General features: G+C 69.3%; 57 protein-coding genes and 1 pseudogene (1 of these 58 only partly in view). 33 read left to right on the top strand and 25 right to left on the bottom strand.

Features of this window, described 5'->3' with window-relative positions:
* The 4 genes in view from ISP_RS37630 to gshB are tightly spaced (at most 52 nt apart) and all read left to right on the top strand, a layout consistent with a single transcriptional unit that may run on beyond the window.
* Nucleotides 1-870, top strand: partial view of a CaiB/BaiF CoA transferase family protein gene (locus tag ISP_RS37630; protein WP_013229035.1) — the 3' portion only. 312 nt of this gene lie to the left of the window's left edge; 870 of the gene's 1,182 nt are visible here — the last part of the coding sequence; the start codon falls outside the window, past its left edge; it ends in the stop codon at nt 868-870.
* Between the two features lie 52 nt (nt 871-922).
* The gene (locus ISP_RS37625) at nt 923-1,558 is read left to right on the top strand and encodes a carboxymuconolactone decarboxylase family protein (protein ID WP_013229034.1); all 636 of its coding nucleotides are present in this window, start codon (nt 923-925) and stop codon (nt 1,556-1,558) included.
* Nucleotides 1,559-1,561: 3 nt separating this feature from the next.
* Nucleotides 1,562-2,464 carry an amidohydrolase family protein gene (locus ISP_RS37620; RefSeq protein ID WP_013229033.1) on the top strand — a complete coding sequence of 301 codons (903 nt, stop codon included), beginning with the start codon at nt 1,562-1,564 and terminating at the stop codon, nt 2,462-2,464.
* Nucleotides 2,461-3,396 carry a glutathione synthase gene (gene gshB / locus ISP_RS37615; RefSeq protein WP_013229032.1) on the top strand — a complete coding sequence of 312 codons (936 nt, stop codon included), beginning with the start codon at nt 2,461-2,463 and terminating at the stop codon, nt 3,394-3,396. The genes ISP_RS37620 and gshB overlap by 4 nt, the downstream gene beginning before the upstream one ends.
* A gap of 38 nt (nt 3,397-3,434) precedes the next feature.
* Here the strand turns inward: gshB and ISP_RS37610 are convergent, their stop codons facing one another.
* Nucleotides 3,435-4,259: an enoyl-CoA hydratase-related protein gene (locus ISP_RS37610; RefSeq protein WP_013229031.1), complete on the bottom strand. Its 825-nt coding sequence runs from the start codon at nt 4,257-4,259 to the stop codon at nt 3,435-3,437.
* Between the two features lie 299 nt (nt 4,260-4,558).
* Here ISP_RS37610 and ISP_RS37605 point away from each other — a divergent pair, with 299 nt between their 5' ends.
* Nucleotides 4,559-5,542 (top strand): ketopantoate reductase family protein, encoded by a 984-nt coding sequence (locus ISP_RS37605; protein ID WP_013229030.1) that lies wholly within the window; start codon nt 4,559-4,561, stop codon nt 5,540-5,542.
* 133 nt (nt 5,543-5,675) lie between these two features.
* On the opposite strand, the gene ISP_RS37600 is transcribed toward ISP_RS37605, so the two are convergent.
* From ISP_RS37600 to ISP_RS37585, 4 genes are read right to left on the bottom strand one after another with little or no spacing between them, the layout of a single operon-like run.
* Nucleotides 5,676-6,629, bottom strand: a complete 954-nt coding sequence (locus tag ISP_RS37600) for a D-2-hydroxyacid dehydrogenase (RefSeq protein ID WP_013229029.1) — start codon at nt 6,627-6,629, stop codon at nt 5,676-5,678.
* Nucleotides 6,626-9,073 (bottom strand): beta-glucosidase family protein, encoded by a 2,448-nt coding sequence (locus ISP_RS37595; protein ID WP_013229028.1) that lies wholly within the window; start codon nt 9,071-9,073, stop codon nt 6,626-6,628. The genes ISP_RS37600 and ISP_RS37595 overlap by 4 nt, the downstream gene beginning before the upstream one ends.
* Entirely contained in the window at nt 9,070-10,071 is a 1,002-nt protein-coding gene (locus ISP_RS37590) for a 2-hydroxy-3-oxopropionate reductase (protein ID WP_326938645.1), read from the bottom strand. The genes ISP_RS37595 and ISP_RS37590 overlap by 4 nt, the downstream gene beginning before the upstream one ends.
* Complete coding sequence (locus ISP_RS37585) at nt 9,978-12,431, bottom strand: hypothetical protein (RefSeq protein WP_265049880.1); 2,454 nt, start codon at nt 12,429-12,431, stop codon at nt 9,978-9,980. The genes ISP_RS37590 and ISP_RS37585 overlap by 94 nt, the downstream gene beginning before the upstream one ends.
* A gap of 365 nt (nt 12,432-12,796) precedes the next feature.
* On the opposite strand from ISP_RS37585, the gene ISP_RS37580 reads away from it, so the two are divergent.
* From ISP_RS37580 to ISP_RS37570, 3 genes are read left to right on the top strand one after another with little or no spacing between them, the layout of a single operon-like run.
* On the top strand, nt 12,797-14,974 hold the full coding sequence (locus tag ISP_RS37580; RefSeq protein ID WP_013229025.1) for a beta-galactosidase trimerization domain-containing protein: 2,178 nt from the start codon (nt 12,797-12,799) through the stop codon (nt 14,972-14,974).
* Complete coding sequence (locus tag ISP_RS37575; protein ID WP_013229024.1) at nt 14,974-15,783, top strand: alpha/beta fold hydrolase; 810 nt, start codon at nt 14,974-14,976, stop codon at nt 15,781-15,783. The genes ISP_RS37580 and ISP_RS37575 overlap by 1 nt, the downstream gene beginning before the upstream one ends.
* A 23-nt stretch (nt 15,784-15,806) precedes the next feature.
* Nucleotides 15,807-16,463, top strand: a complete 657-nt coding sequence (locus tag ISP_RS37570) for a GntR family transcriptional regulator (RefSeq protein WP_013229023.1) — start codon at nt 15,807-15,809, stop codon at nt 16,461-16,463.
* A 26-nt stretch (nt 16,464-16,489) separates the two neighbouring features.
* On the opposite strand, the gene ISP_RS37565 is transcribed toward ISP_RS37570, so the two are convergent.
* The 5 genes from ISP_RS37565 to ISP_RS37545 are packed head-to-tail and all read right to left on the bottom strand — an operon-like array spanning nt 16,490 to nt 22,520.
* Entirely contained in the window at nt 16,490-17,281 is a 792-nt protein-coding gene (locus ISP_RS37565; RefSeq protein WP_013229022.1) for an alpha/beta fold hydrolase, read from the bottom strand.
* The gene (locus ISP_RS37560) at nt 17,274-19,322 is read right to left on the bottom strand and encodes an alpha-amylase family protein (RefSeq protein ID WP_013229021.1); all 2,049 of its coding nucleotides are present in this window, start codon (nt 19,320-19,322) and stop codon (nt 17,274-17,276) included. The genes ISP_RS37565 and ISP_RS37560 overlap by 8 nt, the downstream gene beginning before the upstream one ends.
* Entirely contained in the window at nt 19,319-20,215 is an 897-nt protein-coding gene (locus tag ISP_RS37555) for a carbohydrate ABC transporter permease (RefSeq protein WP_013229020.1), read from the bottom strand. The genes ISP_RS37560 and ISP_RS37555 overlap by 4 nt, the downstream gene beginning before the upstream one ends.
* The gene (locus ISP_RS37550) at nt 20,212-21,141 is read right to left on the bottom strand and encodes a carbohydrate ABC transporter permease (protein WP_013229019.1); all 930 of its coding nucleotides are present in this window, start codon (nt 21,139-21,141) and stop codon (nt 20,212-20,214) included. The genes ISP_RS37555 and ISP_RS37550 overlap by 4 nt, the downstream gene beginning before the upstream one ends.
* Nucleotides 21,138-22,520 carry an extracellular solute-binding protein gene (locus ISP_RS37545; RefSeq protein ID WP_230468525.1) on the bottom strand — a complete coding sequence of 461 codons (1,383 nt, stop codon included), beginning with the start codon at nt 22,518-22,520 and terminating at the stop codon, nt 21,138-21,140. Before ISP_RS37545 ends, ISP_RS37550 begins: the two co-directional genes overlap by 4 nt.
* Nucleotides 22,521-22,891: 371 nt before the next feature.
* Here ISP_RS37545 and ISP_RS37540 point away from each other — a divergent pair, with 371 nt between their 5' ends.
* Nucleotides 22,892-23,935, top strand: a complete 1,044-nt coding sequence (locus ISP_RS37540) for a LacI family DNA-binding transcriptional regulator (RefSeq protein WP_013229017.1) — start codon at nt 22,892-22,894, stop codon at nt 23,933-23,935.
* A 42-nt stretch (nt 23,936-23,977) separates the two neighbouring features.
* Here ISP_RS37540 and ISP_RS37535 read toward each other — a convergent pair whose 3' ends face one another.
* On the bottom strand, nt 23,978-25,240 hold the full coding sequence (locus ISP_RS37535; RefSeq protein WP_013229016.1) for an MFS transporter: 1,263 nt from the start codon (nt 25,238-25,240) through the stop codon (nt 23,978-23,980).
* Between the two features lie 143 nt (nt 25,241-25,383).
* Here ISP_RS37535 and ISP_RS37530 point away from each other — a divergent pair, with 143 nt between their 5' ends.
* Genes ISP_RS37530 through ISP_RS37505 form a run of 6 tightly spaced genes read left to right on the top strand, consistent with a single transcriptional unit; the run spans nt 25,384 to nt 30,658 of the window.
* Nucleotides 25,384-26,439 (top strand): Gfo/Idh/MocA family protein, encoded by a 1,056-nt coding sequence (locus ISP_RS37530; protein ID WP_013229015.1) that lies wholly within the window; start codon nt 25,384-25,386, stop codon nt 26,437-26,439.
* The gene (locus ISP_RS37525) at nt 26,436-26,906 is read left to right on the top strand and encodes a heme-degrading domain-containing protein (RefSeq protein ID WP_013229014.1); all 471 of its coding nucleotides are present in this window, start codon (nt 26,436-26,438) and stop codon (nt 26,904-26,906) included. The genes ISP_RS37530 and ISP_RS37525 overlap by 4 nt, the downstream gene beginning before the upstream one ends.
* Nucleotides 26,903-27,820 (top strand): TolB family protein, encoded by a 918-nt coding sequence (locus ISP_RS37520; protein WP_013229013.1) that lies wholly within the window; start codon nt 26,903-26,905, stop codon nt 27,818-27,820. Before ISP_RS37525 ends, ISP_RS37520 begins: the two co-directional genes overlap by 4 nt.
* 17 nt (nt 27,821-27,837) lie before the next feature.
* Nucleotides 27,838-28,740, top strand: coding sequence for a sugar phosphate isomerase/epimerase family protein (locus ISP_RS37515; protein ID WP_013229012.1), 903 nt, complete (start codon nt 27,838-27,840; stop codon nt 28,738-28,740).
* A complete protein-coding gene (locus ISP_RS37510; RefSeq protein ID WP_014467588.1) occupies nt 28,737-29,753 on the top strand; it encodes a sugar phosphate isomerase/epimerase family protein in 1,017 nt (338 codons plus the stop codon). Before ISP_RS37515 ends, ISP_RS37510 begins: the two co-directional genes overlap by 4 nt.
* A gap of 29 nt (nt 29,754-29,782) precedes the next feature.
* Nucleotides 29,783-30,658: a 3-keto-disaccharide hydrolase gene (locus ISP_RS37505; protein WP_013229010.1), complete on the top strand. Its 876-nt coding sequence runs from the start codon at nt 29,783-29,785 to the stop codon at nt 30,656-30,658.
* A gap of 118 nt (nt 30,659-30,776) precedes the next feature.
* On the opposite strand, the gene ISP_RS37500 is transcribed toward ISP_RS37505, so the two are convergent.
* From ISP_RS37500 to ISP_RS37490, 3 genes are read right to left on the bottom strand one after another with little or no spacing between them, the layout of a single operon-like run.
* The gene (locus ISP_RS37500; protein ID WP_230468524.1) at nt 30,777-31,763 is read right to left on the bottom strand and encodes an MBL fold metallo-hydrolase; all 987 of its coding nucleotides are present in this window, start codon (nt 31,761-31,763) and stop codon (nt 30,777-30,779) included.
* A complete protein-coding gene (locus ISP_RS37495; RefSeq protein ID WP_141748518.1) occupies nt 31,760-33,091 on the bottom strand; it encodes an MFS transporter in 1,332 nt (443 codons plus the stop codon). The genes ISP_RS37500 and ISP_RS37495 overlap by 4 nt, the downstream gene beginning before the upstream one ends.
* A 52-nt stretch (nt 33,092-33,143) precedes the next feature.
* On the bottom strand, nt 33,144-33,914 hold the full coding sequence (locus tag ISP_RS37490; protein WP_013229007.1) for a class II aldolase/adducin family protein: 771 nt from the start codon (nt 33,912-33,914) through the stop codon (nt 33,144-33,146).
* Between the two features lie 140 nt (nt 33,915-34,054).
* Here ISP_RS37490 and ISP_RS37485 point away from each other — a divergent pair, with 140 nt between their 5' ends.
* Nucleotides 34,055-35,596, top strand: a complete 1,542-nt coding sequence (locus ISP_RS37485; RefSeq protein WP_013229006.1) for a helix-turn-helix domain-containing protein — start codon at nt 34,055-34,057, stop codon at nt 35,594-35,596.
* 199 nt (nt 35,597-35,795) lie between these two features.
* Here the strand turns inward: ISP_RS37485 and ISP_RS37480 are convergent, their stop codons facing one another.
* Genes ISP_RS37480 through ISP_RS37470 form a run of 3 tightly spaced genes read right to left on the bottom strand, consistent with a single transcriptional unit; the run spans nt 35,796 to nt 37,373 of the window.
* Nucleotides 35,796-36,434 (bottom strand): NAD(P)-dependent oxidoreductase, encoded by a 639-nt coding sequence (locus tag ISP_RS37480; RefSeq protein ID WP_013229005.1) that lies wholly within the window; start codon nt 36,432-36,434, stop codon nt 35,796-35,798.
* Nucleotides 36,435-36,459: 25 nt separating this feature from the next.
* On the bottom strand, nt 36,460-36,627 hold the full coding sequence (locus ISP_RS37475; protein ID WP_155258939.1) for a hypothetical protein: 168 nt from the start codon (nt 36,625-36,627) through the stop codon (nt 36,460-36,462).
* Nucleotides 36,628-36,647: 20 nt separating this feature from the next.
* The gene (locus ISP_RS37470; RefSeq protein ID WP_013229004.1) at nt 36,648-37,373 is read right to left on the bottom strand and encodes a DsbA family oxidoreductase; all 726 of its coding nucleotides are present in this window, start codon (nt 37,371-37,373) and stop codon (nt 36,648-36,650) included.
* Nucleotides 37,374-37,469: 96 nt separating this feature from the next.
* On the opposite strand from ISP_RS37470, the gene ISP_RS37465 reads away from it, so the two are divergent.
* Complete coding sequence (locus ISP_RS37465) at nt 37,470-37,880, top strand: winged helix-turn-helix transcriptional regulator (RefSeq protein WP_013229003.1); 411 nt, start codon at nt 37,470-37,472, stop codon at nt 37,878-37,880.
* A 410-nt stretch (nt 37,881-38,290) separates the two neighbouring features.
* On the opposite strand, the gene ISP_RS37460 is transcribed toward ISP_RS37465, so the two are convergent.
* The 3 genes from ISP_RS37460 to ISP_RS37450 all read right to left on the bottom strand — a co-directional run bounded on the left by ISP_RS37460 (nt 38,291) and on the right by ISP_RS37450 (nt 41,680).
* The gene (locus ISP_RS37460; protein WP_013229002.1) at nt 38,291-39,202 is read right to left on the bottom strand and encodes a LysR substrate-binding domain-containing protein; all 912 of its coding nucleotides are present in this window, start codon (nt 39,200-39,202) and stop codon (nt 38,291-38,293) included.
* 76 nt (nt 39,203-39,278) lie between these two features.
* Nucleotides 39,279-40,544 carry an MFS transporter gene (locus ISP_RS37455; protein WP_013229001.1) on the bottom strand — a complete coding sequence of 422 codons (1,266 nt, stop codon included), beginning with the start codon at nt 40,542-40,544 and terminating at the stop codon, nt 39,279-39,281.
* Nucleotides 40,541-41,680 carry a mandelate racemase/muconate lactonizing enzyme family protein gene (locus tag ISP_RS37450; RefSeq protein WP_013229000.1) on the bottom strand — a complete coding sequence of 380 codons (1,140 nt, stop codon included), beginning with the start codon at nt 41,678-41,680 and terminating at the stop codon, nt 40,541-40,543. The genes ISP_RS37455 and ISP_RS37450 overlap by 4 nt, the downstream gene beginning before the upstream one ends.
* A gap of 463 nt (nt 41,681-42,143) precedes the next feature.
* On the opposite strand from ISP_RS37450, the gene ISP_RS37445 reads away from it, so the two are divergent.
* The 3 genes from ISP_RS37445 (at nt 42,144) to ISP_RS48235 (ending at nt 45,100) form a co-directional block, all read left to right on the top strand.
* Nucleotides 42,144-43,112, top strand: coding sequence for a PucR family transcriptional regulator (locus ISP_RS37445; RefSeq protein ID WP_013228999.1), 969 nt, complete (start codon nt 42,144-42,146; stop codon nt 43,110-43,112).
* Nucleotides 43,113-43,208: 96 nt separating this feature from the next.
* A complete protein-coding gene (locus ISP_RS37440) occupies nt 43,209-44,489 on the top strand; it encodes an AMP-binding protein (RefSeq protein ID WP_013228998.1) in 1,281 nt (426 codons plus the stop codon).
* On the top strand, nt 44,489-45,100 hold the full coding sequence (locus ISP_RS48235; protein ID WP_014467583.1) for an AMP-binding protein: 612 nt from the start codon (nt 44,489-44,491) through the stop codon (nt 45,098-45,100). The genes ISP_RS37440 and ISP_RS48235 overlap by 1 nt, the downstream gene beginning before the upstream one ends.
* A gap of 58 nt (nt 45,101-45,158) precedes the next feature.
* On the opposite strand, the gene ISP_RS37435 is transcribed toward ISP_RS48235, so the two are convergent.
* Both ISP_RS37435 and ISP_RS37430 read right to left on the bottom strand, forming a co-directional pair.
* Entirely contained in the window at nt 45,159-45,818 is a 660-nt protein-coding gene (locus tag ISP_RS37435) for a response regulator transcription factor (protein ID WP_013228996.1), read from the bottom strand.
* Nucleotides 45,815-46,990: a sensor histidine kinase gene (locus tag ISP_RS37430; protein ID WP_230468523.1), complete on the bottom strand. Its 1,176-nt coding sequence runs from the start codon at nt 46,988-46,990 to the stop codon at nt 45,815-45,817. Before ISP_RS37430 ends, ISP_RS37435 begins: the two co-directional genes overlap by 4 nt.
* 158 nt (nt 46,991-47,148) lie before the next feature.
* Between ISP_RS37430 and ISP_RS37425 the strand changes: the two genes are divergently transcribed.
* The 5 genes from ISP_RS37425 to ISP_RS37405 are packed head-to-tail and all read left to right on the top strand — an operon-like array spanning nt 47,149 to nt 51,373.
* Nucleotides 47,149-47,667: a hypothetical protein gene (locus ISP_RS37425; RefSeq protein ID WP_013228994.1), complete on the top strand. Its 519-nt coding sequence runs from the start codon at nt 47,149-47,151 to the stop codon at nt 47,665-47,667.
* A 44-nt stretch (nt 47,668-47,711) separates the two neighbouring features.
* Complete coding sequence (locus ISP_RS37420; protein WP_013228993.1) at nt 47,712-48,725, top strand: zinc-dependent alcohol dehydrogenase; 1,014 nt, start codon at nt 47,712-47,714, stop codon at nt 48,723-48,725.
* A gap of 19 nt (nt 48,726-48,744) precedes the next feature.
* Nucleotides 48,745-48,945, top strand: coding sequence for a ferredoxin (locus ISP_RS37415; protein WP_013228992.1), 201 nt, complete (start codon nt 48,745-48,747; stop codon nt 48,943-48,945).
* Entirely contained in the window at nt 48,942-50,126 is a 1,185-nt protein-coding gene (locus ISP_RS37410; RefSeq protein ID WP_230468522.1) for an NAD(P)/FAD-dependent oxidoreductase, read from the top strand. The genes ISP_RS37415 and ISP_RS37410 overlap by 4 nt, the downstream gene beginning before the upstream one ends.
* 23 nt (nt 50,127-50,149) lie before the next feature.
* Nucleotides 50,150-51,373 carry a cytochrome P450 gene (locus ISP_RS37405; protein ID WP_013228990.1) on the top strand — a complete coding sequence of 408 codons (1,224 nt, stop codon included), beginning with the start codon at nt 50,150-50,152 and terminating at the stop codon, nt 51,371-51,373.
* 24 nt (nt 51,374-51,397) lie between these two features.
* Here ISP_RS37405 and ISP_RS37400 read toward each other — a convergent pair whose 3' ends face one another.
* Nucleotides 51,398-51,631, bottom strand: coding sequence for an acyl-CoA dehydrogenase family protein (locus ISP_RS37400; protein ID WP_013228989.1), 234 nt, complete (start codon nt 51,629-51,631; stop codon nt 51,398-51,400).
* 8 nt (nt 51,632-51,639) lie between these two features.
* Here ISP_RS37400 and ISP_RS37395 point away from each other — a divergent pair, with 8 nt between their 5' ends.
* From ISP_RS37395 to ISP_RS37375, 5 genes are all read left to right on the top strand, one after another.
* The gene (locus ISP_RS37395; protein ID WP_080582944.1) at nt 51,640-51,906 is read left to right on the top strand and encodes a thiamine pyrophosphate-dependent enzyme; all 267 of its coding nucleotides are present in this window, start codon (nt 51,640-51,642) and stop codon (nt 51,904-51,906) included.
* Nucleotides 51,858-52,013, top strand: a complete 156-nt coding sequence (locus ISP_RS37390) for a thiamine pyrophosphate-dependent enzyme (RefSeq protein WP_013228988.1) — start codon at nt 51,858-51,860, stop codon at nt 52,011-52,013. Before ISP_RS37395 ends, ISP_RS37390 begins: the two co-directional genes overlap by 49 nt.
* A gap of 206 nt (nt 52,014-52,219) precedes the next feature.
* A complete protein-coding gene (locus ISP_RS37385; protein WP_230468521.1) occupies nt 52,220-52,525 on the top strand; it encodes a hypothetical protein in 306 nt (101 codons plus the stop codon).
* A 14-nt stretch (nt 52,526-52,539) separates the two neighbouring features.
* A complete protein-coding gene (locus ISP_RS37380; RefSeq protein ID WP_141748517.1) occupies nt 52,540-52,692 on the top strand; it encodes a hypothetical protein in 153 nt (50 codons plus the stop codon).
* Nucleotides 52,629-52,793: a pyruvate dehydrogenase E1 component subunit beta gene (locus ISP_RS37375; protein ID WP_013228986.1), complete on the top strand. Its 165-nt coding sequence runs from the start codon at nt 52,629-52,631 to the stop codon at nt 52,791-52,793. The genes ISP_RS37380 and ISP_RS37375 overlap by 64 nt, the downstream gene beginning before the upstream one ends.
* A gap of 16 nt (nt 52,794-52,809) precedes the next feature.
* Here the strand turns inward: ISP_RS37375 and ISP_RS37370 are convergent, their stop codons facing one another.
* Together ISP_RS37370 and ISP_RS37365 are read right to left on the bottom strand one after the other, a co-directional pair.
* Nucleotides 52,810-53,505: a TetR/AcrR family transcriptional regulator gene (locus ISP_RS37370; RefSeq protein WP_013228985.1), complete on the bottom strand. Its 696-nt coding sequence runs from the start codon at nt 53,503-53,505 to the stop codon at nt 52,810-52,812.
* 448 nt (nt 53,506-53,953) lie between these two features.
* A complete protein-coding gene (locus ISP_RS37365) occupies nt 53,954-54,142 on the bottom strand; it encodes a hypothetical protein (RefSeq protein WP_013228984.1) in 189 nt (62 codons plus the stop codon).
* A gap of 35 nt (nt 54,143-54,177) precedes the next feature.
* Here ISP_RS37365 and ISP_RS37360 point away from each other — a divergent pair.
* The 3 genes and pseudogenes from ISP_RS37360 to ISP_RS37350 all read left to right on the top strand — a co-directional run.
* Nucleotides 54,178-54,240 (top strand): annotated as a pseudogene (locus tag ISP_RS37360) (hypothetical protein); the annotation flags it as partial.
* A gap of 235 nt (nt 54,241-54,475) precedes the next feature.
* Entirely contained in the window at nt 54,476-54,652 is a 177-nt protein-coding gene (locus tag ISP_RS37355; RefSeq protein ID WP_013228983.1) for an enoyl-CoA hydratase, read from the top strand.
* On the top strand, nt 54,625-55,518 hold the full coding sequence (locus ISP_RS37350; protein ID WP_265049925.1) for an SDR family NAD(P)-dependent oxidoreductase: 894 nt from the start codon (nt 54,625-54,627) through the stop codon (nt 55,516-55,518). Before ISP_RS37355 ends, ISP_RS37350 begins: the two co-directional genes overlap by 28 nt.
* Nucleotides 55,519-55,544 lie beyond the last annotated feature (26 nt).

Raw genomic sequence — 55,544 nt, 5'->3', positions numbered from 1 at the left:
TACGGGCTCGGCTACGAAGATCTGCGCGCGGTCAAACCCGACATCGTCTACTGCTCGATCACCGGCTTCGGCCAGGACGGCCCTCGCCGCGACCAGGCCGCCTACGACTTCATGATCCAGGCCATGGGCGGGCTGATGAGCGTCACGGGCGAGCCCGACGACCGGCCGGGAGGCGGTCCGCAGAAGGTCGGCGTGCCGATCGTGGACCTGTTCACCGGGATGTACGCCGCGACGGGGGTGCTCGCCGCGCTCGCCCACCGCGACCGCACCGGCGAGGGCGACCACATCGACCTCGCGATGCTGGACGTCCAGGTCGGTGTTCTCGCGAACCAGGCGATGAACCACCTGATCTCCGGCGAAGTTCCGGTCCGCCGCGGCAACCGCCACCCGAACATCCAGCCTCAGGACGTCTACCCGTGCCGCGACGGCCATCTCGTCGTCGCGGTCGGCAACGACGCCCAGTTCACCCGGTTCTGCGAGGCACTCGGCTTCCCCGAACTCGCGGCCGATCCGGACTACGCCACCAACGAGGCTCGCGTGCGCAACGTCGAGGCACTCACGTCCCGGATCCGGCGGACGCTGGCCGGCGGCGAGCTCTCGCACTGGCTGCGCGAACTCGGCGTTCGGTCGGTCCCCTGCGGGCCGATCAACACGGTGCCGATGGCACTGGCCGACGAGCAGGTGCGGCACCGGGGGATGGTGCGGCAGCTGCCGCATCCCGCGGAAGGCGCCGTTCCGCAGGTGGTCAGCCCGCTCCGCTTCCGCAACGCGGCACTGGACTTCGCCGCGGCCCCGCCACTGCTGGGCCAGCACGACGACGAGATCGCCCGTGAGCTCGGCGCCGAGGCCGTATCCGGCCACAACCCCTGACCCACCGGACGGGCCGCCCGCGTGGCGGCGAGTGAGAACCAGGAGAGTCTTCGTGCCTCGCATCCCCCTGTTCGACCCCGAGGTGATGACCCCGGAGCAGGAACGGGTCTATCGCCAGATCGTGGACGGACCCCGCGCCCGCCTGGTCGGACCGCTGCGGGCGTCGCTGCACCGTCCCGACCTGGCTGACCGCTGGCAGCGGTTCGGCGAGATCCTCAGGTACGACACCAGCCTGCCCGACCGGCTCAACGAGCTGGCGATCCTCGTCGTGGCCCGCCGGTGGACCGCCCAGCTCGAATGGTCCATCCACGTGCGGGCGGCGCTCGACGCCGGCCTCGCGCCGGACGTCGTCGATGCCCTGCGGGACGGGGTGGCCCCGGTCTTCGCCGACCAGGACGCCTACGACGTCTACGAGTTCGCGCGCACGCTACAGGAGACCGGAGATGTCGCCGACGAGGTCTACCACCGGATCTGGCGGCGCTGGGGCACCGTCGGGATCGTCGAGCTGTCCTCCGTGGTCGGCTACTACACGCTGGTCGCCATGACCCTGAACGTCCACCGCATCCCCTTGCCGGGCGGCGAAGCCCCGCCACTGCCCACAGTGGACGGTCCGCCGGGGCTCCTGACCCTGCCGGAGGCCGAACTCGCCGCCGGGGCTCCCCGGGCGGCAGCGCGGACGGCGGGCTGATCCATGGCCGCTCACCCCGACGGCGCCGAGATGGTCCGGCCACGGATGCCGGTCCGCGCGGCACGCGCTTTCCCCGCCGGTGCGTGGGACTGCCATGCCCACGTCTTCGGGCCGTTCGACCGCTTTCCGGCCGGTCCCTCCACCTACGCCCTGCCGGACGCGCCGCCCGGCACCTACCTCGACATGCTCGATCGCACCGGCGTTACCTGCGGGATGCTCGTGCAGCCCGCGCCCTACGGCACCGATTCAGGCGCGCTGGAGAATGCGGTCGCGGCCTCCGGCGGTCGCGCCGTGGGGGTCGCCACGGCGTCCGCGGACTGCCCGGCAGGCGAGCTCGAGCGACTGCGCCGGGCCGGCGTCCTGGGCCTGCGGTTCAACGAGCGCATCGCCCCGGCCACCGGCGCCCGGTTCCCCGGCGCGATCGGCACCGAGGCGTTCCGGACGCTGGCCCCCGTCATGCGAGAACTCGGTCTGCACGCGCAACTCTGGGCCGGTCTCGACGACTGCGTCCGGCTCGTCGACGAGTTCGCCGGCACCGGGGTCCCCATCGTGCTGGACCACCTGAGCCAGCCGGACGTCGCCGCGGGCCCGGACGCCCCGGGCTTTCGCGCCCTGCTCGACCGCGTTCGCGACGGCGCCGCGTGGGTGAAACTCACCCTGTGCCGGGTGGGTGATCCCCTTCAGGGCTACGCCGACGCCCGCCCGTTCCACGACGCACTCGTCGAGACCGCCGCATCGCGCCTGCTCTGGGGTTCGGACTGGCCCTTCGTGCGGCTGGGGGAGTCCGCACCGGACGTCGCAGACCTCGCCGACACCTTCTGCGATTGGGTCGACGACGCCGCCCTACGCCGGCGAATCCTCGTCGAGAACCCGCCGAGGCTGCTCGGAATCAAGGACGCGTCGTGAAGCTCCTCTTCGTCGTCGACCCGATCGGTGGGCTCGATCCCGGCCACGACTCCTCGGTTGCGCTTATGCGGGCCGCCGTCGCGCGCGAGCACGAGGTCCTGACGACGGAAATGCGGCACCTGTCCGTGCGTGACAGCCACGTTCTGGCCTGGGCGGCCGCGCCGGAACTCCAGCCCACCGCACACGGGCGGATCACCGCCGGACCGGGTGCGATCGTCGACCTCGACGATGTGGACCTCGTCCTCGTCCGCACCGATCCGCCGGTGAACGACGACTACCTGCGCGCCACCTACCTCCTGGACGTGGCGGTGCGCCGAGGTACCGCGGTCACCAATCATCCCGAAGCACTGCGCAACACCAACGAAAAGCTCTTCGCGCTGCGTTTCCCCGAGCTGATCCCGGAGACCGTGGTGAGCGCCTCGGCCGTCGAGCTGACCGGCGCGGTCGAACGGTGGGGGCGTGCCGTCCTCAAGCCCACGGACGCCATGGGCGGGCGAGGCGTCCTGCTGCTGGAGCGTGGCCACCCGAACCTCGCCGCGTTGATCGAGACGGGGACCGCGCGAGGCAGCCGGCATGTCATCGTGCAGCGCTTCGTCGACGACGGCACGGGCAGCGACCGGAGGATCCTGGCCGTCGACGGCGAGCCGGTCGCCGCACTGCGGCGCACCGCGCAAGCGCCGGACTTTCGGTGCAACATGGCGGTCGGTGCCTCGGCCGCCGCGGCCCCGCTCACCGCGCGCGACCGCGAGATCTGCGTTGCCCTGCAAACGGAACTCCTCGCGCGGGGCATCGCGTTCGCCGGCGTCGACGTCATCGGCGATCGGCTCATCGAGGTCAACGTCACCAGCCCGACGGGGTTGCGGGAGGCTGACGACGGCTCGGGCGCCGTGGCCGACGACGTCCTGCGGAGGCTGCTCGCCCGCCTGAAGTGAACCGGTCCGTCCTCGAGGGGCGGACCGGTTCACCGGTGTCAGCGGGCGGCTGGTGCGGCCTCGGTCGTCACCGCGGCCGCGCCGTCGCCCGGCCAGGACCACCGGGGCTCCCGCTTCTCGAGCGTGGCCGCCGCGGCTTCCTTCGCGTCGGGGGACTGGGCGAGCCGGATCGTGTATTTCTGCTCGTGGGCGTACCCCTCGCGCACGCCCATCGCCTCGGACTCGTTGAGGGCCCGCTTCGCCAGCCGCAGTCCCAGCGGGCTCTTTCGGGCGATCTTCGCGGCGAGCGCCCGCGCCTCCGCCAGCTCGTCGCCGTCCTTTCCGACGTACTGCACCAGGTCGACCCGAAGCGCCTCCTCGGCGTCGAGCGGCTCACCGGTGAAGTACATCAATCGCAGCCTGCCTTGCGGAACGAGCCGGGCGAGGTGGCGGGCCCCGCCGCACCGTCCGGCGTTGATCTCCGGCAGCCCGATCGACAGATCGGCGGCCGCGAACCTGATGTCGCAGCATGCCGCGAGCACGGCCCCGGCGCCAAGGGCATGACCGTTGACGACGGCGATCGTCGGCACCGCACAGTCCAGGATCGCGTCGTAACAGGTCCTCGCCCAGCGCTGCCGCAGCTCGAACACGGACTCCGCCGGGCTGATCGCCTCCACCGTCTCGCGGATGTCGGCGCCGGCGCAGAACATCTTCGGATTCGCCGACCGGAGGATCACCGCGTGCACGTCCGTCCGTTCGGAAAGGTCACGGAAGGCCGTGGTGAGTTCCTCGTACATCGTCAGCGACACTGCGTTGACTGGGGACCTGTCGAGTACGACTTCGGCGACGGGACCGTCGACGTGCAGCTGGATGGTCGTGAACACGTGAACTACTCCTCGGTGAGCAGATGAGCTATTAAAACATGTTTATGACTTTTAAGGTAGGTCGTGTCTGGCTCGTGGTCAAGAAGATGGGACTGCGGCCGTCGCCTCAGCCGGCCGCTGCGAGCGCTGTGGGGGTTCGGCACCGAAGGCGACTGCGCCGCGTTAACGATGGAGTTCGCGGCGCTGAGTCCCTGTCGGGCAACAAGGGCTAATAAACTGCATTATTGACTCAAGGAGGCCTCTGGGGATAAATTCCCCGCGGCCGACGTGAGTCATCTGGCTGGGACGAGGAGGTTTTGGTGAAAGTCGTCGTGATCGGTGCCGGGGCGATCGGAGGGCTGATCGCAGCACGTCTGGCACGAAGTGGGCACGAGGTGTCCGTGTTCGCCCGGGGCAGAACGCTGCGGGCCATCCGGGCGCGCGGCCTGCAGCTCATCGAAGGTGCCTCTGCCCCGATCACTGTTCACCCCTCTTCCGTGACTGACCAGGTAGCGGACCTGCCGCCCGCGGAACTGGCGGTCGTCGCGGTGAAGGCGCCATCTCTGCCCGGACTCGTCCCGCGGATTGCCGGGATGCTGACGTCGGTACCGATCGTCGTACCGGTGCTGAACGGCCTTCCGTGGTGGTTCGTCGACGAGTACGTGACACCCGTGACGGGTGCGCGTCCGGACGTGCCCGATCCGAGTCGCGCACTGGCCGTGGTGCACCGGGACCGGCTCCTGGGCTCGGTCGTGTTCCCGGCGAGCTCCTGTCCTGAGCCCGGCGTGATCCGTCATGCCTCGGGTGAGCGGATCGTGTTCGGCGAGATCGAGGGCGGGACCAGTGAGCGTGTCGCGACCGTCGCGGGCATGTTCACCGCCGCCGGATTCGATGCGGTGGCCTCTCCGTGCATCAGGGACGACGTGTGGTTGAAGCTGCTGGGAAACGCGTGCTTCAACCCGGTGAGCTTGCTCGTCGGGGCGTCGACCGACAGGCTGATCGACGACGCGCGCGTCAACGCGCTGTTCGTGCGGATGATGGCCGAGCTGGCCGGGATCGGTGCCCGGCTGGGTGTGACCCGGCAAACCGATCCGCTCGAACGGCTTGTTCTCACTCGTCGGCTCGGCCGAGTCAAAACCTCGATGTTGCAGGACGCCGAGGCGGCCAGGGCGGTCGAGATCGACACCATCGTCGGCGCTGTCGTCGCTATCGCCGAAGCGCTCGGTGTTCCTGCGCCCAGGCTGTCCGCGGTCCACGCTCTGGCGCGGTTACGTGCTGAGACCGCGAATCTGCTGCTCGCCTAGCGCGTCAGCAGCCGGGGAACCCCTCACTGCCGGGCTCAGCCGGCGGCGTGCCACAGGGGCAGGTCGCCGCCGCCTACGTTGCGGAGCCTGTGTCACCGTCGCGGCCGAAGTGGCCGTATGCGCGGCGGCATCCTCAGCCCGGCGCGTACCCGGCCTTCTTGTCGACGACGTTCAGCAGACGCCGGCCGGTGGCGTAGCGTGCGACGTTCTCGGCGAAGATGTCGATTGCGCGGACGACCGTTTCCGGCGTGGTTGCGCCGTTGTGCGGGGTGACCACTACGTTCGGCAACGACCACCACGGCGAGTCCTCGGGGAGGGGCTCTTCCGAATGTGCGTCGAGCCCTGCGCCGGCTATGCGCCCGCCGGTGACAGCGGCGAGCATCGCCGCGTCGTCGACGATCTCTCCCCTGGATATGTTCACGACGAATGCGGTCGGCTTCATCACGGCGAAGACCGATTCGCCGATGATTCCGCGAGTGGTCTCGGTGAGCGGTGCCGCTACGACGAGGAAGTCGCACAGGGCCGCGAACTCGGTCATGTCTGCGGGCCCGAACATTCTGTCGACCCCGTCGGCGCTCCTCTCCTGATGGTTGCGGAGCCCGAGCACGCGCATGTGGAAAGCGCGGCACTTCACGGCGAGGTCCCGTCCCGCCTTCCCCATGCCGACGATGCCGACGGTGCTGCCCGCGAGTTCGCCGTGGCGGAAACGGTCCCACCGTCGCGCCGCCTGCGCCGCCATCCACCGCGGCACATCGCGGTTCAGCATCATCATGAGCAGGAGCGCGTGCTCGGCCAGCGGGACGGCGCCGTTGCCCGCCGAAGTCGTCAGCACGACGTCGGAGTCCACCGCGCGCGGTGGGAGGTCGGCGTCGGCCCCCGCGGTCCAAAGCTGGTTCCAGCGAAGGGCTTTCGCGATGCCGAACCGTTCCGGCGTGAGGTGCCCGGCGACGACCTCCGCGTGAGCGAGGAGGTCGTCCGGCGGGTGCTTCTCGGTGACGATGTCGAAATCCGGCGCGATCGCCCGCAGTTTTTCGACCACGTCACCGGGAACGGGCGCCTCGGTGATCAGCAGGAGCCGCCCGGTCATCGGCCGTCCTCCTGGATCGTCACGCGCGCGACCTCGCCGGGGTCACCGGCCGAACGAGCGATGGCCAGTTCGAATTCGCCCGGTTCCCAGGCCCAGCCGTGGTCCCAGTGCGCGAAGGCCCGCCGTGGCACGGCGACCCGGATTTCGGCGGTGGCCTGGGGTTCGAGGCGCACCGCGCGGAATCCCGCGAGCCAGCGCGCCGGCCGGTCGATCGCCGACTCCGGCCGCGCGGCGTAGACCTGGACGACGTGCTTGCCGGCTCGCTCACCCGTGTTGCGCACCTCGACGACGACCTCGAACCCGTCGGCGGCCGGAACCACCTGCGGCCGGCCGACCGCGAAGGTCGTGTAGCCCTCGCCGTGCCCGAACCAGTACCGCGGCTCACGGCCGGCCCGCAGCCACGCCCGGTACCCGATGTGGACGCCCTCGTCGTAGGCGAGTTTTCCGTCCTGGGGCACCACATTCCGGACGGGGACGTCCTCGAACGCGTGCGGCCACGTCGTCGGGAGGCGGCCGCCGGGCTCCTCGGTGCCGCGTAGGACGTCTCCGAGCGCCGTGCCGTACTCCTGCCCACCGAACCAGGTGAGCAGGACCGCGGCGGCGTCGTCGGCCGCGGGCAGCAGTACCGGGGCTCCGGAGTTGACGACGACGATGGTGCGCGGGTTGGCGGCGATCACGCGGTGGGCGAGTTCGTCCTGCCGTCCGGGAAGCCGGAGCGTGGTGCGGTCGTGTCCTTCGGACTCGACCTGGCTGTTCGTGCCCAGGACCAGCACGACGACGTCGGCCTCCGCCGCCAAGGCCTCGGCGCGCTCCAGCAACAACTCGGGGTCGGTGGTGTCGGGTCCCAGCCCGATGCCGGTGGCGAGGAGGCCTTCGAGACCCCCGGCGACCGGCGCGTAGTCGAACCGATAGGTCAGCGCGTACGTGCGCCCCGCGTCGACGCGTGCCGTGGTGGTCCGCGTGGACGGCGAGAGGATCGCCGCGCCGAGGTCTTCGCCTTCGGCCTCCGCGTCGGTGTCGAGGATCGTCTTCCCGTCCAGGACGATCCGGCCGTGACCGACGCCGCTGAAACCGATTTCGACGTCCGCGCTCTCCGTCGGGGTCCACTCGGTCACGAGTTCGAGCGCACGCCCGCGGCCGATGGGGGCGTCTCCGCCGAACCAGACGAACGAGGTGGCGAAACGGTCCTCTTCGAACAGGACTTCGTCGTCGGCGCCGCGCAGCCGCAGGTGCACCCCTGGCTTTCCGCTCTCGGGATTGCGCAGCTGAGCCAGGGGGAGGTCGGCGAGACCTTCCTGGACCACGGCGCCGAGGGCGTAGTCCACGTGGGAGTGCGGGAACGCCGCGGCGACACCGTCGAGCGGACTGACGACCCGCTCCGGGACGACCGTCGCGCTGCCGCCCCCCTGGGTGCGGGCCAGCCGGGCGTTGTGGCCGATCACGGCGATGCGGGCCGGGGCGGGATCCAGCGGCAGGATGCCGTCGTTCGCGACGAGCACGGCGCCCTCGATTTCGGCACGGCGGGCGAACGCGATCCCGTCGGCCGGTGGGACATCCACCGGTGCAGTGTCCGCCAGGGCACCGACTCTGGCCGCGAGCCGGAGGATGCGGACCACCTTGCGGTCGATGGCCGCTTCGGTCACTTCGCCGGCCTCGACTGCCGTCACGAGCGCGTCTCCCCACGCCCCTTCAGGGCCCGGCATCGCGAGGTCCTGTGACGCGCGCGCGGCGGCGACGGAGCGCACGCCGGTCCAGTCGCTGACGACGACTCCGTCGAACCCCCATTCGCTGTTGAGCGGGGTTTCGAGGAGGTCGTGTTCTGATGCGGTCACACCGTTGATCGCGTTGTACGCGCTCATGAGCGCCCACGCGTGCGCATCGGTGACGGCGTCCTCGAAAGCCCGGAGGTACACCTCACGGAGGGTGCGCTCATCCACCTCGACGCTCGCGGTGAACCGTTCGGTCTCGAAATCGTTGGCGACGTAGTGCTTGGGCGTCGCCGCGACTCCGGCATCCTGCACGCCTGACACGTAGGCGGCCGCGAGGGCCGCGGTCAGGACCGGATCCTCGCTGAAGGCCTCGAAATGACGGCCGCCGAGAGGTGACCGGTGCAGGTTGATGGTCGGTCCGAGGATGACGTCGACGCCTTTGCGCCGCGCCTCCGCCGCCGCGAGGGCGCCGTACTCCGCCGCGACCGCCGAGTCCCAGGACGACGACAGCGCGGTCGCGGACGGGAGGTTGATCGACGGGTGGCGCTCGTCCCAGACCGGCCCGCGCACGCCGGATGGCCCGTCGGAGAGGACGATCGAGCGCAGGCCGATGGACGGCAGCGGTGTGGTGCTCCAGAAGTCGCGGCCGGTCAGCAGACTGACCTTCTCGGCAAGCGACAGCTGTGCGGCGAGTTCGCGGATGCGGTTCTCGTCGATGGTCGGTTCGGTGGTCATCGCGGCGCCCTCTCGGCCGTGCTCAAGCCGGTGTGCTTTCCGGACAGCTGTTCGACTTGAAGGAGCAGGGTGGAGTGGTCCAGTGAACCGGCGCCCTGCGCGCGCAGCGAGGTCAGCAGATCGGCGACGTGCGCTCCCAGCGGAATCGCCACACCCGCGGCTCGGGCGGAGTCCACGACGATGCCGAGGTCCTTGTGGTGCAGGTCGACCCGGAATCCCGGCTCGAAGTGGCGGGCGAGCATGCCAGGGGCCTTTCGCGCCAGGACGTTGCTGCCGGCGAGCCCGCCGCCGAGGACCGTGATCGCCGAGGACAGGTCGACGCCGTGCGCGTCGAGGAACACCAGCGCCTCCGCGAGCAACTCGAGGTGGCCCGCCACGATCAGCTGGTTCGCGGCCTTCACGGTCTGCCCAGCACCCGCCGGACCCACGTGCACGATCGTGCTGCCGACGGCGTCGAACACCTCCGCTGCGGCGGTGAAGTCACCGGCATCGCCGCCCACCATGATCGACAGGGTGCCTTCGATCGCGCCCGCCTCGCCACCGCTGACGGGGGCGTCGAGCGCACGGACGCCGCGTTCGGCCGCAGCTGCGGCGACCGCGCGGCTGATCTGGGGCCGGATGGTGCTGGCATCGATCAGGAGGGTCCCCGGACGGGCATTGTCGAGCACACCGCCGTCGCCGAGGACGACAGCCTCGACGTCGGGGCTGTCGGGCAGCATGGTGATGACGACGTCCGCGCCGGCGACGGCCTCGGCGACCGAGCCGGTTGTGCGCCCGCCTTTCTCGGCGAGCACACGGCTTTTGCCGGGAGAGCGGTTGTACCCGATCACGTCGAAGCCGGCGTCGACCAGGTTTGCCGCCATGGGCGCTCCCATCACGCCGAGACCGATGAATCCGATCGTGGTCACGCGAGGTCCTTCCTGAGTGCGTCCGGCCGTTGTTCGTCGCCGGGCGGGTCTTTTTTGGCTGGTGAAACCACGAAGTAGGGCCGACCGCAAAGATCCGGTCCGAGGTCCGGATGGTTCGCCGCCGCGCCGTCCGGCGCGATCACCTCGACGTAGTACTGCAGGGCACGATCGGCGGGGATGTCGTCGCCCGGGATCTCACCGGCCCAGGCCGTCCCGGCAGGGGAGAGCGGGAGCACGCGATATTCCTCGGCCTGGTTGACCGGCCGATAGTGCAGCCGCACGGACTCGGCACCGTCGGCGTGGACGAGCACCGGCACGCCACTGCCGCCGGTGAACGAGAGCGGTGTGTCGTGCCGGACCGTGAAACCCGTTGCCCGGCGCGGCTCGCGCTCCGGGATGAGCCGTGGCGGAACGGTCACTCCGCGGCCGACCTCCCGCGCCAGCGCGGCGATGTCGGCGTCGATGGCGTCCAACCGGTCGGACCAGTGCCCGCGCTGGAATGCCGCACCGCCGAACGCGAGGTCGTCCCGGTACACCGCGCCGGCCGCCGCGGCCCGCTCCCACGCCGCTCGCGCGTTCCGGTAGTGAGCCACCGCCTGATCGCCCGCATTGCGGTCGCCGGTTCGCTGGAACACGGCGAACGCCCAGGCCGCGCGGAACTTGGCCGCGAAGAACTCCGCGATCCCGGCGAGGATCCGCACGTCCGCGGCGATTCGGCGGTAGTCGGCGCTTGGCGCGGGTCCGGCGAGCGTCTCGGCCTCGTCCAACGACTGAGAGGCGTCGCGGGCAAGCCGGTCGAACAGGTCGGCGACATCCCATGGCGAGTAGCGGCCGTCGGGCGTCCCGCCCAGCCACCGGTCGGCGTACTCGTCGACACCAGCGAACACTTCCGGGTCGAGTGAGCCGACCGATCCGAAGGTGTGCGGTGGCTTGGAGTCGAAGGTGAGGTCGGGCGGCCAGCCACGCTCCGCGTACGGGTTGTCCACCACCGGCGGCACTGGAACGATCGGTACGTTCGTGTACATCTCGGGCCAGTACATCGCGCACGCCGTCGAAGGGCCGTGGGTGGTGAACACCAGTGGCAACACGCGGGATGCCGCCGCGAGAGCACGTTCCACCGCCGGCCACGCGCCGCCGTGCACCGAGCGCAGGTGACGTCGCCACGACTCCGGTTTTTCTTGCGGGTCGTAGGCGAGCCGGCCTCGCAGCCGAGTGGCGTAGCGGTGTTTGGTCCAGTCCCGCGGGCCCAGTGCCAGCTCGGGGTCGCGGTACAACTCTCGCCCGCCGGGCATCCCGGAGTCCTTGCGGCCCTTGAAAGTCATCATGTCGAACCACTCGATGCCCGCGGCTCCCCCGAAGGAGGCTTCGCGGCCGACCGCGGCCGCCGCGGCCGGATCGCCCCACGACAGGAAGCGCTGCGTGCCCGGCCAGACGCGGTAGACGATCTCGTAGGGCCGGTCCTCGGTGAGGAAGTCGGCGTACCCGTACCGCGTGAAACTCCGCCGTGCGGTCTCCTGCCAGCCGGTCACGGATTCGTGGTGCCCGGTGGCATTGGCCAGGCGGGTTCCCCGCTCCGCGATCCGTTCCGACGGGTCGCGTTCGAGCCGGCGGATGGACGCCTGGTGATAGGGCAGCCCCATGTGTTCACCCCAGTACTTCGGCGACAGGGTCGCCCGCTTTCCCGACTCGCGCGTCGCGCGGATGAGCTCCTCGCCCACGCCCTTGGCGTGGAAGTCCACGTCGGTGAGCCCGGGGAACTCGCCGAGACGGGAGAGGACCACCCGCCAGAACTCGTGGGTGGGCTCGCGGATGCCACCTTCGACGTGGACCCGGAAGGTCAGGCCGCGGATTTCGGGCACGGCCGCCAGCAGCGTGGCGAGGGCGTCGCGGCAGTAGGCGGCATGGTTGGTGTCGTCGATGCCGGTGATGCGGAGGGGGTCGGCGTCGTCGTCCGGGTCGTAGCGGTAGGCGTGGTTCCACAGCCCCAGGTGAAAGTCCAGGCCGCGCCGAGTGGTTTCGCGGGCAACGTACCGCAGGGCGGCGAGGTTGCGTGCGCGCTCCGCAGCGTCGACTCCGTCGATCTCGACGTCGTAGCCCGGCACCGTCACCACGTAGGGGTAGAGGAACTGGAGGTACGAGTCGCGCACTTTCTTGTCGATCGTGAAGTCGTTCCCCGGGCCTGTGCCGAAGCTGAAGCGGTTGAACCGGTGCGTCGCGAGGTCGGTGAGGTACTCGTCCCAGAACCGCCGGTCGTGGAACCACCCGGAGTCCTCGGCCCGGCTGGAGAAGATGCGGGTGAGGGACCGTACCCGGTTGGCCGGTCGTCCGTCTTGGTCGCCGATCCGGTCCAGCACCCCGACTTCGTCCGGGCCGGTCGCGTACGTGACGCCGTCGACGATGTCGAGCACGGCGTACATCGCGCCGCGGGTGTCGGGCGCGGCGATCGTCACCGCACTTCCGCTCCGCCGGATACGGAACCCCTCCGCCGGTAGCTCCGGCGCGTCGACCGCCCGCACGAGCTGAACGCCGGACCGCGCGAGCGCGGCAGCCAGCTCGCCGAGTGCCCACGAGACCGGGTCGTCGTCCGATCGCGGGTGCCTTTCGTCCAGGACGACAACCTGTTCGCCCCGGCTCACATCACGCCTCTCACGACGTGGGCCATCGGCCTGCTTCCTGCTGGAACAACCGGCTTCATCCTCAACCAACTCCCGGATCCGTTCACCGTCGAGCGCTCTGGACAATCAGGCAAGTTGTAATACAAGATAGCTTGAATGACAACTTGTGAGCCGTCGTGCTCGCGGAGGAGGAGAAGCCGATGCCGGCCACCGAGCTGCGACTCGCCGGGCTGACCCGCTACGGGCAGGTGAACTTCACCGAGGACGACGTACGCCTGCTCGACGTCGGCTTCTGGCGGGACGTGTGGCGCCGATCGCGAGTGCAGGTCGTGCTGCTCAACTGCGGCGGCATCATGGCGTACCACCCGACACGCCTGTCAGGGCATCCCGTCGCGCGTGGCGTCGACCGTCGTGACCTGTTCGGGGAGATGGTCACCGCGGCGCGCGAGCTGGGCATCGAGGTGGTGGGCCGCCTCGACGTCGGCGTGGTCGACCAGCATTTCCGGGATCTACACCCCACCTGGATGATGACCGATGCCAGCGGCCGCTCACGGACCCTCAACGACGTCACCGGGGGCACTTGGGGCCGGCCGGGTGGGCACCGCATCGAGAACGAGATGTACTACACGTGCATCAACTCCGGGCTCTTCACTGACTACCTCCCGGCGCTGCTGACCGAAGTGGCGCAGGGGTACGACGTCGCCGGCTTCTTCACCAACGGGTTTCCCACCGTCGCACTGGCGTCTCCCTCCACGCGCATGCTGTGCCGGTGCGACCGGTGCACGGAGTTGTGGGCGGATTACGCCGGCGGGGTGCCGTTCCCCGCCGCCGACGACCCCGCCGACCCGGTCTTCCGCCGTTACGTGGAGTTCCTGCGTGAGACGTCGTTGGCACGGTTGCGCGCTCTGCGCAGCCACGTGAAGGAGATCTCGGCCGATCTCTCCTTCAACACTTCGGCGATACCCGGGGTGAGTGGCGGCCTGCCGTGGACGGAGTGGGCCGCCGAGCTCGACGTCCTGTTCTGCGACAACCAAGACCGCTCGCCCGACTACGGTCGCTCGGCGCCTTCGCACGGCCTGTGGGAAGTCGGCCTCAGCTCAGAACTGCTGCGCTCGGTGTCGGCCGGGAAGCCTGCGGTGCGAGTGCAGTCCACGGCACGGATGCGCGGCAGCGGGCGCCACAGCTCGAAGAACCCGGCCGAGTTGCGGCTGCAGCGGGCACTCGCCCTCGCCCACGGCGAGCTGCCGATGTGGCACGCCGTGTCGGGACGGCAGTACAGCCGTCGCTGGCTCGAGGGCGTGGTGGAGTTCGACCAGTGGGTCGCCGAGAACGGCTCTGTCTTCGCCGACCGCCGCTCGCTCGCCGACGTCGGGATCGTCTGGTCGCAGGAAAGTGCTTGGCTCCAGGACTGGGGCGGAGCCCTGCCCGGGCCGCGGTTCAGCGACGCCCTGAATGGATGGCACCTCGCGCTGAGCCGCGCTCGGGTGCCGGCGCAGCTCGTCTTCGCAGACGGCATCGCGTCGTTCACCTGGCTTCGGGTTCTGGTGCTGCCGAGCAGCCTCGTGCTCAGCGCCCGGGCGGTCGAGCGCGTCGTCCGGTTCGCGCGGGAGGGCGGCGCTGTCGTGGTGTGCGGCGCGGCTGGAATGCTCGACGAATGGGGTGTTCCGCACGAGGGCGACCCCATCGGGACCCTGGTCGGCGTGACGCGTGACCCAGCCGCGATGCTCGGCCCCGAAGCGGTGTCCTACCTGCATCTAGACGGCGACCCGGTGGCACGTTCGCTCCTGCCTGGCCTCGGCGACGACGACGTCGTTCCCGGCAGCACCTGGCTGGTCCCCTTCCGCGCGGGGTCCGCGGAGACGGCGCTGATGTGGAACGAGGGGGAGTTCGTGATCCCGACGCATGCGGCGGGGCTGCCCCGCGCCGGCGGGCGGCCGACACTCGCCCGTCAGGCCACTCCCGTCCGCTCCGCCTACCTCGCTGCAGACCTCGACGCCCGGTTCTTCACCTACCGGGCCGTGGAACACCGTGAAATCCTCGCCGGCCTCGCACGCTGGAGCTTGGCTCCCGCAGGACCGACCATCGAGGTCGACGGCCCCGGCGTCGTAGACGTGCGCAGCTGGTGCACCGCCGACGAAGTCGTGATCGTGGTGACGAACCTCGACAACCCCGGTGCCCAGGATGAGCCCGTGGAGGAGTTCCGCCCGGTGGGGCCACTGCGTGTTCGCGTGAACGGAACAGCCGTCGCCGGCGGGGACGCCCACTTCCACCGGGAACGTCGTTCGGCGAAGCTCGCGATCGAGGACGACGGTGCCGTGACCTTCGTTCTCGATCGGGTCGTCGACTTCGAGGTGGCGACCCTGCCCGGCGGTGCCTGATGACCGACTTGCATTGGATCGCCACCGGCCGGGCCGATGGGCCGGTGGTTCTGCTGAGCAACCCGCTCGGTGCGACGTCGGACGTCTGGGCGGACCTCGCGGGTGTGCTTGAGCCGCGGTTTCGCGTCATCCGGTACGACTCGCGGGGCCATGGTCTTTCCCCGCTGGGAAAATCGCCGATCGACATCGGCTCGCTCGTCGACGATGCCGCGGACGTCCTCGATTCGGCGAGTGCCGAACACGCTCACGTCGTCGGGCTCTCGCTCGGTGGCATGGTCGGGATGTCGCTCGCCGCCCGCATGCCCACTCGGGTCCGCTCGCTCACCGCGATGTGCACAGCAGCTTTCTTTCCGGACAAAGAGATCTGGGGAGAACGTGCCCGGGCGGCGCGGGACGGCCGGATGGCGGACCTCGCCGACAGCTCCCTCGAACGCTGGTTCACCAGTGCGTGGACACATCGGCACCCCGCAGCTGTCCAGGCCGCTCGGCGGATGTTCTTGTCGACCTCGGTCGAGGGGTATGCCCGCACCGCCGAGGCCGTCGGGGCCCTCGACCTGAGGGACGCGTTGCCCCTCGTCGTCTGCCCGGCCCTGGTGGTCGCGGGCCGGTTCGACCCGTCCACGCCGTCCCCGCTCCTCCAGGAGATCGCGGACGGGATCGACCAAAGCCGTTACCGGGAACTGGAAGGCGCCCACTGGCTGCCGGTGGAGGCCGCGGCAGCGGTGTCGGAAACCGTGCTGCCCTTCTTGGCCGAGGTGGATCAGTCCGTCAACCGGGGTGCCGAAGACGCAAAATGTAAGACATTATGACAATCCTGTGACATACTCAGTGTATGAACACCACCCCCTCGATCGCGGTCTCCACCACCACGCTCATCGACGCGGTGTACGAGTCACTGCGGCAGCGCATAGCCACCGGCGAGATAGCTTCCGGGGAACGCGTCACCGAGGCCCGGGTGGTGGGTGACTACAACGTGGCGCGCCCGACGGCGAAGGCCTGCATCGAGCGCCTCGTGAACACGGGACTGTTGCAACGCGCGATGCACAAGTCCGCCACGGTGACCGCGCTCACGGCCGCCGACGTCGACGACTTGTTCCTCGCCCGCACCACCATCGAAGTCGCCGCCGCCCGGCAACTGGCGACCTCGGGCGACGTCCCGCGCGCAATGCTGGAGGCCCAGCACGCCATCGACCTGGCCGGAAAACTCGACGATCGCGCGGCGCTGGTCCGAGCCGACATCGACTTCCACTCGAGCATGGTGCGGGCGAGCGGCAGCAAGCGCCTCGCGCGGATGCACGAGCTCATAACCGGCGAAATCCTCCTCACCATCGGCAGCGCTGGTCACCAGAGCGCGCCCATCCCCGTGGTCGCCGCGGAGCACGCCAAAATTCTGGATGCCCTTCGCGCTCGCCGTGTCGACGAGGCGAGCGCCCAGCTGATCGCGCACCTCGACTCCGCACACACCCGTGTCCGCGGCGCGTTCTCCTGAGCCGCGCACACGGGTACCGGAGTCGGTCATGTGGCGCGGCGGATGTTCTCCCGCACGAGCGCGGCCACCCGATGCGGCGCCATCGCCTGGAGCATGTGCGCCGCGCCAGGAAGGACCTCCTGGCGCGCGTCATCGATCCGATCAGCGATCTCCCGCCCCTGGGCCACCGTGGCGGCGGCGTCCGCCGCCCCGCTGATCACCACCGTCGGGCACGTGATCTTCGCGAGTTCATCCCGCATGTCGACTCCGGCGAGCACGTCGCAGAAGGCGGAGTAGGCGGAGTCGACCGTGTCGGTCAACATCCGGGCGTAGGCATCGACCACTTCGGGTTGCGCCCGCGCGTAGTCGTCGGTGAACCAGCGCCGCAGCACGTCGGTCAGGAGACCGCGGGTACCCCACTGGCGGACGACTTCTTTCCGGCTGTGCCACAGGTCGCGGTCGGTCACCGGGGTCGAGCCGATCACGGCGACGGACCGGATCCGGTTTCCGGCGGTCGCGGCCAGGCGCAGCGCCGACATCCCGCCGATGGATACGCCGGCGATGTGCGCGTGCGTCACCCCGCGCGCGTCCATCACCTCGGTGATTTGCCTGGCCAGTTCGTCGAGATCGGCGGGGCACCGCCGGGCGGGAGACCGGCCGTGCCCCGCGTAGTCGAGGCAGAGCACATCGGTCTCGGCGGTCAGGTCGGGGAGCAGGGGAGCCCAGATCTCCGTCGTCGTGGCGAGGGAGTTCAGCAGGACGAGCGGTTCGGCATTCCCGGCCGCCCGGGCGGGAAACCATGAGTGGTGCAGCTCGCGCGGGATGGTGCGGTCAGTCAATCCGGATCACTTCCAGAACCCCATTTAGGTCGACGTCGATGCGCATTCCCTCAGCGATCGGCAGGACCCGGTCGGCGACGAGCGCGCGGGCACTCCGCGCCCCTCGCAACCGTGGACCCAGGACCAGTTGACCGTGTACCGGCAGGGGTTCACGAACGCGGTCGCCGCGACCACTCGTGTGGTTGATGAGGTGGATCACCCAGCCGCCCTCGGCGCGTCCGAGTGTGAGCTCGACCGAGGCGGGAAGGTTCGCCGTCACCACCGTGTCGTCCCCGAGCAGCGATGCCACTTCGTCGGAGACCACGCGATCGAGCGCGCTCAGGCCGGACTCGTGGCTCGTCGTTCCGACGGACCAGGGAAACTGCACGACCCGGCCCGCGCCGAACCGAGCCCGCACCAGCGCCGGAGCATCGTCGGCCGGTGCGTTGCCGCCGGTGATTTCGGGAGGCCCGAAAGGCGTCTGCGTGCTGAGCACGAGCCGGCCGGGGATCGACTCCGCGCGCCACTCCGCGAGACTGAAGTGACCGACAACCGGGTGTAGCGGTTCCGCCGTGCTCCCGTCCGCGGGCCCCACGTAACGGCCACCCAGCCGGGCGACCCCGCTCAGGCGTGCCGTTCGGCGCACGGCAGGGGCGGCGTCCAGTACCGCCGTGGCTGCCGTACCGGGCTCTTGGTCGTCGAAGGCGTCTCCGGTCAGGAGCAGCGCGCCACCGGTTCGGACGAAATCATCGAGCGCGTGCCGCAGCGGGGCGTCCATCCCCGCGGTTCCGGGCACCACCACGACGCGGTAACGGCCGAGGACGTCACGGCGCACCAATTGTTCCTGGTACTGGAGGCCGATGACGTCGAAAGCGATGTGTGCCTCCTGGAGCGCGGTGTACAGGCCGCGGTACTCGGAAAAGTCGTCGCGGCTTTGCAGTTCGCTCAGTGCGGTGCCGCCACGCGGACGCACCAGTGCGACGCGGGCCGCCGGTTCGAAGCCGGCATAGAGGTCGTGGTGCAGCCGCAGGAAGCCGAAGAGTTCCGCGCCCGCTCGCAGGCATGGGAACCGTTCGGCGTCCGCGACACCGATCGCGACGCTCGACGGAAGTGCGCCCCGCGAAAGCGCCTGCGCCATGTACCGCCGGAACTGCGCAGGTTCCTCGGCGATCTGCCGGTACGGCAGTCCCATATTGACCGAGGAGTGCACGAGCGCCGGCACGGCCGGGTCGGAAATGCGGTTCACGCTGGCGAGTTCACTCGGCGTGTGCGGCCACCATTTGTCGCCGTGGCCCAGCGAGCTGTTCGTCTCGAGAAAAGCGATGTCCATCCGCACGTCGGCCAGCATGAGCGGAGTTCCGGGCCGGACGGCGTTCACCACCTCGGAGTATCGCTCGGCCAGTTCGGTCAGCCGGGCGAACGCCACCGGCAGCCACAGGTCGTACCCTTCTTCACCCACCCCGCGGGGATGCGCGTGGCCCGGATGCGCCTGCTGGAAAGCCGCGCGGCAGCGGTCACACCGGCAGACGCCCTTGTAGGCACCGCTGTAAGCGACTTCGGTGAACTGAAGCCAGTTGAAGAACACGCCGTCCACGGGGTACCGCCGGACGAAGTCGTCCAGGATCTGCGGCACCAGCACTTCGTGGTAGTCACTCCTCGGGCAGATCGCCGTTAGGCCGTCCTCGGTGTACCACTCGCCGTCCCGGTCGACGAACGCCCACTCGGGATGGTCGGCGACGATGTCCGACGGCAGCCGGGAAAAGTCGAATCGCGACAGCACGCGCACATCGCGTTCATGGGCCGCTTCCACGACATCGCCCACGAGGTCGCCCGACGGGCGCTCCGCCAAGGTGCGTGCGGTGCGTTGGTAGGGCTCGTGGACGGGGTAGAAGTAAACGATTCCACCGGCGTTGCACAGCCAGGTGTCGTACCCGAGCGAGATGAGCTCGTCCACCGCGCGCGCCGCGTCCAAGGTGGCGTCCTGTTCGCGGAGGTTGGTCTGCAGGAGCCGGAACGGGGATGACCACCAGTGCGGCCCGGCCGGCCGCGACGCCGCCGTCATTTGATCCCCGTCGAGGCGATGCCGGCGATGAAGTACCGCTGGAAGAAGACGAAGATCACGACGATCGGCAGGATCGTGACGAGGGAACCGGCCAGCAGCGGGCCGTAGTCGACCACACCTTCGGTCTGGGACAACGTCGTGAGCCCGACCGGAAGGGTGTACATGTCCTCCGTCTGCGCGATGACCAACGGCCACAGCAGGTTGTTCCACGAGCTGACGAAGGACAGGATCCCGACTGTCGCGATGGCCGGCCCGCACAGCGGGAAGACGACGCGAAAGAAGATCCGTCCCTCTCCGGCGCCGTCGATCCGCGCCGCCTCGAGCAGCTCGTCGGGCAGCTGGGAGATGAACTGGCGCATCACGAACACCCCGAGCGGGGTGATGAGGAACGGCAGGATCAGCCCCGCGTAGGTGTTCGTCATGTTCAACGCGGCCACGGTGACGAACAGCGGCACGAAGAGCACGAGCGTCGGCACCATGAACGTCACGAGCACGGCGGCGAAGACCAGCCGGCGGCCGGGGAACCGCAGCTTGGACAGCGCGTACCCGACAGCGGAGGACAACACGATGTTGCCTGCCACGATGGTCGCGGAAACCACGACGCTGTTGACGAAGTACCGGGGGAACTTCGGGTTCGACAGCAGCTGGGAGAAATTCTCCCAGGTGAAGGTCGCGGGCCACCAGCTGCCCGATCGCAGGATGTCCCCGCTCGGCTTGAAGCTGCTGAGGAGGTTCCACAGAAGCGGGCTGACGGTGACCAGCGCGCCCGCGACGAGAACCAGGTAGAGGACCCAGCGCAGGACGGCGTCTCGCCGCCCGGCGCCGGCCGGCACGGTCCTCGGTGGGGGCCGGTCGCGGGATGCGTCCGGCCTGACCTCGCTGATGAGTGTCACGTCTTGCTCCTGAGGAGTCGGAACTGGATCAGGGACAGGAGGGCGATGATGGCGAAGAGGATGTAGCTCGCGGCCGAGGCCGTCGAGTACTTGCCGAAGCCGAACTGGTCATAGATGTAGATGGCCATCGTCGTCGTCGAGTTCAGCGGTCCGCCCTGGGTGATGACGAACGGCTCCTCGAAGACCTGCACGACCGCGACGGTCATGAGCACGGCACTCAACAGCACCGTGGGAAGCAGCATGGGGACAGTGATGGAGACGAGGCGTCGCCAGGCGCCCGCCCCGTCCACACGCGCCGCTTCGTAGATGCCCTCGGGTATCCCCTGCAGGCCGGCGAGGAAGATGACCATGACGAGGCCGAAGCACCGCCAGATCACGAGGAGGATGATCGTGGGCAGTGCCCAGAACGGATCGGCCAGCCACGCCGGGCCGTCGGCGCCGAACAGACCGAGCGCCGCGTTGACGGTCCCTTCGTCGGCGAACAGGAACTTCCACACGACAGCGATCGCGACGATGCTCGTGACCACGGGGATGTAGTACACGGTCCGGAAGAAGGCCTTGCCCCGGCGGATGCCGTTGTTCACCGCGACGGCGAGGAGCAGGGCGATGACGAGGATGGCGGGAACGGCCACGACCACGACGATCGCGGTGTTGAGCAGGGCGCGGAAAAAATCCGGATCGGTCAGCACGGTCGCGAAGTTCTCCAGCCCGACGAAGTTCACGTCGAACGGTGCGCGCAGGTCCCTGCTGGTCATGTCGGTGAGGCTCATCAGCAGCGACCAGATGATGGGCCAGGCGTAGAAGACGAGGAACACCAGTACGAACGGCAGCGAGAACAGCCAGCCCGCGACGGCCTGCGAGCGGCGTGATGCGGAGGGGGGTCCCGCGGCGGGTCGGCGCTTGGCGCGAGTGGCCACGGAGGTCATCGTTCACCGGTTCCGATCTTCTCCGCCTCGGCTTGCAGCCGTGTGGCGGCGTCCTTCGGGGAGATGACTCCTCGTGCCAGCTGCTCGGCGTACCGTGCGATCGCGTCCCGGACTTCGGTCCAGGTGAGCACCTGGGGCTGCGGGAGGCTGTTCTCGATCTGCGACGCGAAGGTCTTGCCGACCGCGCTTTCGGCCAGCGGCCCCGATTTCCAGGCTGTCCGAGCCGCGGGGAGCACCCCGGAGATCTCGTAGGCTTTCTGTTCCCCTTGGGCGGAAGTGGCGTACCGCACGAACTTCCAAGCAGCATCCTTGTTGTGGGCGCTCGCCATCACCGCCAGCCCGGAACCCCCGAGGTAGCCGGCGCCTGACTTGGGACCCGCGGGCAACGTCGCCAAACCGAGCTTGGCCGTGTCACCGTGCAGAGCGGAAAGTGCAAGGCCGTAGGAGAAGGAACCGGTCAGGTAGGAACCGAAGGTGCCGTCGGCGAATCCCGCTTCGGTCTCCCCTGCCGTGGAGATCGTCACCGTGGGATCCGCGACGCCCTCCCGGAAGAAGGACTGGTAGTGGTCCAGTGCCGTGATCACCTCGGGAGTGTCAAAGGTGAACTTGCCGTCCTTCAGCACGGTTCCGCCGGCCTCGTAGATCAGCGGCAGAACGGTCTGCCACGCGGCGGTACCCTTCGTGTAGATGAGCGCGCCGTGGCGGGCGCCGGCGTTCTTGAGCGCTTTGCCGAACTTGATCGTGTCGTCCCAGGTCTTCGGTGCCTCGACGCCTGCTTTCTTGGCGAGATCGGCGCGGTAGTAGAACGACTGGACCGTGACGTACCAGGGGACCGCGTACCGGATGCCGTGGAACGTGACTGCGGAGACGGCCGGCTCGAAGAAGTCTTTCGGGTCCGTGACACCGTCGGGTACCGGTGCGATGCCGCCCGTGGCCACGAATGACTGGAGTCCTGTCGACGGCTGGATGATGTCGGGGACCTGACCGCTGGCGACCGCGGTGTCGACCTTTCGCGGTAGCTCGTCGAACGACACCGGCGTCACGGTGATCCGGACACCCGGGTTCTCGGCGGTGAACGACTTCGCGAGGGCCGAGAGTGTCTTGCCCTCGTTTTGGGCCGCCCAGATGGTGACGTCACCGGTTGCGGGGGAGTTGTCGACGGCCGGCCCGGCATCCGCCGTTCCCGTGCTCTCGCTGGACCGGCCACATCCCGAGAGGACCAAAGCGCCCGCCGCGACCAAAGCGACCGCGACTCTTCCGCGGCAGCTGCTGCTTCCTGACCTGTACACCACTGCACCTTCCTCGTTGAAAGCACCCCGTGGCCGGAGATCGTAAGTCTTGAATACTTGTCTGTCAATCCGCGTGGGTTCCGCGCTCATGGTCGGCCGCCAGTGCCCTCACCAGCGAGAACACCTGCGCGTCGATGTCGCCGATCCAGCTCTGCCCGTGCTGCATCCTCGGTTCCGGACGAGATGGCCTGCTAAACTCCACCGCTTCGCCACCGGGTCGCCCTCAGCCGAAGGTCGTTGGCGAAGTGGTCCGAAGCGGATCACCTGCCTGCTGTCACCTGCCGATGACGAGGTCCTCGCAGGGCGGCCGATGGTCCTGGTGAGGGCATCGAGTTCCAGGAACTGATGGCTCGCCTCGGCTCGTCACCGAGCGGTCGGTCGCCGGCGCGCACCCTGTCGCTTGCGCAGGGCCGGAGCTCCTCGACGCTTGGCGTCAATCGGATTGTGCGAGACTGGTGCGCATGAGCAATGGCGCGCGGCCGCTTCGCGCGAGCAAGGGCTCGGCACGGCTCCCGACGATGCAGGACATTGCCGATCACCTCGGTGTTTCGCGTCAGCTGGTTTCTCTGGTGTTGAGGGGTGTGCCTGGGCCGAGCGCGGAGTCGCGGGAGCGGATTCTGGGCGCGGCAACCGAGCTGGGGTACCGGGCGAACGCGTCCGCGCGGCTCCTTCGGCAGAACCGCACGCACCTGATTGGCGCGGTGTTCCAGATGCGGCATCCGTTTCAGGTCCGTTTCGTTGAGCGGCTTTTCGTGCGAGCCGCCGAGAAAGGGTTCGGGTTGGCTCTCGGTCCGGCAACGGTAGAGAGGTCCACGGACGTGGTTGTCGCCGAGCTCATGGAACAACGGGTGGAAGCGTTGGTTGCTTTCAATCCCGATCCGACCTCGGACGCGCTCGCCGGGGCGTGGCAGCTGGTTCCGGTCGTTTGGCTGGGCGAGTGGGTGCCGGCACCGGAGGTCGACAACGTCCACGTGGACGAGATCGAGGGACTGCGGCTGGCGATCGAGCATCTCGTGAAGCTCGGGCACCGTGACATCGCCTATGTCGGCGGGCTTGGCGGCGAGGTGGGCCGGGACCGGACCAATGCGTATCGCGGTGCGATGGCGGAGTCCGGCTTGGCGGATCGGATCGAGGTGCTCTCCAGCGACTTTTCCGAGGAGGGCGGTGCGACAGTGGCTCGGGAGATCCTGGGACGCAGCCGGCGTCCGACGGCGGTGGTGTGCTGCGGTGATCAATGCGCGGCGGGCATGCTGGCCGTGTTCGCCCGCGCGAACTTTCCGGTGCCGGGAGCAATCTCGGTGATCGGGTTCGACGACAGCTACCTGGCGTCCCTGTCGTACCACAGCTTGACGTCGGTCCGCCAAGACGTCGAGGCCACCGTCGAGGCGACCCTGACGACGGTACTGAAGCGGCTCGAGGGAGATGACGGGCCTCGCCGGGTGAGCGCGACCCGGACGAGGCTGGTGGTTCGCGATTCGACAGGACCCGCGCCGACCGGGTCGTGAGCTGCGCAGGCTCCCACGACCCGGTTCCGCCGAATTTCATCGCTAGCGAACCTTGCGGATGGGAATGATGACGGCGGCACCGATCGCCGCGATGATCCCCGCCGTCCACAGCAACACCGGATAGTTCTTCCCGCTGCCCATGCTGAGCAGAAGTGCGCCCAGCGCGGGCGCGAAGGACTGCGGAAGCGAGTTGGCGATGTTCATGACGCCCAGGTCCTTGCCTGGCTTCTCGGGATCCGGGAGCACGTCGACGACGAGCGCGTAGTCGACCGCAGTGTAAGTGCCGTAAGCGAAGCCCATGATGATCTCGGCGACATAGAAGGCCGGCACGCTCTCGGCGTAGACGAGCGCGACGAGCCCCGCCCCGAACAGCAGCGTCGAGCCACCGACGAAGATCTTGCGGCGGCGAAGCTTGTCGGACAGCCAGCCGGATACGGCGGTGCTCACGAAGATGGCGACCGTGTACAGCAGGACGCCCGTCGCGACGGCCGACACCGCGCGGCGGGCGTCGAGCCCGAGGTGATCCTGCATGTAGAAGAGCCGGAACGTCGTGAACAGGAAGGTCGCCAGGACGATCAGGAAGCGCGACCCCCACGCCAGGCCGAAGTCGGGGTACTTGACGGGGTTCGTCCAGAACGTGCGGAGGATGGCCAGCACCGAGAACGGCCTCAGCGGCGTGTCGGGGACGCGGTCCGGAGTGACGAGGACGTAGACGACCACGCAGGCGACTCCGACGACGCCCGGGATCAGGAATAGCAGGGTGAGGTTGGCGACCAGGAGCGCGGCGGCGTAGATGCCGGCCAGGATGGAAATGTTCTGGGCCACGCCGATGACGCTGGAGGCCCGTCCGCGCTGGAACACCGGAACGTTGTCGGCGAAGCTGGCCATGAGGGCCGCGAACGCCGCGTTGGACCCCAGCTGGCAGAGCAGCCACGCGAACGTCAGCATCAGGACGTTGGGGGAGAACACGACCGCGGTGAGGCCGATGAGCAGCGTGACGACGCCGCCCAGCAGCCAGGGGCGTCGCCTGCCCCAGCGGGTGCGGGTCCGGTCGCTCAGGGATCCGAACAACGGGTTGCCGAAGATCGCGCCGATCGAGCCGATCGGGAGGACGACGGCGATGACGGATGCCGGATTGGCGGGGTTCAGCTCCTGTGCCTTCAGCTGCATGCTGACGAACACCGGCGACAGGATCGCGACGTAGATCCCGAACTGGGCGAGGCCGATCGCGGCGATGTACCAGTTGCTGACGGCGGGCGCGGAGATCGGGGTCGTGCGGGTGGGTACGGGCGAGTTTGCTGCCATCGACGCCTCCTTGAGTCGAGCCCGAACGTGCGGCACAAGCGGGTGTTCGGCAACCGGTTTGGCTCGTGCTAACCTCGGGGTTCGGATGACTTTAGCTCGTGCTAACAGATTTCTCCATACCGTTGTGAAACCGGAGCGTGGCGATGCTGCCTTCTCACCTGCCCGACCCTGAGCTGTACGTTCCCGGAAGCGGCGAGCCGCCGCTTCGGTGGGGCATCATCGGACCGGGGTGGATCGCCGGCGAGTTCGCGAAGGCGCTGCGCACCCACACGGCTCAGCGGCTCGTGGCCGTGTCCTCCCGCTCGGCCGAGCGCTCGGCGTCGTTCGCCGCCGAACACGGGATCGAGCTGGCACTCGGCTCCGCCGAGCAGCTGGTGACCCACCCGGACGTCGATGTCGTGTACGTCGCTACGCCGCCGAGCGAACACCTGCCGATCGGGCTGGCGGCGATCGCCGCGGGCAAGCAGGTGCTGATCGAGAAGCCGATCACGACGTCCGCGGCCGAGGCGCGGACCCTGGCGGATGCCGCCCGTGCCGCCGGCGTGCTGGTGATGGAGGCGATGTGGAGCCGTTACCTGCCCCAGACCTCGGTCATCCGGCGGTTGCTGGCCGACGGGGTCCTCGGCGAGGTGCGTGCGGTGCTCGCCGACCACGGGCAGGCGATCACCGCGGACCCGCAGCACCGCCTGTACCGGCCCGACCTCGGCGGCGGAGCACTGCTGGACCTGGGCATCTACCCGGTGCAGTTCTCGTCGATGGTGCTGGGCGCCCCGACGCGGGTGACCGCGGTGGGCGGCATGACGAAGACCGGTGTGGACGCCTACTCGACATTGGTGCTGAGCCATGAAGGCGAGGCTCAAGCGACCCTGTACTCGTCGATCCTGGCCCGCACCCCGATGACGGCTGTGATCGCCGGCTCCGAGGCGACGATCAGTATCGACGGCAGCTTCTACGCCCCGACCTCCTTCACGCTGTCCGGCACGGATCACCTCGCGGCCGACCTCCGCTGGAGCGACCCGACCGGTCTGCGCCGGTTCGATGGGCTCTCCTGGGAAGCGACGGCGCTGGCCCGGTTCGCCGGGGAAGGCCGCATCGAGTCGCCCGTCCACACGCTCGAAGAGACCGTGTCGATCCTGACCACCATCGACGACGCGCGGGCCCGGATCGCCGCGTCCCGACTCGAAGGAAGCCACCCATGACCGATCTCATCACCACGCTCGAAGGCCAGGAGCGGGAACTGGTCTTCGAAGAGTTCGACCACTCGGACGCCTGGCGGCTGGGCGCCCGGATCACCGCCATCGCGCAGCAAGCCGGGCACCGGGTGGGTATCGACATCCGCCGGCCCGGCCTGATCCTGTTCCGCGCTGCCCTGCCGGGCGTCACCCCCGACCAGGACACCTGGATCGCCCGCAAAGCCGCGCTCGTCCTGCGCATGGAGGCCAGTAGTGCACTGGTCGACGCCCGCATGTCGGCCGCGCGTGTGGATCCGGTCGCGGCCGGCTGGCTGGGTTCGGAGTACGCGGTGACCGGCGGATCGGTCCCGATCCGGGTGCGCGGCGCCGGCGTCGTCGCGGCCGCCACCGCCTCCGGACTGTCCTCCCAGGAGGATCACGACCTCGTTGTGGCCGGCATCCGCGCCTACTTGGCCGAGGGAGGCGGCAAATGAGCGAGGAGCAGGTGCCGCTGCGCCGGCTGCGGTCCGGGCAGCGCGCGCGGATCCGCGTCTGGGACCGCCGGACCGGGTCGGTGCGCACCGTGTTCGAGTCGCGCGAGCGGCTCTACGAGGCTCCGAACTGGACGGCCGACGACCGGCTGCTGGTCAACGGCGACGGGATGCTCTGGCTGCTGCCTGCTGACGGCTCCGCACCACCCCGCGAGGTCCCGGCGGCGGGCCTGCCCGAGGTCAACAACGATCACGTCCTGGCCCCGGACGGGGCGACCGTGTTCGCGTCGACGAACGACTGGCACATCTGGGAAGTCCCCCTCGCCGGCGGCACTGCGCGACGCGTCACAGTGGACGACGGTGGCATGCACTTCCTGCACGGCATCAGCCCCGACGGGCGGCGCCTTGGCTACGTGCGTTTGGAACCCCGGGGCGACGACTGGTGGGCGTCGGCGACCATCCACACCGTCGGCCTGGACGGACAGGACGACGTTGCCGTCACCACCGACCCCGGGCCGGCCGATGGGTGCGAATGGACACCGGACGGTGCCTGGATCGTGTTCAACACCGAGCAGTTCTCCGACACGCCGGGGCACGCCCAGCTCGCCCGCGTGCGCCCCGACGGGACCGAACCGGAGCAGCTGACCTTCGACGAGCGGGTGAACTGGTTCCCGCACGTCGCCCCGACCGGAGACGTCGCCGTCTACCTCAGCTACCCACCCGGCACGACGGGCCACCCCGCGGACCTGCGCGTCGAGCTGCGCCTGGTGTCCGTCAAGGCGTGGCAGGAGCCGGCAACGCTGGTCGTCCTCGACGGGGGGCAGGGCACGATCAACGTCCCCAGCTGGGCACCGGACGGAACGGCGTTCGCCTTCGTCGACTACCCCTTCGACCAGAACGACCAGGTGGCCCGGTGATCGAAAAGGAAGCTTCCATGACTCTGATGCACCGGACGGCGATCAACCCTTTGCCGTGGATCCTCCGCGACGGAGGCTACCGGCTCGACCGCGGCGTCCTCGGCGAGGCGATGACCGCGGTCTCGCAGGTCGGGTTCACCCACCTGACGATCGAGCTGCCGCCGGAGACGACCGCGGCGGAGTACGGCGCGCTGCTGGCGGAGCATTCGCTCGCCGCCGCGCCCGGCTACTTCTCCGCACCGTTCCACGACCCGCAGCGCCACGGCCAGGCCGTCGAGGCGATCAAACGGCACGCGCAGGCCCACCTCGAGCTCGGCGTGGACAGCGCCTTCATCGCCGCCGACCTGCTACCCGATCGCATGGCCCACCCGGCGATCGGAACCGGGTATGACCGCGACCGGACGCTCGTGGTGGCCGACGGACTCGCCGCGGCCGCCGAAGCCGCTGCCGCCGAGGGGGTGCGGTACGGCCTGCACCCGCACGTCGGCTCCGCGGTGGAAGTCGAGGACGAGGTGCGTGCCGTACTCGATGCCACCGCAGGCAGCGCCCTGTGGTTCGGCCCCGACACCGGCCACCTGCGCTGGGCCGGCGCCACACCGGAGAAAGTCATCGCCGATTACGCCGACCGGGTCCTCAACGTCCACGTCAAGGACGTCGACGCCAACGCGGCGAAGGCCGCGCGAGAACGCGACGAGGACTACTGGACGGCCACCGGTCGTTCGAAGGTGTGGAGCGAGCCAGGACGCGGCGCCATCGACTTCGACGCCGTGCTCGCCGCCCTCCCGAACGGGTTCGACGGCTGGTTCGTCATCGAGGTCGACGTGCCCAACCTCCCCACGCCCACCGAGAGCAGCGCCGCCTCTCTGGAATTCCTGCGCCGGCACCCCTACTTCACCACGACGGCCGCGGAGGAATCATGACCGGGCAAGCACGCCGATCCGTGACCCTCTTCACCGGCCAATGGGCCGACATGCCCTTCGAGGAGCTCGCCCAGCGCGCCGCCGAGTGGGGATACGACGGCCTGGAGATCGCCGCCAGCGGTGACCACCTCGACCTCGCGCGCGCCGACGAGGACGAGGCCTATGTGCGGTCCCGGCTGGACATCCTCGATAAGCACGGCCTCAAGGTGTGGGCGATCTCCAACCACCTCACCGGCCAGGCCGTGTGCGACGACCCGATCGACTTCCGCCACCGGGGCATCCTGCGCGACCACGTGTGGGGCGACGGCGACGGGGAGGGCGTGCGCCGGCGCGCCGGCGAGGACATGAAACGGGCCGCGCGCGTGGCCCGCAAGCTCGGCGTGGACACCGTCGTGGGCTTCACCGGCTCGAAGATCTGGCCGTACGCGGCGATGTTCCCACCCGTGCCCGGCGCCGTGATCGACGCCGGCTACGAGGACTTCGCGCATCGTTGGAACCCCATCCTCGACGTCTTCGACGACGAGGGCGTGCGCTTCGCCCACGAGGTCCATCCCGGCGAAATCGCCTACGACTACTGGACGAGCGTGCGCACCCTGGAGGCGATCGGCCACCGGGAGGCCTTCGGTTTCAACTGGGATCCCTCGCACATGGCGTGGCAAGGCGTCGACACGGTCGCTTTCATCACCGACTTCGCCGACCGCATCTACCACGTGGACTGCAAGGACACCCGCATCCGCAAGTCGAGTGGCCGCCAGGGCATCCTCGGCTCGCACCTGCCGTGGGGCGACCCGCGTCGCGGCTGGGACTTCGTCTCCACCGGGCACGGCGACATCCCCTGGGAGGACGCCTTCCGCGCCCTCGCCTCGATCGGCTACCGCGGCCCCATCTCGATCGAATGGGAAGACGCGGGCATGGACCGCCTCCACGGCGCCGCCGAGGCCGTGACCTACATCCGCTCCCTGTTGTGGAAACTCCCCGACGCGGTCTTCGATGCCGCCTTCTCGAATCAGTGAGCGCCGTCGCGACTGGAGGACGAAACGAATTGACCGAGCCGACGATCGATCGCTTTGACGAAGACGGCTACACCCCGCTGTTCGACGGTGTCACCCTCGAGGGGTGGCATCCCGCGCCGCGGGTGTACGGGGCGGTGTATCCCGGCGGACCGCATGTCCACGAACTCCTTGCCCGGCAGGGGATCGCGCCGCCACGCGAACCGGAAAAACACCCCGCCGTGTGGACGGTCGAGGACGGCGCCATCGTCGGACGTCAGGAAGCGCCCGGCAGCGGCTACGGCGGCTACCTCGTCACAGACGACACTTTCGGGGATTTCGAGCTGGCGCTGGAGGCCAAACCCGACTGGCCCGCCGACACCGGAATCATGATCCGGCGGCAGCGGGACAGCTGGGAAGGGTTCCAGGTGCTGCTCGACCACCGAGAATCCGGCGGGATCGGCGGATTTTTCGGCAACGGCCTGGCGAGTTTCTCCGCGGTGCCCTTCGCCATCAGATCCCGCCGCGACGCCGATGGGACCGTCATCGGCCTCGAAGCCGACGACCCGGATACGAGCGCCGAACCGGTCACCCCTGAGAAAATCGCCCGGCTGCGGTACGCGGCCGTGGTCGACGACTTCCTCCGCGTGTGGAGGTTGGCGGACTGGAACGAGATCCGCATCCGCGCCGCCGGGGCGCTTCCCGTGATCACCACCTGGGTCAACGGCCTCAAGATCGCCGAACTCGACACCGCGACCCTGCGGTCTCCCGACTACGACCCGGATGCGGTCCTGCGCCTGCTCGGTCCGCGGGGGCACATCGCCCTGGAGGTGCACGACAACGACGCCGTGTTCGGCGACGCCCGGTGGGGACGAGGTGCCGCCTGCCGCTGGCGGAACATCCGCATCCGGAGCCTGGACGGCGTATAGCCCTTTGTGGATGGCGCATGACGGCCGGAGGCTTCGCGGCATCGGGCTCCTTGGTGCCGAAGTGCTTCCGCGGATCTGCGCCGAACCTGCGGAACGGTGAATCCGGCCCGCCGGCGGCTCAGCAGCAACGGTGGCCGATAAGGGATGTCGTCGCCGGGGTAGTGCCGGCATCGAGGATGAGGCCGTGCACCATCGCGTCCATGACGTTCATGAAGCGTTGCGTACCGTCTGTTCCGAGGATGAACGGATTGGTGGCGCGGGGGCTGTCCAACATCTGCTGCATGCGTTCCAGCCCGTGGTCGCAGAAGGGGTGGTTCGACAGCTCGACGTCGACGCGGGCCTGCCGCAGACGGAAGCGAAATTTCTCCACCGACGAGAGATAAGTCTCCAACGTGGCGATGTCGGCGGGCGGTTTCGTGCCGCCCCAGAGCATCCCGGTGTGCCGTCGCCCGTTGGCCCTGAGCGGGATGACCGGCGAGACGGTGCCGGGGGTGTGCCCAGGTGTGTGGTGCAGGGTCAGCGTGGTATCGCCGAGGGTGAGCCGTTGCCCGTCGCTGATGTCCAGATCGCGGACGGGCCTGCCGGGCTGGCCGGCGTCTTCCATGTGGTCCCAGTCGGCCGGCGCCGCCAGGACACGTGCGCCGTAGTTGTCGGCGAAGTACTGGGCGCCGCCGAAGTGGTCGCCGTGGCCGTGCGTCACCACCACGTACTTGACGGTTGCCGGATCGGCGCCCAGCGAGCGCAGGCCGGGGACGATGACGGTTTCGGCGTCGGCCGTCGAGGTGAGTGCGTCGATGAGGATGATGCCGTCGCTGGTGAGCACGGCCACGGCGGACACCCAGCCGACTCCGAGTACGGCGAGGTTGTCGAAGATCTTCATCGGGGCGGGAGCGGTCGGCCGCGGGACGGTGAATCCCGGGGTCAGCGCGGCGATGATGTCCAGCAACACGGGATCGTCACCGGCGAGTCGGTAGGCGTGGTCGTAATAGTACTGGGCAGTGCGCCCGTTCTCGGCGGTTGCGGTGCCCGGCAGCAGAAGTGTGCCGGCCCCGGCCATGGCGGCCAGCTGAGCGAACTTCCGACGGGACATGGGTGAGTTCGTCATGACGCACTCCCTGTGGCGATTGTGCTGGTCTCGCCCTGCGTGGGTAGCGGAGTGGTCGATCGTCCTTTCAGGACGAACGTGACCACGAGGCCCACCACCGTGAGCGCGGCGAGGTAGACGCCCACGGAGTAGACGGTTCCGGTGCCGGACTGCAGGGCTTGCGCGATCATCGGAGCGAACGCCCCGCCGAGCACGGCCCCGATGGCGTAGGCCAGAGCGGCCCCGCTGTAGCGGATTGCGGCAGGGAACATCTCGGAGTAGAGCGCCGCCTGAGGACCGTAGGTCAGTCCGAGCGCGATGCTGTAGACGAGCAGGGCCACGACGACGAGCCCGAGGTTCGCGGTGTTGAGCAGCGCGAAGAACGGGAACATCCAGACCAGCTGCAGAACGAAGCCGACGCGATAGACCTTGAGCCGGCCGACCCGGTCGGACAGCCACCCGGCGAACAGCGTGCTGGTCAGCCACGCCACCGCGGCCACCATGACGGCGGACAGGATCACCGACTTGGACATGTGCAAGCTATTCACGGCGTATGTCTGCACGTACCCGCCCGTTGTCATGTAGCCGGCGGCGTTGTTCGCGGCGAAGAGCAAGGCGCCGCCGAGCACCAACGGCCAGTGGTGCTTGACCACGGTCAGCAGGGGTGTCTTGGCCCTGCTGCCGGTCTGCTGGAGCTTCTGGAACACCGGGCTTTCGGACACCTTGCGGCGGATGATTAGTCCGACCGCGATCAGGACGACGCTGATCAGGAACGGGATCCGCCAGCCCCAAGCGAGGAACTGCTGTTGCGTCGTCATGGCGGTGACCACGGCCAGCACACCGTTGGAGAGCAGCAGCCCCGCAGGGGCCCCGAGTTGCGGGTAGGCGCCGAACAGTCCGCTTCGCCCAGCGGGCGCGTGCTCGACGGCGAGCAGCGCGGCGCCGCCCCACTCGCCGCCCGCCGAGAGACCCTGCAGGATGCGCAGGAGGATCAGCAGCACCGGCGCGGTGTCCCCGATGGCGCTCGCAGGCGGGATCACGCCGATCAACGTCGTTGAAATCCCCATGAGCAGCAGCGTGAAGATGAGGGTGCGGCGCCGGCCGATCCGGTCGCCGAGGTGCCCGACGAGCGCAGCCCCGACCGGCCGGAAGAAGAAGCTGATCCCGATCGTGGCGAACGAGATGAGCAGGGCGTTGCCGCCGAGCCCGGCGAAGAACTGGCTGTCGAAGACGAGCCCGGCGCAGAGCGCGTAGATGAAGAAGTCGTACCACTCGATGGTGGTACCGGCCATGGCGGCAAGGGCGACCCTGCGGTGCTCCTTGCGGGCGGGCGTGGCGGGACGGGGCATGTGCGGTCCGATCGTCAGGTCGTCGTTGAACCGGCGAACCGAAAGGGGGTTGTCAGCGGGCGTAGGTGGGGTCGATCCGGTCGATCCTCCGGCGCATTGCGTCGAACAGGCTCCGGCCGGCCTCGGTGCGGTCACCCAGCTGGAAGGACTCCCGCGTCGACCGCATGGCGGCCTCCTCGGTGACCGGGGTCAGAGGGCGGCCGCCCGACTGGGCGGCGAGCTGGATTTCACAGGCCCGCTGCAGGGTCCACAACGTGGCGAAGGCGGCCGGAACGGTCGAGCCGAGCGCGAGCAGGCCGTGGTTGCGCAGGATCATCAGGTCGCGGCTGCCGAGGTCGGCGACCAGCCGGGGCTTCTCCTCGGGATCGACGGTGATCCCCTCGAAATCGTGGTAGGCGACCATGTCGTGCAGTTGGGCGGAGTAGAAGTTGTCCGGGTCCAGTCCGTCGCGCAGGCACGCCACCCCGGTGCCCGCGGTGGTGTGGGTGTGCATGACGCAGTGCGCGTCGGGGCGGTTGGCATGGATGACGGAGTGGATCAGCAGCCCGGCCTCGTTGATCGGCCAGTTCGACTCGGACAGGATGTTGCCGTCGAGGTCGATCTTCACCAGGTTCGAGGCGGTCACCTCGTCGTACATCAGTCCGAACGGGTTGATCAGCAGGTGCCCGTCCTCGCCCGGGACGCGCACGGTGATGTGGTTGAAGACCATCTCCACCCAGCCCAGATGGTCGAAGATCCGGTAGCACGCAGCGAGTTCGACCCGGGCGTCCCACTCCGCCTCCGTCATGGACGCGGGCCTCGCCCCGGCATGGACGGCGGTCATGACTGCCTCCTCGGTTGTTCGGGAAAGAGCAGGATGCATCTGGGTGACAGCGGGGAACAACGTCACCGCCCACACAACGCGCGCCCGGTTAGTGTTGGATTCGACATATCCCTTCCCATGCCGCGAGGACGCTGAAGATCATGAGCGGTGTTTCGCTGGCCGACCTCGTGGGCGCTCTGCGCCACGACGTCGTCCGTGTGTCGATCGACGGTGATGCCGCGCAAGCGGTGCGCGGAGTCGAGCTGCTGGACCCGCAGGCCGGTGAGGGCTACGGCCCGGGGCAGCTCTTGCTGGGTGTGGGGCTCGATGTCGGTGCTCGGGATGACACCGAGAGCGCACTTCGGGCCGCGGCCGAATCCGGCGGAGTGCTGGCCGTGAAATCGTCCCGGGAACTGCCCGTGGCGTTCCTCGACCGTGCCCGGGCGGCGGGCGTGACCGTCGTGTCGATCGACGAGCGGGTGCCGTGGAGCCGCATCCAACGGCTGGCCTCGGCCGTGCTCGCCACTCGATCCGGCGGGGACGCAGAAGGCGCGACGTCGGGCGGTGACCTTTTCTCCTTGGCCAACTCGGTGGCGGGTGCCGTTGGCGGAGCGGTCGCGATCATGGACACCGGCCAGGCGATCGTGGCCTACTCCAACCTTCCGGACCAGCCCATCGACGAGACCCGCCGCCGCGGCATCCTCGGCCGCCGGGTACCGGAGGAGGCATTGCCGGATCACCTTTCCGGTGAGGTCTGGCGCAGCGACTCGGTGGTCCGCAGGCAGCGCGAAGGCGACTTGCCTCGGCTGGCCGTGGTGATCAGGGCGGGGGAGGAGGTCCTCGGGTCGCTCTGGGTGGCCTTTCCCGGCCCGATCCCGGAGTGCGCGGCCACCCTGCACCAGGGGGCGCGGCTCGCGGCGCTGCACATGCTCGCGTTGCGCCGCCATCTCGATGCCGACCAGGAAAGCCGGAACCTCGCCTTCCGGGCCGCTCTCGACCACCCCGGCGACGAAGGTCCCGACCTGCGCCTGCCCGCGGTCCTCCTCGGCGCCGACGTACCCGGACCGGGCGAGATACACGGAGCGAACTTGCTGCGCGTGCTGGACCTCTTCGGACTCGACGGTCGTGCGCTCGGCCACCAGCCCGCGCTCGCGCTGAGCAACAACCGGATCTACGCGCTGCTCCCCGCTGCGCCCGCGGGCTCCATTCCCGTGCCCGCGCTCGTCGCCCACCTCCGCGACCGGGTCGAGCACACCCTGCGTTCGGAGATCACTGTGGTCAGCAGCAGACAGGTGCAAGCCGTGGCCGAGTTGCGAGGTGAGCGCCATGACGTCGACACGGCCCTGGATCATGTTCGCGACTCGGGCGAGGCTCCCAGCCACTACACGACCGAGCAGTTGCGAGCTCCGATCGTCCACAAGCGGCTGGTGAACACGATTCGCGGCGACGCGCTCCTTCGCATCGGTATCGGTGAGCGCATCCTGGGCTACGACCGGAAGCACAGCAGTGAGTTCGTCGCCACCTTGCGTGGTTATCTACGGCACTTCGGCGATGTCGTGGCCGCGAGCGCGGAACTGCACATCCACCAGAACACGCTGCGTCAGCGTCTGCGCCGTGCGCAGGAGCTGTTCGATCTCGACCTCACCGACCCGGCGCAACGGCTTCTTCTGGAACTCGAACTCACCGCAGCGGCCGGAAATTGACCCCGGCAGTGAGCCGGTTTTTCCGAATGGAAAGGCGGGAGAACTCTCGCTGAGTGGCGGCCGCGGCGGCGGTGAGCCCGATGGTCTCCGGTACGTCACGGATGGCCTGGGCGGTGGGCCGCGGCGGCCGTCGGGCAGGCGTGGGTGTTACCGACAGGAGCAGACGCCGAGTTCGACGGTCTTGGCCGGGTCCTCGGCATCAGTTGCTGATGGCGGGCATGGCCCGCCGGTAGCGGGTGTCGGTGAGCTGGGAAACGAGGAACGCGGCGATGTCGGCGCGGCTCATGGCGGAACCGACCCGGTCGTGGCCGAGGAACCCGGAGCGGACGCGGCCGGTGGCGGGCTTGTTCGTCGGATTGGAGATCCGGGCGATGGTGTAGTCGAGACCAGAGCCGGTTACGGCCTCGGTCATGCCCTTCAGCTCGGCCAGGGCGTTGGGGAACATCAGCCCGGCCATGACCGGTAGCACCTTGTGCTTCCAGTGCGGCTTGTCCTGCGGGTCGGCCAACGAAGGCGTGGCCAGGCCGATGAACCGGGTCACCTTCTGGGCCTTCATGGCCTGCACGATGGTGCGGGTCCCGTTGGTCACCGCGGTGCCAGTCGCGGACCGTTTCAGGGACGGGCCGAGCGCGCTGATCACCGCGTCCGCACCGCTGAGGGCCTGGAGGACGGCGTCGCGGTCGGACAGCTGTCCGGTGACGACCGTGAGGTCGGGGTGGGTGAGGGCGAGCTTGGCGGGGGTGCGGACCAGGGCGGTGACCTGGTGGCCGTCGTCCAGGAGCTGGCGGACGACGAGGCGGCCGATGCCGCCGGTGGCGCCGAAGACGGTGACACGCATCAGAGATGGTTCCTTGCGGTGAGGGTCAGAAGCGGTAGGAGGTCAGGAGCTGTAGGGCCGGAAGCGTCCCCCGGACCACCTGGGCGGTCAGGGTCAGCAGGACCTCGTTGAAGGCGATCGCGCCGGGTTTCCCACGGCGGGCGTGGGTGACCGCGGCCAGCGCCATCACCGAGCCGGGAAATGCGGAGATCAAATGCCCGGCAGGCGTGTGGATCAGGCGTGGGCGGCGTGGCCGGCGGGAACCGCGCAGCCGTCCGGGCCGCAAATCGCCGCGTCGCTCTCGGTGATGACAACGGTGGGGTGGGTGGCATGCCAGACCTGGCGCAGGATGCCGAGCACGGTGTCGGTGTCCTGCGCTCCGGCAACGGCGTACCGGCCTTCGACCACGATGAACGGCGCGCCGGTGGCACCGAGATGCTGCCCCAGTTCCAGCTCGTCCTGGACCTGCTGCCGGAAACGGCCCTCGGTGAGCACGCGCCGGGTCTCTTCGCGCTCCAGACCGATCTCCTCGCCGAGATCGAGCAGTTCGTCGAGGCCGAAGATGGGCCGGGCCGCCCCGAAGTAGGCCCGGAAGATCGTGTCCCACGCGAGGCGGTTTTTGCCTTCGGCTGAGGCGTGGGCAAGGAACTCGTGGGCCAGCCGGGTGTTGCCGACCTGGTTGTCCAGCACCCGATAGGGGCTCAGGCCTTCCTGTTCGGCCATCGCCTCGATCTTGCCGGTCGTCGCCTCCAGGCGGGCGCCGGCCAAGCCGTAGTTGCGCAGCGTGGCTTCGCGCACACTGACGATGCTGCCGACCGGGTAACGGTCACTCAGCGGAAACGAGCGGTGGGTCACGTCCACCTCGTCGCCGTGCTCGAACCGCCGCACGGCGCGGTCCACGCGGTGGCTGCCCAGGCCGCACCAGGGGCAGGTGATCTCGGACCAGATCTCGACCCTCATCATGCACCTCCAATTCCTACGGTTTGTGCGTAGCGCCATGATGGACCAGTATTGAAGGCTGTACAAAAGGCACATTGATGTCCGTGCCGGAAGGGAATGTGCGCCATGGACACCGCGGACCGACCCGATGCCGCTGCGGACCGGGGGCCGTGCGCCGCCATCCCCGCTGATCAGATGGATTTCGTCCGGCAGATCCTGGACCGGGTCGGCGACAAATGGAGCATGTTGGTGATCTCCGCACTGGAAGCCCGTCCCCTGCGCTACACGGAGCTGCAGCGCGACGCCCCTGGCATCTCCCAGCGGATGCTCACCCTCACCGCGCGCCAGCTCCAGCAGGACGGCTTGGTGACCCGGACCGCCTACGCGGAGGTGCCGCCGCGCGTGGAGTACGCCCTCACCCCCCTGGGGCGCAGCCTCCACCACGTCGTCACGTCCCTGATCACCTGGGTCGTGGATCACCATGGCCAAATCCGCGAACACCGGTCCTCCTCCACCACCACATCCTGACGTCCAGCCTTTCGCCTGGACGGGACGCGGAACGTCCTGGGCGATGTCGAGCGCACTCGCCACCTCCAGGACCGTGACGCGATCACCTCGACCACCGACGAGCTCGTCGCCGACGAGCTCGAACCGGCAGACCCCAAGTCGTGAACTCGACCCTGACGGCACGATCATCGAGCACGTGGCCACGACCCAGGTGAAAGATCTTCAAGCTCACCAACGGCGGCATCGGCAGCACCTGGCGGATCGGGGACGGGCTTCCGCAAACCGAGTACCCCCGGTCGGCATGGCCATCCGGGCGAGCACCGCGGGGCCGGCCAAGCCCAGAAGAGGCTTCGGGTTGATCCTTCGCAACAACCGGCATGACCCTCGCCTTGAGCGAAGATCGAGTCGGACGTCTCCGCTTACAGCGATAATCAGTCCGCGGAGTGCGCAGTGATAGTCGCTTCCCGGCGGGCGGCGTCGATGAAGGCTTGTGCTGCGTCGGACAGGGCCCGGTCGCGGGGCCAGGCGAGGGAGGCGCGCACGGAGATGGGCCGAGGGGTGAGCGGGCGGCTGACGAGCGTGCGGCTTTCGTGGCTGAGCCGGTGTTGCGGAAGGACGGCGGTGAAGGAGATCCCGACGTTGCGGGCCACGAGTGCGCGGCACAGTTCCACCGAGTCGACCCGATAGCGGATGTCCGGGCTGATCCCGTTGGCTGCCAGGTAGTGCATCATCACTTCGCGGTTCTGGGGGTTGTCGATGAGGATGACCGGTTCTTCGGCGAGCTCGGCAGCAGCGATCTGGTCGCGTTCGGCGAGCCGGTGCCCTGCGGCGAGGATGACGCTGAGCGTGGTTTCGAACAGCGTCAGCGTGTCAAGGGAGCGGTCCCGGTGTGCGCTGTAGTTGGCGATGAGTTCGAGGCTCCCGTCGTGCAGCAGCGTCACGAGTTCGTCGGCCGGGCGGACGGCGACCCGGATGCGCAGGCCGGGGTGTTCGCCCGCCAGGCGGTCGATCGCGCCCGGGAACGCGACCGGCGCGAGGGTCGCGGCGGCGCCGATGTTGAGCACGCCCCCGAGTGCTTGCCGGGTGGTGCGGCGGTGCAGGTTTCCCGCCGAGCGCAGGAGCGACAGCGCACCGTCGAGGAACTCCTCGCCTGCTGGTGTCAAGCTGACGCCGACGGCTCGCTGGCGGTGCAGCAGTTCGGTGCCCACAGCGGTCTCGAGCGCGTCGATACCCGCCGCGAGCGCGGAGCGCGACACGGTGAGCTGTTCGGCGGCTTCGGCGAGGCTGCCGGACGCCGCCACGGCGGCGAAGTATTCCAGCTGGCGGAGCGTGAAGCCGATCATGGAAGTCCTTTGTGGTCGGAGCTGGACCCGAGCGGCTACCGGGTCGAGCTCCGATGGTGCCGTATCCGGGTGCGGGCTACCCGGCGGCTGCGTCGCGGTCTTGGGCGAGTTCACCCAGCTCGACGCGATCGGCGGTGAGGGCGATGAGTGCGGCGACCGCCATCACCGCCATGACGAGCACGAACACCGCAAGGTAGGAGCCGCCGGTCGCCTGGATCAGCGCGCCCATCGCAGTCGGTGCGATCACCCCGGCGAACTGCTGCCCGAAGTTGGTGATGCCGGTCGCGGTGCCGGTCACCGAGCGGCGCATGCGCTTGAGGATCACGATCGACAGCAGCGGTGCACAGGCCGCGGCGGCCACTTGCGCCACGGACAGGAACACCACCCCGGCGACGACGCTCGACGCGAAATAGGTCAGCAGCACGAACACGATCGCGACCGACATCAGCCCGGCGACCACGCGGCCTTCCTTGCGGCTGAACCGGTCGGCGGCGAACCCGACGCCGATCATCGCGACGAACGCGACGAGGCTGGGGATCGCGGTCGCCAGGCCCGCGCTGGTCAGCTTGAGCCCTTTCACCTGCACCCAGTAGGTCGGCATCCACTGGCTCATGCCCCAGGTGAAGATACCGACGCCGAACTGCATCACGGCGAGCTTCCCCACCAGCGGAGTCCGCAGGACCCGGAGCACCGGAATCCGCTCGGCCGAACCGGAACGGCCGGCGCCCGGGCCCGACATCGGCCGGGACACGACCAGGAAAACACCGCTGAGCAGCAGGCCGATCCCACAGAAGAGCCAGAACGCGCCGCGCCAGCCCCAGGTTTCGGTCAGCGACGCGACCAGGTAGGCGCCGAACGCGGTGCCCAGCGTGGCGCCGGACATCAGCAGGGATTTCGCCCTGCCGCGCTGGCGTACGGGCATGAGCTCGGCGACCGCGACCGAGCTCGCCGGCGGAAAGCTGCCTTCGGCCGCGCCGAAGATCCCGCGCAGCACGATGAGCGAGACGAGTGACCAGGCCAGCGCGGTCACGCCGGTGAAGGCCGACCACAGCAGCATCACGACCAGCAGCACTCGCCGGGCGCCGTACCGGTCGGCCAGGTAGCCGCCGAGCGGAGTCACCACGGCGAAGCCGAGGAAGAACGCGCTGAGCACCATGCCCATTTCGGTCGGGTTGAACCCGAATTCCCGGGAAACGGGCACCGCGATGATGCTCATCGCGGTCTTGTCGAAGTAGCCCACCAGCCACTGGACGAAAACAACGCCGATGATCAGCCAGCTTCGGCGCGGCGAGAGGGACGAGGACCGCGTCGCCGGTGTGCCCCGTACAGGTGCCGCGCTCATCGGGCCTGCACCGATCCGTCGAACGCCAGCGCCGGGGTGAGGTCGCGTGGCGCGGGCGGGAACAGCGTCTCGGCGTCCGGCGCCAGTTCGATGCCGATGCCGGGGGCGCCGGGCACCGCCAAGTAGCCGGCTTCGAACTGCAACGGGTCCTTGATCATGACATCCTCGCCGCCGTCGGTGTTGAAGCTCGGGTGCTCCTGGATCAGGAAGTTCGGCACGGACGCGTCCAGGTGCAGGCACGCCGCCGTCGACACCGGTCCCAGCGGGTTGTGCGGCACGATCGCCACATAATGGGCCTCGGCCAGTGCGGCGATCTTGCGCGCCGGCGTCAGGCCGCCGACCGCACACACGTCCGGCCGCACGTACCGAGTCGCGCCCCGCGTCAGCAGGGCCTGGATCTCCTGCACGGAAATCGCCCGTTCCCCGGTCGCGATCGGCACCGGGACAGCCCGCGCGACCTCCGCCATTGCGTCCGGGCTCTCCGGCGCGATCGGGTCCTCGAAAAACAGCGGCCGGGCCTGCTCGATACCCCGGCCCACGGCGATCGCCTCCGGCACGGACAGGGAGCGGTGTGCCTCCACACAGAGGTCGAACCCCGGTCCCACGGCCTCACGGCACGCGAGCACCTTGCGTACCGCATCGTCGACCCGGCCGGCGTAGGACTCCGCGCCCCGCTCCCACCGCTGTTCGGCGAACGACGGCAGGACCAGCCGGGCGGCGGTGAACCCCTGGTCGCGCAACTCGACGCAACCGGCCGCCATTTCCTCGGCCGTGCTGCCGAAAACCGGCGCGTAGGACCGCACCCGGTCACGTGTCGGCCCGCCGAACAGCTCGTGCACCGGCACACCGAGCCGTTTGCCCTTGATGTCCCACAGCGCGATGTCGACGGCCGCGAGCGCGCTCAGCACAATGGCGCCGCGGAAGAACGTCGACTGGTACAGGTACTGCCAATGGTGCTCGATCCGCGCGGGATCCTGCCCCACCAGGTATCGGCGCCACTTGTCCAGGATCGCCTCGACCGCATCGAGGTAGGCCCACGCGCCAACCTCGCCGAGCCCCGTGATCCCGACGTCGGTGTACACCGACACGAAGAGGTAGCGACCCACGTGGTGGGTCTGCAGATCCGTAATGCGCACGGCTGTTCTCCTTTGAACTCCTGACCTGATGATTGCCGTACCGCAATGCCGGTTCAAGCACTCTTATTCTGCTTGGAAAGCCGACTCAGTCGGCTTTAGGTGCGTCGAGTGCGCCGGGGCCGGGTCGGGCGTCGACTCGGCTCTGTGGTGTTGTGCGTTGACCACCGTCGCTGGCTATGCTGCCGTTCGTGGCGTCCACGCCCGAGCACGCGGTCACTCTGCAGCAGGTAGCCGAAATGATCAGAAGACGGCGACGTGCGCTGGCCACCGTGAACGTTCAGACGATCCGCGCCGAGATCGCCGGCTATGCGGCGATCGACGACAACGCCCTGCTGGCCAACGTGACCGACCATGTCACGAAGGCTCACGAGGCTCTCGTGTCAGTCTGGCAAGTGGTCGTCCCGCCGATGACGGCGACGTCGCGTTCGTCCACACGCACGCTGCCCAGCGTGCGCGTCAGGGCATGTCCTTGGCCGACTTCATGCACGCGATCCGCATCACGCACCGTGTCATGTGGGGCGCGATCGCGAAATGGACAGCGGGCAGGTCTGGCGGACACGACGTCGCCCCGGCCGCCGCAGGCCTCGTGTTGGAGTTCGTCAACCGGGCCAGCACCATGGCCGCGCAGGTGTACCTCGACACCGAGCAGGTGCTGGCTCTGGAGGGAGACCGGGCGCGTCGGGACCTGCTTGAAGACCTGCTCGCGGGCCACGAGCCCGGGCCCGGCCCGCGGCTTGCCGCCGCCCGGGAGGCTGGGCTGGCTCCGGACGCACAGCGCCAGGTGCTGGTAGCGGTTCCGGTCACGGCGATGGCCGATCAGTACGCGCTTCGGTCTGCCGTGTCGGCTCTGGCTCGTGCTCTCGGTGATCCGGTACGGTCGCTGGCCGTCGTGCGGCAGGACGAGATCGTCATCGTGCGGTCGCTGCCCACGGCTGGTGGCGATCCGCCGAGCGGGCCGGTCAGAGCCGCGTGGCGGACACTTGCCGAGCAAGGCATCAGGCTCGCGATCGGGATCAGCACGACCCATGACACGACTGCGGGCACGCCGAAGGCCTACCGTGAGGCGACCGCGGCGCTGGGCACCTTGCCGAAGCCGGGCGGCGTCGCCGCACTGGCCGAACTCACCGCGTTCGAATACCTGACACTTCACGCCGACGACACGGTCGCGCGGCTCATCCCGACGCGGGTACGCACGTTCGTGACGGAGGATCTGCATGCCGGCGCGACCCTGACCGAGACGGTGCTCTGCTACGTCCGCACCGACCTCAACGTGAAAGCCGCCGCTCAGGCCCTGGGCATCCACGTCAACACAGCACACCATCGGCTCGCTCGCGTCGAGGAACGCACCGGGTACGATCTTCGCCGGCTTGCGCAGGTGCAGGAGCTGTTGATCGCTATCAGCCTACTAGGCGGGTTCAGCGCCGGACTGTGATCCGATCACAACGAGCACGGTCGAAATTCGGTCGCACAACCGATGACCGGAGCCAGGTCGCACTCTAGTATTCCCATCAGCCGTCCGCATTTCTCGATGGCGCGGTTCGAGCTCAGAGTGGAGACAACGACGATGGTATTCGGCCACGGACGGATCATTTCCGCCCCCGCGACCCTGTGCGAGGCATTTCAGCGAATCGCCACCGTTGAACCGGATGCTGTCGCCATCCGCACGGTTGGTGCGACCCAAGAGCTGAGCTGGCGAAAGCTTGGCGAACAGGTGCGATTCCTCGCCGCCGGGCTCGCCGGCCTCGGTGTTCGGCGAGGTGACGCGGTCGCCCTGATGATGGCGAACCGGATCGAGTTCTATCCCGTCGACCTTGCCGCCCAGCACCTCGGGGCGATCCCGTTCTCCGTGTACAACACCCTCGCAGCGAGCCAGATAGGACAGCTCTTGCGTAACTCGGAGTGCACCGTGGTGGTGTGCGAAGAGCGTTTCGTGGAAATCATTCGTGAATCGGGTGCCCCTATTGAACACGTCATCGTGGTGGATGGGCAGGCGGACCACACCCTGAGTTTGAATGATCTGTGCGGCCGAGGCGCAGCCGACACCTCTTTCGACTTCGAGACGGCCTGGCGTGCGGTTCTGCCCGACAATGTCCTGACACTGATCTACACCTCAGGGACGACAGGCAAGCCGAAAGGCGTCGAGATCACCCACGCCAACGTGCTGGCGCAGGCCGCAGGTGTTGCACAGGTCCTGGATTTCCGGTTCGGTGACCGGACGACCTCATATCTTCCATCGGCGCACATCGCAGACCGCTTCTTGTGCTTGTATGCCCAGGAAATCTTCGGCACCCAAATCACGGTTGTACCGGATCTGAACACGATCTCGCAGGCCCTGCCGGATTGCCGACCGACCGTCTGGGGAGCCGTGCCGAGGGTGTGGGCCAAACTCAAGCAGGCGATCGAACGATCCGTCGATGCCGACCCCCGCCGCGAGGAGATCCGCCACGCGCTGGAGATCGGAGAGCGTCGCAGCGAGCTCATCCAGACCGGAAGGCCGGTCGATGACGACCTCGCCGCGGAGCACGCCGAAGTCGATGCCACGGTGCTGTCCGGGTTACGCACCGCCTTGGGTCTCGATCAGACGAGATGGGCGGTGTGCGGTGCCGCGCCGGTGGCCGTCGAGACGGTGAAGTTCTTCGCGGCTCTGGGAGTCCCGATCTGCGAAGGCTGGGGTATGTCGGAGTTGAGTTGCTTCGGGGCGGTCAGCGCGCCCGGCACTGCACGATTCGGCGCCGTTGGCAAGCTCCTGCCCGGTTTGACCGCACAGCACGCCGACGACGGTGAGCTTCTGGTGCGAGGACCGACGTGATGAGGGGCTACCGGAACGACCCCGGCGCGACCCACGACGCCATTGACAGCACGGGCTGGCTCCACACCGGCGACATCGTGAGCGTCGACCGAGACGGGCATCTCCGCATCGTCGATCGAAAGAAGGACCTGATCATCACCGAGGCGGGGAAGAACATCGCCCCCGCGGCCGTCGAAAGCGCCATCGAGGCCGCAAGCCCGCTAATCGGCACCGTGGTCGCGGTCGGCGACCAACGCCCGTACCTCACCGCGCTGATCGTCCTCGACCGGACGGCCGCCGCGGCCTACGCCGCGGAGCACGGGCTGAACCCGGTGCCGGAGGCGCTGGCCCGCTCACCGCGCCTGATCGAGGCGATCGCGGCGGACCTGGCGGAGGGGAACCGTCAACTGTCCCGTGTGGAACAGGTCAAACGCTTCCGGGTGCTGCCCGTGTACTGGGAAGCCAGCAGTGACGAATTGACTTCCACGCTGAAACTCAAGCGTCGGAACGTCACCGAGAAGTACGCGGGTGAGATATCCGAGCTCTATGCCGGTAACCCTGGCCCTGACGTCCATCAACTGAACGGCTCCGACCGTCGGCTCGGCCTGGAACGTCAGCGTCAAAACACCTGACGCGACGTCGGCGTGGCGAAACCCGCGCAGCGATCTTGTGAGCAAGTGCGCCGCCGGTTCAGGGGCGGATGCCCGCGCGGAAGGCGAGCGTCACCAGCTGGGCGCGGTCCCGGGCACCGACCTTGGTCATGGCCCGGTTGGCGTGGGTCTTGACCGTGAACGGCGAGACGGACATCAGCGCCGCGATTTCAGCGTTGTCCAAACCGGACACGACCGCTTCGACGATCTCCAGTTCCCGGGGTGTCAGGGTTTCGAACAGCCGCGCGATCTCCGGCTCCGGTCGTGAGCCGGCGTCGCGCGCCACATGGTCGATGAGGGCCGCGGTGGCGGCGGGGGTGAGCGCTCCACCGCCGGCGGCGACTTCGAGGATGCTGGTGGTGAGCTCGGCGGGACCGACGCCCTTGCCGAGGAAACCGTTCGCGCCGGCCCGCAGTGCGGCGAACACGTTCTCGTCGTGGTCGAACGTGGTGAGCACGACGATGCGCACTTCCTCGGCCGGGTGGCCACGGCGGATGCGGCGGGTGGTCTCCACCCCGTCGATGCCGGGCATCCGGATGTCCATCAGGACGACGTCGACCGGTGTCTTCGCCAGCAGCCGCAGCGCGAGGAGTCCGTCACCGGCCTCGGCGGCCACCTCGATGTCCGGATGCGCCTCGAGCATGGTGCGCAGGCCGACCCGGATCATCTCCTGGTCGTCGACGATCATCACCCGGATCATCGGACGCCCTCCGCGCCCAGGTCGAGAACAGCGCGGATCCAGAACAACTGGCCCTCTTCCCGGACTTCGAGCCGGCCGCCGACGGACGCGGCCCGTTCGCGCATGCCGACGAGACCGTAGCCCCGGCGGGACGGAGCTTCGCGCGGGGCGCTGACGTTGACGGCTTCGATCGTGACCGCGCCGGGTTCCGCCGCGACCCGGAGCGAGACGGTGCCGTCGCCGTGGCGCTGGGCGTTGGTCAGCGCTTCCTGGACGATGCGGTAGGCGGCGGTGCCGACGGTGTGGGGAAGGCCCGCGGGCGCGGTGTCGACGGCCGCGTCGACGTCGAGGCCCGCGGCGCGGGCCGACTCGACGAGCTCGGTGATCCGCCCGTAGTCCGCCGCCGGGGCCGTGCCGGGATCATCGCCGCTGACCCGCAGCGCGGCCAGCACCTGTTGTGTCTCGCGGAGCACCGCCTGCACCCCGGCACGTGCCGCGGCGAGGTCGGCGCGCGCGGCTTGCGCCCCTTCGGGCAGGTGCACCTCGGCGGCGCCAAGGTGCATGCTCACCAGCGCCACCTCGTGGCCGAGGACGTCGTGCAGGTCGCGGGCGATCCGGACCCGCTCCTCGGCGACACGGCGTTCGGCTTCCGCTTCGCGGGTCGCGACCGCGTCCTGGGTCCGCTTGCGCAGTTCGTCCCAATACCGGTGATGGCCCCGGATCGCGCTCCCGGTGGCCGCGGCCGCCAGGGCGAAAGCGACGGCGATCGACCCGATGTCGTCCCACCCGCCCGCGGCGGCGTGGATCGCGATAGCGGCGTAGTCCGCGACGCCGGTCACGAGCCCGGCCGGGAGCGCCGGCACTCCGCGGAGCGTGACGACGAACGTTGCGAAGATCGTGAAGGTCCACGTCGGCAACGGGTCGGCGCCGAGCAGTGCCGCCAGGAGCGGCCCGGCGAGCGTCGTCGCCAGGCCGGGCCACGGGTACCGCCGGCTCGCGGTGACGCCGAGGCAGACGAGGACCAGCGCGGCGTAGCGCACGAGCGGGTGCGGCAGGGCGTGGGTCACGCTCGAGACGGCGTCGACGATCACCCCGAGGCCAATCGCGACGAGCGCGGCGGCCTCGAACACGCGGGGCCGGCGGAGGACCATCGGGCTCCGCGCCCACACGTCGGTACGGGATCGGGTCGGCATGCGCCGATCCTCGCACGCAGCAGCCCGGGCCGCGTACTGCGAACGCAGTACGCGCAGACGATTCACCGAGACGATTCGCCGCGGGTTTCCTCCGTCCACGATGGTCACATGCCGCCGAGAACGGCGCTGGACCAAGCGAAACGAGGGAGTGCCGCTTCATGACCATCGCAGCGAACGACCGGCAGGCCGTGTCCTACGAGTACACGACGATCCGGGTCGAGCGGGACAAGGAGCGGCTCCACCGCGAAGTCCACGAGAGCTTCGGCTGGATCCTCGATGGGCGTGTCCCGGCGGGGGAGACGGTCACCCTCGAGCTGAAGCGTGACCGCCGGATCCGGAATCGACCCGTGGTCGCCGAGTTGCAGCGGACGGCCGAAGAGGCACTCGCCTCGATCGGGCGCCTCGAACGCTCGAAGACCGCCATCGCCTCCGCCGTCGCGTACTCGGTCGGGCTGGCCGGGGCCGCCTTCTTCGCGGGAGCGGTCTTCAGCCTCAACGCCGGGCTCATCCCGCTGTTCCTGTTCCTCGGGTTCCACGGGCTGTTGTTCTGGGTCGCACCGTACTTCCTGCACACCCGGCTGCGCACCCGCAAGGCCGCCGAGCTCGCGCCGCTCATCGATCGCCAGTACGGGGTGATCCGCGAGACAGCGGAACGCGCTCACGGCTTCCTGAAGTGATGGCGGCGTTTCACAAAGGTTTCCCAACCACTTGGAGGTTCACGATGAAATCCGTCCTGGTCACCGGTCCCGGCAGGGTCGACGTGGTGGAAGTGCCCAAGCCTTCACCCGGTCCGAGGGACGTCCTGGTCCGGATGCGGGCCTGCGGCATCTGCGGGTCGGACGCCTACTACGTGACCATCGGGGGCATTCCTCCGCGGCAGGGCGCCACCCCGCTCGGCCACGAAGGTGCTGGTGAAGTCGTCGAAGTCGGGGCCGAGGTCACCGGGTTCGCGCCCGGCGACCACGTGGTGATGAACCCGCTGGCGCCCGGTTCGCAGCTGCTCGGCAGCGGCGGGCCGATGGGGGCGCTGAGCGAGTACCTGGTGTTCCGCGACGCCGAGCCCGGCCGTGAGCTCCGGATCATCCCGCGGAACCTGCCGTTCGACCTGGCGGCGATCAACGAACCGATGGCCGTGGCGCGGCACGCGGTGAACCGCACCGCCCCGCAGCCCGGGGACACGGTCGCCGTGTTCGGGGCGGGGCCGATCGGCCTCGGTGCGGTGCTCGGCTACCGGATCAGCGGAGCCAAGCACGTCGTCGTGATCGACGTCCAGCCGGCCCGGCTCGAGAAGGCACTCGCGATCGGCGCGGACGCCGTCATCAATTCCGCGGAAGAGGACGTCGCCGCCCGGCTCACCGAGTTGCACGGCCCCGGCGCGACCGTGATGGGCGCACCCCGCGCGGGCACCGACATCTACCTCGACGCCGCCGGTGCCCCGGCCGTGATCGACACCGCACTGGCCGCGGCCAAGGCGAACGCGACCTTGGGCATCGTGGCCGTGCACAAGAAGCCGGTGCCCGTCGACTTCGGCGCCCTGCTCGGCGTCGAGCCGACCATCGTCACGGCGATGGGCTACCCGCAGGAGATCTTCCAGGTGACCGACGACATCGTCGCCAACCAGGACCGCTTCGGCCGCATCATCAGCCACCGCTTCCCGTTCACCGACGTGCTGACGGCTCTCGAGACCGCGGCCACCCCCGGTGCCGCCGACAAAGTCGTCGTCACCTTCGACTGACAGAACAAGGAGAACAGCCATGAAGGTATCCGTCGATCAGGAGAAGTGCTGCGCCGCCGGGACGTGCGCGATGGTCGCGCCCGGCGTGTTCGACCAGCGCGACGAGGACGGCATCGTCGTCCTGCTCCTCAGCGAGCCGCCGGCCGACCTGCACGACAGCGTCCGCGAAGCCGCCAGTGTCTGCCCGGCTATGGCGATCCACCTGAGCGAGGACGCGTGAACACACCCCGGAGTGTTCTGGTGGTCGGCGCGTCCGCGGCCGGCCTCTCCACAGTGGAATCGCTGCGGCGCCGGGGCTATGGCGGCGAGCTGACGGTGCTCGGGGCCGAGACGCACCTGCCCTACGACCGGCCACCGCTGTCCAAGCAGGTGCTCGCCGGGAACTGGGAGATCGACCGGACGCTGCTGCGGCCGGAGCCGGCACTGTCCGCTTTGGACGCCGAGTTCGTCCTCGGGGACGCGGCCACCGGGCTGGACCCGGCGACCCGGACCGTCCGCACGGCTTCCGGGCGCACCCTGGAAGCGGACGCCGTCGTGCTCGCCACCGGCGTCCGGCCGCGCACCCTGCCGGGGCAGGACGACATCGCCGGCATCCACGTGCTCCGCACCCTCGAGGACACGCTGGCGCTGCGGGCGGACCTGCTCGCCGCGTCCCGGCTCGTCGTCGTCGGCGAAGGCGTGCTCGGTGCCGAGATCGCCGCCACCGCGGCCGGGATGGGCCTGGCCGTCACCATGGTCGGCCCCCAGCCGGCACCGATGGCGGCCCAGGTCGGCCCCCTGATCGGCGAACTGCTTGCCCAGGTGCACACCGAAGGCGGGGTCGAGCTGCGGCTGGGCACCGGGGTCAGCGGCTTCACGAGCCGGCGGCACCGGGTCGCCGGCGTCTGCCTGGACACCGGCGAGGTGCTGCCGGCCGACGTGGTCGTCGTCGCCATCGGCGCGAAGCCGGTGACCGGCTGGCTCGAGGGTAGTGGCCTGACGCTGGACAACGGCGTGCTCTGTGACTCCCGCTGCCGGGCCGCCGAGGGCGTCTACGCGGTAGGCGACGTCGCGCGCTGGCACCACGAGGGCTTCGGTAACGCGATGCGGCTGGAGAACCGGACCAACGCGACCGAACAAGCCAACGCCGTGGCGGCCAACGTCCTCGGCGACGACCTGGCGTATGCGCCCGTGCCCTACTACTGGACCGACCAGTTCCACGTCAAGCTGCAGGTCCACGGGCTGCTTCCGGCGGACGCCGCAGTGACCGTCGTGGACGGTGACGTGGCCACCGGCCGGTTCGTCGCCCGCTACACCCGAGACGGCCGGACGACCGGCGTGCTCGGCTGGAACATGCCGAAGCAGACGCGGCTTCGTCGCCAGGAAGTTGTCGACGCGCTCACCGAATCCGTAGCCGCCTGAACACTTTTCCTTGGGAGGAAGACATGACCGAGACCTTCGCCGATGATGTGACCACCGAGTTCCCGGCGCCCCGGGCGGCCGGATGCCCGTTCGCGCCGCCGCCCGCATTGCGGGAGGCGGCGGCGGAAAAGCCGTTGTCGCGAGTGCGCTTGTGGGACGGCAGCACGCCGTGGCTGATCACCGGGCACGCTGAGCAGCGCGCCATCCTGTCCGACACCCGGGTCAGCATGGACGAGAAGCGCCCCGGCTTCCCGCACCAGAACGCCGCCACCGCCGAGAACGTCCAGCACCACCCGCAGACCATCTTCAACACCGATGCTCCGGAACACACCCGCTTCCGGCGGCTGATGACCTTTCCCTTCACCGCCAAGCGCGTCGAAGCGCTCCGCCCCGCCATCCAGCAGATCACCGACGACCTCATCGACGACCTCCTCGCCGGCCCGAAGCCGGCTGACCTGGTCCAGGCCCTCGCCCTGCCGCTGCCGACGCTGATGATCTGCGAACTGCTCGGCGTCCCCTACGAAGACCACGAGCTGTTCCAGCGCAACGCCACGGTCGCGGTCGACCGCAACGCCACCGCCGAGGAAGGCGCGCGCGCCAGTGGCGAGCTCATGGGCTACCTGATGCGGCTGATCACGACCCGGATCGAGACCCCGGGTGAGGGGTGGGTCGCCGAGCTGGCCGAGCGGGTCAAGGCCGGCGAGATCGACGTCGCCGGTGCCGCGCAGCTGGGGGTGGTGCTGCTCATCGCCGGCCACGAAACCAGCGCCAACATGATCGCCCTCGGCACCCTCGCGCTGCTGCAGAACCCCGAGCAGCTCGACGTCTTCCGGACCGGTGAGGACCCGAAGGTCATCGCCGGGGCGGTCGAGGAAATGCTGCGCTACCTGTCCATCGCCCACCACGGGCTGCGGCGCATCGCCGTCGAGGACATCGAGATCGGCGGCGAGACCATCCGGGCGGGCGAGGGCATCATCGTGCCGCTGCCGGTGGCCAACTGGGACAGCGACGTCTTCCCCGACCCGGAGCGGCTCGACCTGCACCGCCAGGCCCGGCAGCACCACGCTTTCGGGTTCGGCATCCACCAGTGCGTCGGCCAGCAGCTGGCCCGGGTGGAGCTCCAGGTCGTCTACGGCACGCTCTACAAGCGCATCCCCACCCTCGCACTGGCCACCGACGTCGACCGCCTCGAGTTCAAGGACGACTACCTCGCCTACGGTGTCCTCGAACTGCCGGTCACCTGGTGACCTCCGCGGTCAGCGCCTTGGCGATCACGTAGCGCTGGACCTCGTTGGTGCCCCGCCGATCTCGAGGGTCTTGGCGTCTGCACAGAACCGGGAGATGGCCGACTCGCGGATGCAGCCGTAGCCACCGTGGATCTGGACGGCGGCGCCGGCCGCGCGATTGGCCACCTCCGAGACGTACAGCTTGGCCATGGCGGCCTCCTGGTTGAACGGGCGGCCCTGGTCGCCGAGCCACGCGGCTCGGTAGACCAGGCCGCGCATGCAGGCCGCTGGACGAGCGGGAGGTCGTCACCTCGACCCATCGCGGGCACGGTCACTGCATTGCCAAGGGCCTCGACGTGACGGGCATGCTCGCCGAGCTGATGGGCCGGACAACCGGAACGTGCCGCAGCAACGGCGGGTCCATGCACATCGCCGACCCCGCAAGGCATCTTCGGGCCAACAGGATCGTGGCGGCCGGCTGGCTGATCGTGCCCGCGGCTACGGCGTGGACTTCGCGCACGTCGACGGCAACGACGTGGTCGGCGAGATCGTGACCGACCTGGTGGCGAAGCTCCGCACCGGGGGCGGCCCGGTCTTACTCGAGGCCGAGACCTACCGGTGGCACGGGCACTTCGAGGGGGAATCCGCAGGGCTACCGTGACCCGGCCGAGCCGGCGGAATGGAGACCCGCGACCCCTCGTCCGCCGGCGGGGCGCCTCGACGCGGACAGGATCGCCGTGATCGACCGTGGGTGTCGGCGCGGCGATGCCGGGTTCCGCCCGGTGTTGGAGCTGATGTACCTGGACTTCATCGGCGTGTGCCTGGACCAGCTGACGAACGAGGCAGCCAAGCTGCGGTTCATGACCGGTGGCGCCGTGGCCTCCCGCTGGTCGTGCGCACGCAGTTCGGCGCGGGCAGGTCGTCGGGCAGCCCAGCGGCTCGCAGAGCCTTGAGGCCCTGCTCGCGCACGTCCCCGGGCTGACCGTCGTGATGCCGTCGACGCCCGCCGACACCCGCACGGCGATCCGGGACCCCAGCCACCTGATCTCGCTCGGGCGGCCCGCCATCCGCCGGGAGGGCACCGACGTCACGCTGGGGTCGTACTCGACGCTCGTGCACGACTGCGCGGCGGTCGCCGAGCAGCTGGCGACCGAGGGGTCAGCGTCGAGCTGATCGACCTGCGGACGATGGCGTCGCTCGACACCGAGTCCGTGCTGCACTCGGTGGCCAAGACCGGCCGGCTCGTCGTCGCGCACCAAGCGGTCGAGCAGTTCGGGTGGGGGCCGAGTTGGCCGCCGTCGCCGCGCAGGAGGGCCTCTGGACCCTGGACGCCCCGGTGATCCGGGTGGGCGCGGCCGCCGCGCCCACGCCCTGCACACCGTCGTTCGAGCGGGTGTGGCTGTCCGATCAGGAGAGGATCGCCGCGGCGATCCTCTCCTGATCGGAACGTTCGTGAATCACGCGTCCGGGGGAGCCGGCGGCAGCCCGGCCGCGGGTGTCTGGCGCTGGGCGAGGAACTCGCGAACGCGGTCTTCGAGGTCGTCGACCTGGTAGGCGGGGTTGCGGAAACCCACGACGAGGGTGGTGCAGTACTCCCGGGCCAGTGTCTCCGCGTCCCACTCCCCACCCGGCTTGACCCACTGGTAAGTGTGGTTGTGCATGTTCAGGAACTGGAGCATGGCCAGGCGCGGGTCGAGCTTGCGGAACGATCCGTCGTCCATCGCTGCGGTCAGCAGGTCCTGGATGATCTTCTCGAACTCGCGACGCTGGCGCAGCAGCCGTGCGCGGTTCGTGCCGCGCAGGTGCCGGTGGTCGTGCTCGTACACCCAGACGTGGTCCAGCCGGGCCAGGATGTTCTCCAGGAGAGCCTGCGACAGCAGCCGCAGCCGTAGCACCGGATCCTCGTCCAGGGCCGCGATCCGGCGCGCCGAGGTCAGCAGCGGGCGCAGCACCCGGTCCTGGATCTCGACGAGCAGGTTCTCCTTGGAGGAGATGTAGTAGTACAGCGCACCCTTGGCCAGCCCGGCGACCTGCCCGATCTCCGCGATGCCGGTGGCTGCGTAACCCTGCCTGGCGAACAGCTCCGCGGCCTGGTCGATGATCTCCTGGCGCTTGATCTCGAAGCCCGGCCCGTGCCCCGGTGGTCTTGGCATGGCTCAGGAGCTTATTCGCACCTCAGACGTCGCACCGGGTCCACCCGGAAAAGGGAGAAAGCACACCCTCTACCGAACGGCCGGCAGGGGCTTGTCAGCGTGCGCGAACAGCCTTGGAGTGCTTCCGCCGCCATTTCATAGACCAACTGGTACACGGAACTTGGCGGTGCGTTCGACGCCGCTCACCCAGGAGGGTCGGTGGCCGACTTCGCCAGCGTGGCCGATCACAACGCGAGCCGTCGTCCGGACAAGGTCGCGCTCTCCTGGGGAGCGACAGGCGGCTGACCAACCGCGAGTTCCACGCCCGTGTGAACGCGCCACCGGTCCGAGTCGCGCACCCGCGGCGTCGAACACCATCGCGAGTACACTGCCCAGCCCGCGTTCGGCGCCGGTGGTCACCACCCGCCGGCCCGAGACCGTGACCATGTGCGTTCCGCCCTTCGTTCGGTCACGCCTGGCGAAGCAGTGGTGCGGAGTATCGACCGATCGATACATTAAACTCGACCAGCGTCGCGCACCACTCGGAGGTGAAGAGCCGTGACCGCACTTCGCGGCCGGCGCCGACGTCAAAGAGCTGCTCGACCTGACCGCCGACGAGTTCCACGAGCGCAACCAGGTGCGGCAGCAGGCGTTCCACGCCCTGTCCACGGCCCCGCAGGTGGCGTCGCGGCGATCAACGGCTGCGCGCTGGGCGGCGGGTGCGAACTGGCCCTCGCGGCCTGCTTCCGGATCGCCGGGCGCGGCGCCGTTCTCGGCCCGCCCGAAATCACCCTCGGCATCATGCCCGGCTCCGGGCGGGACCCCGCGGCTCGCGCGGGGTCGGCCAACCCAGGGCGAGGGACCTCATCCTGTCCGGCCGGCTCGTGCCCGCCGACGAGGCGCTCCGGATCGGGCTCATCGACCGGGTGGTCGACGACGCCGAGGTGCTCGACGTCGCCGTCGAGCTGGGCCTCACCTACGCGCGCGGGCGTTGGCGCTCACCTATGCCAAGCCGGCGATCGACGCCAGTACCGCGTTGCCGATCGAGGCCGGCCTGGCGCTGGAAGCCGACCTGATCACCAAGTGCTTCGCCAGCGAAGACGCGCGGCACGGGCTGCGCAGTTTCGTCGAGAACGGCCCGTGGCGCGCGACGTTCCGCGGCCGCTGAGCCACTTCCACCAACGAGGAGTCACGGATGAGCGAGCCCACGACGTCTCCACGACGGCGGGCGGAGAGGCGATCGTCGGAACGGCGCTCGAGCACTTCGGCCGTATCGACGTCGTGGTGAACAACGCCGGCATCATCCGGTGGGGCGGCCTGCCGGAGCTCGATCTGGAGAACCTCGAGCGCCACCTCGCCGTGCACCTCCTCGGGTCGTTCACCACCATGCGGGCCGCGTGGCCGCACTTCATCGAGCAGGGCTACGGCCGGATCGTGCTGACGACGTCGAGCGGCCTGTTCGGTCTCGACAACAACCTGTCGTACGCGGCGGCCAAGGCCGGAGTCATCGGCCTCGCCCGCGGCGCGAAGCTGGCCGGCGAGCCGCACGGGATCAAGGTCAACCTCATCGCGCCGGCGGCGCAGACCCGGATGGCCGGCGGCGACCCCCTGGGAGACGACGCCCAGGCTGTGCCGGGACAGCCGTTCATGCCGTCGGACGCCGTGGCACCGATGGTCGCGTTCCTCGCCCACGAGAGCTGCCCCGTCAACGGCGAGATCTACACGGCCGGGGCCGGCCGCTTCGCGCGGGTCTTCATCGCCTCGACCGAGGGCTACGCGCACCAGGACGGCGCGGCCACGATCGAAGACGTCGCCAAGAACTGGGACGCCGTCAACGACGAGTCGGGGGTACTACGTCCCCGCGGACCTGATGGCCTGGTCCGGCGCCTTCCTCAAACACCGGTTCACGCCGGGCGCCTGAACGCCGGGCGCGGGGGGGCGGCGCGGCGGGGGGGGGGGGGGGGGGGGCGGGGCCGGGGGCCCACGTCCGCGCGGGCCCGCCGCGGCAGGCTCGGGGCATGCGGAAAACCCTGATCGCCCTGGCGTTCCTGCCCCTGCTC

This window comes from Amycolatopsis mediterranei (genome assembly GCF_026017845.1).
Taxonomy (GTDB): domain Bacteria; phylum Actinomycetota; class Actinomycetes; order Mycobacteriales; family Pseudonocardiaceae; genus Amycolatopsis; species Amycolatopsis mediterranei.
This window is presented reverse-complemented; position numbering and strand designations above follow the sequence as displayed.

Excerpts from the sequence above, each read along its gene's own strand:
- ISP_RS37620 (WP_013229033.1), top strand. The coding sequence starts at position 1,562 with ATGGCCGCTCACCCCGACGGCGCCGAGATGGTCCGGCCACGGATGCCG.
- ISP_RS37600 (WP_013229029.1), bottom strand. The coding sequence starts at position 6,629 with ATGACCGGGCGGCTCCTGCTGATCACCGAGGCGCCCGTTCCCGGTGAC.
- ISP_RS37595 (WP_013229028.1), bottom strand. The coding sequence starts at position 9,073 with ATGACCACCGAACCGACCATCGACGAGAACCGCATCCGCGAACTCGCC.
- ISP_RS37580 (WP_013229025.1), top strand. The coding sequence starts at position 12,797 with ATGCCGGCCACCGAGCTGCGACTCGCCGGGCTGACCCGCTACGGGCAG.
- ISP_RS37575 (WP_013229024.1), top strand. The coding sequence starts at position 14,974 with ATGACCGACTTGCATTGGATCGCCACCGGCCGGGCCGATGGGCCGGTG.
- ISP_RS37570 (WP_013229023.1), top strand. The coding sequence starts at position 15,807 with ATGAACACCACCCCCTCGATCGCGGTCTCCACCACCACGCTCATCGAC.
- ISP_RS37560 (WP_013229021.1), bottom strand. The coding sequence starts at position 19,322 with ATGACGGCGGCGTCGCGGCCGGCCGGGCCGCACTGGTGGTCATCCCCG.
- ISP_RS37550 (WP_013229019.1), bottom strand. The coding sequence starts at position 21,141 with ATGACCTCCGTGGCCACTCGCGCCAAGCGCCGACCCGCCGCGGGACCC.
- ISP_RS37545 (WP_230468525.1), bottom strand. The coding sequence starts at position 22,520 with ATGAGCGCGGAACCCACGCGGATTGACAGACAAGTATTCAAGACTTAC.
- ISP_RS37540 (WP_013229017.1), top strand. The coding sequence starts at position 22,892 with ATGAGCAATGGCGCGCGGCCGCTTCGCGCGAGCAAGGGCTCGGCACGG.
- ISP_RS37535 (WP_013229016.1), bottom strand. The coding sequence starts at position 25,240 with ATGGCAGCAAACTCGCCCGTACCCACCCGCACGACCCCGATCTCCGCG.
- ISP_RS37530 (WP_013229015.1), top strand. The coding sequence starts at position 25,384 with ATGCTGCCTTCTCACCTGCCCGACCCTGAGCTGTACGTTCCCGGAAGC.
- ISP_RS37525 (WP_013229014.1), top strand. The coding sequence starts at position 26,436 with ATGACCGATCTCATCACCACGCTCGAAGGCCAGGAGCGGGAACTGGTC.
- ISP_RS37520 (WP_013229013.1), top strand. The coding sequence starts at position 26,903 with ATGAGCGAGGAGCAGGTGCCGCTGCGCCGGCTGCGGTCCGGGCAGCGC.
- ISP_RS37515 (WP_013229012.1), top strand. The coding sequence starts at position 27,838 with ATGACTCTGATGCACCGGACGGCGATCAACCCTTTGCCGTGGATCCTC.
- ISP_RS37510 (WP_014467588.1), top strand. The coding sequence starts at position 28,737 with ATGACCGGGCAAGCACGCCGATCCGTGACCCTCTTCACCGGCCAATGG.
- ISP_RS37500 (WP_230468524.1), bottom strand. The coding sequence starts at position 31,763 with ATGACGAACTCACCCATGTCCCGTCGGAAGTTCGCTCAGCTGGCCGCC.
- ISP_RS37495 (WP_141748518.1), bottom strand. The coding sequence starts at position 33,091 with ATGCCCCGTCCCGCCACGCCCGCCCGCAAGGAGCACCGCAGGGTCGCC.
- ISP_RS37490 (WP_013229007.1), bottom strand. The coding sequence starts at position 33,914 with ATGACCGCCGTCCATGCCGGGGCGAGGCCCGCGTCCATGACGGAGGCG.
- ISP_RS37485 (WP_013229006.1), top strand. The coding sequence starts at position 34,055 with ATGAGCGGTGTTTCGCTGGCCGACCTCGTGGGCGCTCTGCGCCACGAC.
- ISP_RS37480 (WP_013229005.1), bottom strand. The coding sequence starts at position 36,434 with ATGCGTGTCACCGTCTTCGGCGCCACCGGCGGCATCGGCCGCCTCGTC.
- ISP_RS37470 (WP_013229004.1), bottom strand. The coding sequence starts at position 37,373 with ATGAGGGTCGAGATCTGGTCCGAGATCACCTGCCCCTGGTGCGGCCTG.
- ISP_RS37465 (WP_013229003.1), top strand. The coding sequence starts at position 37,470 with ATGTGCGCCATGGACACCGCGGACCGACCCGATGCCGCTGCGGACCGG.
- ISP_RS37460 (WP_013229002.1), bottom strand. The coding sequence starts at position 39,202 with ATGATCGGCTTCACGCTCCGCCAGCTGGAATACTTCGCCGCCGTGGCG.
- ISP_RS37455 (WP_013229001.1), bottom strand. The coding sequence starts at position 40,544 with ATGAGCGCGGCACCTGTACGGGGCACACCGGCGACGCGGTCCTCGTCC.
- ISP_RS37445 (WP_013228999.1), top strand. The coding sequence starts at position 42,144 with ATGTCCTTGGCCGACTTCATGCACGCGATCCGCATCACGCACCGTGTC.
- ISP_RS37440 (WP_013228998.1), top strand. The coding sequence starts at position 43,209 with ATGGCGCGGTTCGAGCTCAGAGTGGAGACAACGACGATGGTATTCGGC.
- ISP_RS48235 (WP_014467583.1), top strand. The coding sequence starts at position 44,489 with ATGAGGGGCTACCGGAACGACCCCGGCGCGACCCACGACGCCATTGAC.
- ISP_RS37435 (WP_013228996.1), bottom strand. The coding sequence starts at position 45,818 with ATGATCCGGGTGATGATCGTCGACGACCAGGAGATGATCCGGGTCGGC.
- ISP_RS37430 (WP_230468523.1), bottom strand. The coding sequence starts at position 46,990 with ATGCCGACCCGATCCCGTACCGACGTGTGGGCGCGGAGCCCGATGGTC.
- ISP_RS37425 (WP_013228994.1), top strand. The coding sequence starts at position 47,149 with ATGACCATCGCAGCGAACGACCGGCAGGCCGTGTCCTACGAGTACACG.
- ISP_RS37420 (WP_013228993.1), top strand. The coding sequence starts at position 47,712 with ATGAAATCCGTCCTGGTCACCGGTCCCGGCAGGGTCGACGTGGTGGAA.
- ISP_RS37415 (WP_013228992.1), top strand. The coding sequence starts at position 48,745 with ATGAAGGTATCCGTCGATCAGGAGAAGTGCTGCGCCGCCGGGACGTGC.
- ISP_RS37405 (WP_013228990.1), top strand. The coding sequence starts at position 50,150 with ATGACCGAGACCTTCGCCGATGATGTGACCACCGAGTTCCCGGCGCCC.
- ISP_RS37400 (WP_013228989.1), bottom strand. The coding sequence starts at position 51,631 with ATGCGCGGCCTGGTCTACCGAGCCGCGTGGCTCGGCGACCAGGGCCGC.
- ISP_RS37380 (WP_141748517.1), top strand. The coding sequence starts at position 52,540 with ATGGCGTCGCTCGACACCGAGTCCGTGCTGCACTCGGTGGCCAAGACC.
- ISP_RS37370 (WP_013228985.1), bottom strand. The coding sequence starts at position 53,505 with ATGCCAAGACCACCGGGGCACGGGCCGGGCTTCGAGATCAAGCGCCAG.